This is a genomic window from Pseudomonas sp. DW-iso3, assembly GCF_058725305.1.
In genome coordinates, this window is the sequence record NZ_JBZXDZ010000002.1 from 353,654 (window position 1) to 409,074 (window position 55,421).

A 55,421-nucleotide genomic window follows, 5' to 3' on the forward strand; every position below is an offset into this window, starting at 1 on the left:
GCGATGTCGACGGTTTCGCGGAACAGGTCGGCGTTACTGTCGTTCAGCATCAATTGCAGGCGGATATTGGGGTGCTCGGTCTTGAACTCATCCAGCCAGCCCAGCACCACATTGCGCCCGAAATCCGACGGCGCGGCCAATTGAAGCAACCCACTCAACCCCTGGCTTTGTTGCTTGAGCGCTTGCTCACCTTCGGACAATGCCGACAGTGCCACGCGCACGCTGTCGAGGTAACGCCGGCCTTCCTCGGTCAGGCGCATGCTGCGCGTGGAGCGTGCCAGCAAGCGGATACCCAGGCGGGTTTCCAGGCGCTTGAGGGCGATGCTCGCCGCCGCCGGGGTCAAGCCCAGGCCACGGGCAGCGGCAGACAAGCTGCCGGTGTCCGCGGTTCGCACGAAGACTTCAAGGTCGAGGATCGAACTCATTTGTAAAAATCCTTTAAAGATCTTGTCCTTTTACCGGGATTTTTCGCGGATTGCCAAGCTGGGAAGATAAACGCTCACTTTCTCAATCAGGAATTTTCCCATGACCTCTTCCCTTAACGGCAAAACCGTCATCGTGATCGGCGGCAGCAGCGGAATCGGTGCAGCCGTGGCCCAGGCCGCCGCCGCACGAGGTGCGCAGGTGGTGCTGGCCGGGCGGCGCCTGGTGTCCGGCGTCGAAAACGGCCTGCGCAGCGAACCCGTTGACGTCACCGACGCGGCCTCGCTGCAACGCCTGTTCGAAGCGGTGGGGCGTTTTGATCACTTGGTCTACACCTCGGGGCCGAGTGTGCGGGCCAAAGCCTTGGTCGAAACCGACCTGATCGAAGCCCAGGAAAACTTCAATGTAAAACTCTGGGGCTCACTGCGGGCGATCCAACAGGCGCTGCCTTTTTTGAACGAGCACGGCAGCATCAGCCTCACGTCCGGGCAATTGGGGCGTAAATCGGTTGCAGGGCAATTCATCAAGACCGGCATCAACGCCGCGACCGAAGCATTGGTCAAGCAGTTGGCCAAGGAGCTGGCGCCGCGCCGGGTCAATGCGATCAGCCCAGGGGTGATTGATACACCGGCCTATGCGGGGCTTTCCGAAGATCAGCGCTTGGCGATGTTCGCCAAGGCCGGTGGCGCGCTGCCAGTGGGGCGAGTGGGGCACGCGGAGGAGGTCGCGGCGGGGTATGTGCTGGCGATGGAAAATGGTTTTATGACCGGCGCCGTGATCGATATCGACGGCGGCGGTCTGCTCTGACGTGCGTGAGAGCCGGCAAGCCGGCTCTCACAGGCTTATGCCTTCAGGGTACGCGTCATCCGCAACGCCAACACGCTGCCGGCCACGATCACCGCCGCCAGCAGGTACAGCGCCATATCCGTTGACCCGGTGGCATCCTTCACGAACCCGACGATATACGGGCTGAGGAAGCCGGCCATCTGGCCCATGGAGTTGATCAACGCCAGGCCGCCTGCCGCCGCGCCTGCACTGAGCATGGCGGTAGGCACCGGCCAGAACATCGGCAGACCGGTGAGGGCGCCCATGGTGGCAATGGTCAGGCCGAGGATTGCAATGGCCGGGGTGGTGGCGAAGTTCACCGCGATCACCAGACCGATAGCCCCCATCAGCATCGGCACCACCAAGTGCCAGCGACGCTCCTTGCGCAAGTCGGCGGAGCGACCCACCAGCAACATGAACACGGCTGCCAGCAAGTACGGGATCGCACTCAGCCAGCCGATCACCAGGTTATCGCTGAACCCCAGGTTCTTGATGATCGACGGCAACCAGAAGTTGATGGCATACACACCGCTCTGAATGCAGAAGTAGATCAGGCCGAACGCCCAGATGGCCGGGTTCTTGAACACTTCGGCCAGGGAGTCCGTGGTTGTCTTGGGCTTGTTGGCCAAGTCAGTCGCCTGGTCGGCTTCCAGCACGGCGCGTTCGTGGGGCTTAAGCCACTTGGCGTTGGCGAAGCTGTCGCTGAGCAGGAAGTAGGCGAGGGCGCCCAGCACGACGGTGGGGATGCCTTGCAGCAGGAACATCCACTGCCAGCCCGCGAGACCACCTTGGCCGGCGGCAAAATGGTTGAGGATCCAGCCGGAGAACGGGCTGCCAAGCAAACCCGAGACCGGGATCGCCGACATGAACAGCGCCATGATCCGCCCACGGCGGAAGGTCGGGAACCATTGCGAGAGGTACAGCACCACGCCGGGGAAGAAGCCCGCTTCCGCGGCACCGGTAAACAGACGCAAGGTGTAGAAGTGCGTCGGGGTGGTGACGAACAGCAGGCAGGTGGAGAGTGTGCCCCAGACGATCATCATCAACGCAATCCAGCGCCGTGGACCGAATTTGGTCAACGCCAGGTTGCTCGGTACGCCGCATAGCACGTAGCCGATGAAGAAGATCCCGGCGCCGAGGCCGTACACGGTTTCGCTGAATTTCAACGCATCGAGCATCTGCAATTTGGCAAAGCCAACGTTTACCCGGTCAAGGTAGTTGAACAGATAGCAGATGAAAATGAAGGGGATCAGGCGCAGGGTGATGCGCTTGTAGATGGCGTTTTTATCGTCATCGGTGGCCAGTGGGGTCGTGGCGCTCTGTGACATGGCAGTCTCTCTTTATTATGATTTTTCGCGATGCGAGGGTAACGTTGATCGCCCACTGAGTCTCGGCCACCTGGCAGGCCGCTGTCTTTGTGCTTGCGCACAGCGAACCCTGCTTTGCGCTGTGCCTGTGAACAACCCCGCTTCTAAGGAATTAGCCCCATGTTTGAGCTGGATCATGACCTGGCGCAGGATATTGTCGATCGAACCATGGCGATCCTGCCCTACAACGTCAATGTCATGGACAGCCAAGGCCTGATTCTCGGCAGCGGCGAACCCGAGCGCATCAACACCCGCCATGAAGGCGCCCAACTCGTGCTCGCCAATGGCCGCGTGGTGGAAATCGACGGCCAGACCGCCAAGCACCTCAAGGGCGTGCAGCCAGGCATCAACCTGCCGTTGTTGCATGATGGGCGCCTGATCGGTGTTCTCGGCATCACCGGCGAACCGGAAGGCCTGCGCACCTACGCCGAACTGGTACGCATGACTGCCGAAATGCTGGTCAGCCACCGCCACCAACAGGCCGAGCAACAATGGCGGCGCCAGCGTTGTGATGATCTGCTGGCCCTGCTGCTGGCGGAAACCGGCGACTCGCCGCGCCTGGTGGACGAGGCCCAGCAGCTGGGGCTCAAGCCGCAGCTGCCGCGCACGCCATACTTGTTCGAACTGGGCGCAGGTCAATCGGCGGAAGCCCTGAGTACCTGGCTGACCTCGCGTTATCCGGACAGCTGGTGTGTCAGCTCGGCGCAATTCTCACTGCTGTGGTGCCGGCCGGCGGCAGTGCAGGTCGACAACCCGCGCTTGCTGGAAAAGCTCGATGCCCTCGGCTGGAACGTCCTGCGCGTGGCCGTTGGCGGGCAGGCGGACGGGCTGGCGGGGTTGCGTCGCTGCTATCGACGCGTCGGGGATCTGCTGGCCTATGGTCGCGATGTGCTACCGCAGTCGCGCCTGCTGACCCTTAACCGCTATCGCCTGCCGGTGATGCTCTGGCGCCATCGCAACGACGATGCGCTCGACGAGCTGCTCAACCCTCTGCGCAAAGTGCTCGCCAAGGACAGCAACGGCCAACTGCTGGCCACGTTGCGCAGTTGGTGCGAACACGACGGGCAAAGCCAGGCGTGTGCCGATGCGCTGGGTATTCACCGCAACAGCCTGCGTTACCGTATGGAGCGCATTGCCGAACTCAGTGGCGTCGACCCATTGACCCTGGACGGCATGCTTGCTCTCTACCTGGGTGTACAGCTGTTGCCCCAGGCTTTGTCGGAATGAACAACAAAGCGCCGCCGTACTTGTGCATCGGACCGGCGTCAGTAGCCCTGCCAACTGGCAGCATGGGCGTTATAAAAACCGGAGAAAGCCCATGAAAATCATCATCGCCCCCGACTCGTTCAAGGACAGCCTGAGTGCCGAAGGCGTCGCCCAGGCCATCGCGGCCGGGTTGTCCGAAGTCTGGCCGCAAGCACAGTTGATCCAGTGCCCGATGGCGGATGGGGGTGAAGGCACGGTGGACGCGGTGCTGGCCGCCTGCAAGGGTGAGCTGCGGCGTCAGCAGGTGAGAGGTCCGTTGGGTGGCACGGTTGAGGCGCGCTGGGGCTGGTTGGCCGACAGCCACACCGCCATCATCGAAATGGCCGAAGCCAGCGGCCTGCAACTGGTACCGCCGGGCCAGCGCGATGCGTGCACCAGCACCACCTACGGCACCGGCGAACTGATCCGCGCGGCCTTGGACCTCGGCGCCGAGCGCATCATCCTGGCCATCGGCGGCAGCGCTACCAATGACGCTGGCGCGGGCGCAATGCAGGCCCTGGGCGCGCAGCTGTTCGACGCGGAGGCGCAAACCCTGCCACCGGGTGGCCTGGCCTTGTCACGTCTGGCGCATATCAGCCTTGAAAACCTCGACCCACGCCTGGCACAGGTGCGCTTTGAAATCGCCGCCGACGTGAACAATCCCCTGTGCGGCCCCCACGGGGCCTCCGCTATTTTTGGCCCGCAAAAAGGCGCCAGCCCCGTGCATGTCCAACAGTTGGATGCGGCCCTCGGTCACTTCGCCGATCACTGTGCCAGGGTGCTGCCCAAGGATGTGCGCGACGAACCCGGCAGCGGTGCGGCCGGTGGCTTGGGTTTCGCTGCCAAGGCCTTTCTGGGCGCGCAGTTCCGTGCGGGTGTGGAAGTGGTGGCCGAGCTGGTAGGTCTGGAGGACGCCGTACGGGGTGCCGACCTCGTCATTACGGGCGAAGGGCGTTTCGATGCCCAGACCCTGCGCGGCAAAACCCCCTTTGGTGTGGCCCGTATCGCCGGCCAGCACAACGTGCCGGTCATTGTGATTGCCGGCACGCTGGGCGAGGGTTATGAACAGATGTATGCCCATGGTGTAGCGGCTGCTTTTGCCTTGCCTGCGGGGCCGATGAGCCTGGAACAAGCGTGCAGCGAGGCGCCGCGCCTGCTTCGTGAGCGGGCCTCGGATATAGCGCGGGTGTGGCGATTGGCATCGTCCAAGGGCTAGTGAGTGACCCCGATTGCGAGGTGGTCGATCCACTGTTTCTGAAACGCCAGCAACGCGGCCTTGGGCTGCTGCAGCTCGACCAGTGCGAGCATCGGATCGTCCACCGCGGTGCGCACACCCGACAACTCTTCCAGCGTCGCCAACCCGCAAAACGGTACGTAGGCTTCGCTGTAGCCGCCTTCGTGCACCAGCACCAGACGCCCCTGGCACAGGCGTTCGGCAGCCTGGCGCACGCAGCGAGTCATCAGGCGGAAGGATTCGCTGTGCAGCAACATGCGCGCGAGCGGGTCGACGGCGTTGGCGTCATAGCCGCAGGCGACAATGATCAGCTCCGGCTGGAAACGCTCCAATGCCGGCACCACGATCCGGTTCATCGCATGCAGGTAGGCGTCGTGACCACTTCCCGGTGGCAAGGGAATATTGATGTTCGCCCCCAGCCCTGCGCCACGGCCACGTTCCTGCTCGCCGCTGTAACCGGGGGGATAACAGCCGTCCTGATGCAGCGAAATCGTCAGCACATCCGCGCGCGCCTCGAAGATCGATTGTGTGCCGTTGCCATGGTGCACATCCCAGTCGATCACCGCGACCTTGCCCAGCCCATTGCGCACCTTGGCGGCTTCGATCGCGATGGCGATGTTGGCCAGGAAGCAGAACCCCATGGCGCTGTCCGCCAGGCAGTGATGCCCCGGCGGTCGTGACAATGAGTAGGCGTTATCTGCCAGGCCCTTGAGCACGGCGTCGACGGCAGCCATCGTCAGGCCGGCCGAAAGTCGGGCGATTTCGTAGCTGCCCGGGCCTATCGGCGCCTGTAATCCCAGGTCGCCGCCACCGGCATCGCTCAACGCCTTGAAACGCTGCAGGTATTCATGGCCGTGGACGCGCAGCAAATCGGCTTCGCTCGCTGGCGCAGCGCTGTGCATGTGCAGGTGATGGCCCAACCCGGAGACATCCAGCAGGCTTTTCATGCGCCGCTTGGTTTCGGGGGATTCGGCATGCCCGCTGCCGGCAGGTGGCTGTACCCAGCCGCCCACGGGCAAGGTCAATGCATGGGAGCTGGCGCTGTGCCAAAGGCTCATTTCATCAAAGAAAAACGCGGTGGTTCGGTTCATACAGGCTCCATTTCAACGACAGGTCCGGGACGGCTGGCAAGGATCATTGCCAACGACAGCAGCGTGATCACGGCGCCGCCCATCAACAGCACGGCAAAGCCGCCGCTGGCCTCGATGAGCCGACCCGCTATCGCCGGGCCGATGGCCAAGCCGCCGCCGATCATCAGGTTCGACGCGTTCATCAGCTTGCCGCTGTGATCGAGGTCGGCCAGGCAAGCAAGGATCAGCGGCAAGATGAAGGTCCAGGCGAACTTGAACAGCAGCGCCGCCAGGGCAAAGCGCACCAGGGTGGGTTGGCCCAGCAGGAGCAGCACCGCTGCCGCCATTAACGCGTAGCCCGCCAGCAGTAACTGCTGACGCGGCAGACGGGAGCCGATCAGTGACGTGCACGCGGCGCCGGCGATTCCCATGACCGTCGCAATGGCCAATATCTCGCCGCTGTGCTGTGGGGAAATCCCGGCAGTGGCGCCCAGGGCGCCGATAAACGTCCAGACTCCGCCAAGGCTGATGTAAAAGGCCAGGACCGCACCGACACCCAGTAGGGCTTTGCGTCGTGTGCCAGCAGCGGCCGTCCCGATTGCTTGTGGCGCTGCATGGGCACAAGGAAAGCCGCGTGCCAGCGGCAGCAACAGCGCCATCAACCCTGCCAGGATCAGGTAGCAACTCTGCAGTCCATAACGTTCGAATAAACCCGGTAGTACCGCCAGGCCGACGGCGCCGACGACCAGCTGCCCGACCACCCATAACCCGTAGACACGGCTGGGGTTGGCGGTGGTGGCTGCGCTCGCCAGGCAGATGATCATCAACGAACCGCCCGCCAAGGCACTGACCAAGCGCAGGACCAGCAACTGGGTATAGGTGTCGGCAAGCGTCGACATCAGGTTGGCCGCAATGAACAGCACGGCTGCGGCCAAGGCTGCCACTCGCCAGTTCACGCACCGCAGCCACCAGAAGGCGGGCAGGGTCGCCAGGCTCATCGCGCCCAGTTCGACGGAAAACAAGTCGCCGATCTGTGCCGGGCTCAATTGCCATTGGGCGGCCAACTGCGCCGCCACGGCAGGCGCAGTCATCAAAATGGTCGGGGTGATCGCGGCAAACAGCACGATGGCCGCCAGCCGCTGCCAGGGTGTAGGGGACGAGTTGTGCATGATCAAGCTCCAGTACAGAGGTCAGAACACATGGACCAGGCGCAACAACGCGTCGGTTCCTGCATAACCGTTGGCGGTGGCGACGTTTTGCGAGAGGCTGAACATCACTTGGTTCTGCTTATCGAGCCAATGCCCGACCTCGAACCCGACCTGGGTGTAGCGCTTGCGGGTGTCGTCGATCGACCGATTGTCGATGCGCAGTGCGCCACCCGTGGCCTGGATCAGGCGCAGGGCACCGTAGGTGACGGGCGTGAAATCGTAGGAGGCGAAGGCTTGCAGGCGGTACAACGGGTCTTGCTTGAGCTCGCTGCCCAGGTAGTCGTCATTCTTGCCGTACAGCTGGGCTTCGAGATTGGCTTCCAGTACCCACTTCTCACCGATGCCACGGGTGTAGTTGTAGACAAAGGTTGCGCCCCAGCGATTGGCGCCGGGGGACACATCCGGCTGCGTGCGGTGGTATTCGCCCAGCGGCAGCGTGATCAGGGTTAACAGGCCGCTGTAGGTGCGTGACGTCGGATCGTTGATGAAAAACAGCGTGCCACCCAACTGCGGGTCACCGAACCCGCTTTCATCGGTGCGCCGGCTGGCCCCTGGCAGCCGAGCATCGATATCGGCGAACGGCAGGATAAATTGCGGGGTGCAGAGGGTGCCGCACGCGTCAGTGAAATAGACCTGGCGGTAGGCGATGGCATTGACCTTGAGGTCGGCCTTGCCAGTGCTGTCGGCCAGGCCACGGAAGTCTTGGGCGCGAGTGCCAGGCAGGTACAACACGCCAAGGCTGGTGCCGGATGGTGCGCTGAAAAAATCGCGCGCGTTAAGATCGGCTGCTTGACTGTCCAGGCACAGCAGCGTGCCCCCCAGCAGCAGCGGTAGATGACGCAGATGGGTGTGAGTCATGGCAAGGCATCTCGTGTGATGGCGGCGTGCAGCGATCGGCTGAAAACGGGCAACAGTCGCCCGTGACCGTCAAAGCGACGGTGTGAGAACCCGTAGGAAAAGTGCTGCGGATCAGTCGGGCGGGGCGTGCATCAAGTGTGCGATGTGCGCTTTGTCCTTGACCCCGAGCTTGCTGTAGATAGCGCGGATGTGATGGCGCACCGTATTGGGCGACAAGCCCAGGTCGCGGGCGACTTCCTTGTACGTCTTGCCCTCGCCAAAGCCTTGGGCAACGTCGTTTTCCCGTGGGCTGAGCTGGGGCAGCACCCGGTGGCCCCGTGCGGCCAGCAGCAATTGATCGCCCACCCCCCAGACCTGGAGATGGATGTGCTTGCCTTCATACCCGCGTTCATCCACCGGCACGGGTAGCGTCGGGCCACTCCAGCCTGGCCATTCACTGAGCAACAAATCGACGAAACCGCGCTCGGCGCACTGCAACACCCCCCGCGCGTCGCAGACCGCCAGCGCCAGGTTTCGCGGGTTGCTAAGGGTTTCACGCATGGCCACCAGCGTACGGATCTGGTTCGCTGACACGGCCGCCACCAGATGCAGCATCAGATTATCGAGCAGAAGGCAATCTTGCGCGGTAAACCCCGGGGCCCCGGGCTTGCGGTACAGGGTCAAGTGATCACTGAGGCAGGTGTGTGGGGCGATATGGATCACGCACAACAACTGGCCGATCCCGTAGCGTTCTCCCAGCCAATTCAAGCCTGCACCGCTGCCGGGGTCGCGCATGTCAATGATCACAGCCTGACCGGGCGTAGCATGGGAGCGGCCGAAGGTCACATCCAGATGGCGGATCGACTGCCAGTCGGTCAGGTAACCCGGTGGCAGCTGATACAGGCAGCTGCTGTGTTCTTCCGGCAGATTATCGATCACCGCAGAGCGCCCCCACCAGGCGCAGTCGAAAGGCAGTAACTGGCTGATCCGCGCCAGGGCTTGTGGCTGGAAATGCTCGATCTCCTGGTGCTGGGCCAGTCGCTGCAGATCCAGGACCAGCGTGCTGAAGGCCTGCAACAGACCTGTGGGTTCAAGACGGCTCATGAGCGTTCCTCTGTGGGGCTTTCTTATTGTTCTGGTCACAGGGTTAGAGGCCGGTAGCAGGGCCCGGCCCAAGTATCGTTGCAGGAAAGGATGGCCGCTATCGTTCAGATGCAGGATGCGGCCGATTGATATGTGGGACGTTTCCGTGGTCGTCAGCGCAGCGCTTTTCCCCCTAAACTGCTCGGCCACGTGTCTTTCAAAGGATGAAACACAATGCACACACCTGAACCTCATATCGTGATCCAGCGCTTCACCGAGGCCCACCTTGAGGGCGTCGCCGCGCTCTATAACGAACCGGCCGTGTGCCGTCAGGTGCTGCAAATGCCTTTCCAGTCGGTCGAGGCGTGGCGTAACAAGCTGGTACAGGACAACGAACGGCGGCTGCAGCTGGTGGCCGTGCACGGTGGTGAAGTGATCGGCCAGCTTGGCTTGGAACAATACCTGCGGGTACGCCGAGCCCATGTCGGTTCATTCGGCATGGGCGTGGCGACGGCGTGGCAGGGCAAAGGGGTCGGCTCGCGCCTGCTGACGGCCGCGTTGGACGTGGCCGACAACTGGATGAACCTGCGCCGAGTGGAACTCACGGTGTACGCCGACAACGACGCGGCCCAGGCGCTGTACCGCAAATTCGGCTTTGAGGTCGAAGGCGTGTTGCGCGATTACGCCCTGCGTGATGGCCAATTTGTCGACACCGTGAGCATGGCGCGCCTGCGCACCTCGGTTTAATCCAGGGCAAACGCCACCGCAGCCTGCGCATGCAGCTCGGTGGTGTCCAGCAGCGGCAGGTCGCTGTGCTCGGGCTTGATCAACAGGCTGATTTCCGTGCAACCGAGGATGATCGCCTGGGCGCCGCGTGCGGCCAGGGACTCGATGACACCTTGGTAAACCTGGCGTGACGCATCGCTGATCACGCCGACACACAACTCTTCATAGATGATCCGGTGCACGGCCTGTCGCTCATCCGCCTCGGGCACCAGCACGGTCAGGCCCTGGGCCGTCAGCCGTGATTTGAGAAAGTCCTGCTCCATGGTAAACGCGGTGCCAAGCAGGCCGACGGTCAGCGTGCCGGCCTTCACGGCCGCCGCACCCGCCGCATCAGCGATGTGCAGGAAGGGGATCGACACCGCTGCTTCAATGCGCGGCGCGACCAAATGCATGGTGTTGGTACACAGCACCACACACTCGGCCCCGCCAGCTTGCAGGCGGCGCGCGGCATCTTCGAGGATCAGTGCAGTGTCATCCCAGCGGCCGGCGTGCTGAGCCTGTTCCACCGGGCCGAAATCCACGCTGTACATCAACAGTTGCGCCGAGCGCAGCGGGCCGAGCTGGTCGCGCACGCGCTGGTTGATGATGCGGTAGTACTCGGCGCTGGACTCCCAGCTCATGCCGCCGATAAGGCCGATGGTGCGCATGCGATGTTCCTCACTCGGAAAGTCGCCTCACCTTACCCATCGGCCGGCAATTAGTCATACGCAGTTGGTCGCGAAATGACCGGTGCAGTTTTACATGTCCAGGTTAACCCAGCCCGGCTTGGCTTCCTCCGGCGCCACCGCGCTGATGGGCTTGCCGGTCGCCAGCTCCACGCGCCGCGCCACCTCAGGATCATCGGCAAAGGGCATCAAGCTGGCATCTTCCAGGCTCTTCTGCGACTGACCGCGCAAGCAGTACTCCACCGCGCCATACAGGCACACCACCATCAGCAGGCCCCACATCTCAGGCGATCCGCGCATCAAGCTGCGCCATGTTCACGTCAGCGACCCGCACGGTACGCCACGTGTTGTAGGCCATCAGCACCATCCCGGTGAGGAAGAACACACCACCGGCAAATCGCACCACAAACCCCGGATGGCTGGCCTGCAAGGCTTCGACAAAGGAGTAGGTGAGGGTGCCGTCATCGTTGACCGCTCGCCACATCAAGCCCTGGGTAATCCCGTTGACCCACATCGAAGCGATGTACAGCACGGTGCCGATGGTCGCGAGCCAGAAGTGCAGGTTGATCAGGGACACACTGTGCATCTGCTCGCGCCCGAACACTTTGGGGATCATGTGGTACAGCGAACCAAAGGTAATCATCGCGACCCACCCCAGGGCCCCGGCGTGTACGTGGCCGATGGTCCAATCGGTGTAGTGGGAGAGGGCATTGACGGTCTTGATCGCCATCATCGGCCCCTCGAACGTCGACATGCCGTAGAACGCCAGGGACAGCACCAGGAAGCGCAGGATCGGGTCGGTGCGCAATTTATGCCAGGCGCCGGACAAGGTCATCATGCCGTTGATCATCCCGCCCCAACTCGGCGCCAGCAAAATCAGTGACATGGCCATGCCCAACGACTGCGCCCAATCCGGCAAGGCGGTGTAGTGCAGGTGATGGGGGCCGGCCCAGATGTACAGGGTGATCAACGCCCAGAAGTGCACGATGGACAGGCGATAGGAATACACCGGACGTCCGACTTGTTTCGGCACGAAGTAATACATCATCCCCAAAAAACCGGTGGTCAAGAAAAAACCTACAGCGTTATGCCCGTACCACCACTGCACCATGGCATCGGTGGCCCCGGAATACACCGGGTACGACTTGAACCAATCCACCGGGATCGCTAAGTGGTTGACCACATGCAACATGGCGATCACCAGGATAAATGCGCCGAAAAACCAGTTACCCACGTAGATATGCCGGGTCTTGCGCCGCACCACGGTGGTAAAGAACACGATGGCATAGGCCACCCACACCACCGCCATCCACACCGCTCCAGAGAACTCGATCTCGGCGTATTCCTTGGTGGTGGTGTAGCCCAGCGGCAAGCTGATCAGCATGATCACGATCACCGACTGCCAGCCCCAGAAGGTGAACGCTGCGAGCCTGTCCGAGAACAATCGCACCTGGCAGGTGCGCTGCACCGCGTAATAGCTGGCAGCAAACTGCGCGCTGCCGGCAAAACCGAAAATCACCAGGCTGGTGTGCAAGGGCCGCAAGCGGCCGAAGGTGGTCCAGGGCAAGTCCAGGTTCATTTCCGGCCACACCAGTTGCGAGGCGATCCACACGCCCATGGCCATGCCCACCACGCCCCAGACGATAGTGGCGATAACGAATTGACGGACGACTTTGTAGTTATAGGCCTGCCCGATTGATGCTGTGCTCATGCTCAGTCCTCCCACGGTTCCAAGTGGCGGCACTGTAGGAAGCGGGGGCAAAACAAAACAGGCTCAGAAAAACCTCATTGTTGCGGATCAGTTTTAAGCCGTACGTTCAGCGGCCGCATCTGCCATGATCGGGCTTCGCAATCCGGCTCACCCAAGGAAATCTGCAATGGACGATGTACAGCAACTGGGCGAGATGCTTCGTCATTACGCCGACAGCGAAGCGCACAAAAAACAGCAATTTGACGTGCAGTCAGCCCGTTGGGCGCAAAAGCTCGATGAGTTGTTCGGCCAGATCGAGCAGTGGCTTGAGCCGGTAAAGACGGTCGGGTTGCTGGAGGTACACCGTGAAGCCTATGTTGCCAGCGGCCCCAGCGTGCCGGTGGATACGTCGACGTTCAAGACCGAGAAACTGACGGTGCAGATCACCGGCAAACCGGTGGAGTTCGTGCCCGATGTGATGGGGGTGGGTGGGTTGATCTCCGTGTCGGTCATGGGCTTGACCGCCGCGCGCCACGGCAGCGTTTCGTTGGTGTTGCCGGCGGACAAAAATGATTGGCTGTGGAAGAAGACCAATGGCCTGAAAGACCCGGACACCTTTGGCTTCGACGCGAATTTCCTCGCGTCGCAGTTGCAGAGCCTGATTCCACGCGAGAGGGCCTGAACATCTGGCGGTCGGCACAGGGTTATTTTCCCAGGATTAGCTATACCTAGAGCTCACCAATCCAGCGCCGACCGCCAGGGAGTTCACCGATGAAACTAACGCTATTGATCAGCACGCTGTGCATCACTTCGCTCGCACTGGCGGGTTGTGCCAGCAAAATCACGCAACCGGATGAATACTCCGGTTTTCTCTCGGACTACAGCCAGCTGAAAGAAGCCAAGTCGCCGTCTGGCGCTGAAGTGATGCGCTGGGTCGATCCGCAATTGGATTTAAACCGCTATAGCGCTGTGTATATCGAGCCAACGCAGTTTTACCCCAAGCCCCAGGCAACGGCAAAAATTCCGGACAGCACCTTGCGCGGTATCAACAATTACTTCAACCAGGCGCTCAAACGTGAGCTGGTCAAGTCGCTGCCCCTGGCCGAGGGCCCCGGTCCGGGTGTGATCGTAGTACGAGCGGCCATTACTGCGGTCAGCAGCAAGACCGAGGGGCTCAAACCCTATGAGTTTGTACCGGTCGCACTGGTCGCTGCCGCAGTCAGTACGGGTACTGGCATCCGTGACCAGGAAACCACCCTGGGCACCGAAGCGCAGTTTCTCGACGGTGCCAGCGGCAAGGTGCTCGCCCAGGTGGTGCGCAAAGGCACCGGTAAGCCGCTGGCTAATGATTCGCAGGTGATGAAAGCCGAGGATGTGAAAGGCGTGATCGATGGCTGGGCGTCAGATCTGCACCAGTCCTACCTCAAGTTGAAAAAACACTGAGCCCCGTGCTGGCCGGCGTGTTGGGGCAACCACCGCCGGCCAGGCAGCCCTACTTGAGCGGCGTCAGAGGCGGTAGCTTCCACTGGCCGTTACCCACTTCCGGCTTGGGCAGGTAAATGCGCAGTACGGCATAGAAGGGCGCAGGCGGCGCTGGCAACCAGTTGCTCTGTTCAGCCTTGGGCGGCTCGTGGTGCTGCAATGCCAGGGTCAGCCCACCGTCGGCGTCGCGCTTGAGGTCAGGCAACATCCGCGAATTGATCAGGTAGCGTTTTTTGTGGTTGGGCACCAGTTGCCCGGTTTTGGCGTCGTAAATGGTCAGTGACCAGAAAGCATCCGCCGGTGGCAGTTGGTCTTTGGCAAAGTGGACGGTGTAGCTGTGACGTGCGCCGTTGGCCGGTTTGCCTTCGCTGTCGACCGAGTAGGTCATGTAGGCCACTTCGTCTGCCGAGTTGCCGAACAGGCGCAGGTTGGCCCCGGCGTATCGATACAGGTAATTGTTTTTCAGGCGGTCACGGCTGCCATGCAGTTCGCCGCTGGTTACTTGATGAGTATCGATCTTGTCTTTCTTGAATGCCGCAAATTCGGCCTTGGCGTCGGCTATGCCTTCTTCCAGGGCTTTGCGTTGTTCCGCGTTCAATTGGCTGAGCTTGAACGGGGCACCCGGCGCGATGCCTATCTTGGCAAAGCGAGCCAACACGTCTTTCTCGCTGTCCTGAGGCTTGGCGTAGGCCAGCATGAAGTTCAGGTAGCGAAACAGTTGTGGGCTGTCTGTCATGGCGGCCGTGGGCTTGGGCCATTCGATTTTAGCCACCTTGTCCGGCGCCGGTTGCTTCACATAGCCGCTCAGCGGCTGCACCTTGTAGCCATTCTGGATCTGCTTGACTTTGGCCACGTCTTTTTCATCAAACAACTGCGTGCGGTAGAGCGCATACACCAGGCTGCTTTCGCTGTAGATCACCCGGTCTACGTCCACTGGCTGCTGGCCCTTCCAGTCAGGCCCCGCGACCATGTAGTGGCCGCCATTGTTGCCGGTACTGCGAGTGCCCAGGTAGGCGATGTTCTGGCTGTAAAGATCGATCAACTGCACTGAGTAATAACGATCGTCCTCGATCCGCGGCAACGTGAGCACCAACGGCTCCCTGCGCAGATCCATCCAGACGAAGGAGTAGGGCGTGTCGGGGTTGGGCTTGAATTGCGAAGTGTCTTTAGGCCCCGGCACCTGAGCGGAATGCCCCATGCGGTTAATCGGCGTCTTGAAGCGCGTGCCGCCTTGGTCAACGGCCTGGGTGTAGAGCGTCTTGTACATCTCAACGACCGGATAGCCATATAGATAGGCTTCCTTGGCGATTGCCCGGGCTTCGCCTGGGGTGGCGGTGAAGTCGGCCCAGACGCCGTTGCTCATGAGTATCGAGAGGCTCGCCAACAGCAGGCGCGTCGGTTTTCCAATCATGTTGTTACGTCCTTCCTGAGTGCATTTTGAAGAATAAGGATGAATGGCGCGGGCAGGCGCTGAGTGTCCGGCTTTAGGGGCCGAAGGTCACGTTAATCTATGGACGCCTGACGTAAAAATGCCGCCCATGGGGACGGCACTCACAAACCGGTATTAAAGCGCCTACAGCATCGATTTGACTTTGTCGCGTAACTGATCGATCGAGAACGGTTTGGCGATCACTTGCATGCCGTCCGGCACGTCGATGTTCTCGGCATATCCGCTGGCAAACAGGATGGGCAGAGCAGGGCGCAATTCGCGCACCTTGGTCGCCAGTTGCTTTCCGTCCATGTCCGGCAGGCCCACGTCGGTCATCATCAGGTCAATTACCTGCCCGGTGTTTTGCACCACTGCCAGCGCCTCTTTAGCATCGGCAGCCTCCAAGACACTGAATTCCAACTCCTCCAGAACATCGACGATGAGCATGCGCACGATGGCATCGTCTTCGACGACAAGGATGGTGGAAGGGGGTGTGGACATAATATGGAATTCCCAAAAAAGGCGAGGGTTTACACGCGGCCGTTTTGATAGGCCTCTTCCTTGAGTAAGCGCGCACTTATGACAAGTTCCCGCTGGCCGTAAAAACAATGCGATAGAAAAGACCAGAGAGAATAGCCTGTTCCTTTGTAGGAATCTGTACAAAACCGTTCTAGAAAAATGGTCTTGCTTGCGACTTTGGGGCAAACTCCCGGTTTTTCCGTATTTGGCCAAGGCATGCCCATGACTCCCGCGTCGTCCGTCGATGAACAGAGCTTTCGTACCCTCCTGAGCCGAAACGTGGCACTGCCCTTAGGTGTGGGCGTGCTCAGCGCGGTGTTTTTCGTCGTCTTGATCACCTATCTGTTGTCGGTTATCCAGTGGGTGGAGCACACCGACCGGGTCATCAATAACCTCAATGAGTCGTCCAAGCTGACGGTCGACCTGGAGACCGGCATGCGCGGTTTCCTGATCACCGGCGACGAGCATTTCCTTGACCCTTATGAAGTCGCCAAGCCGCGCATCATTGCGGACCTGCGCAACCTGCAGGAGCTGGTGGCGGACAATCCGCAGCAGGTGGACCGCCTCAAGCGCCTCGAAGCCCTGCAATACGAGTGGAACAAATACGCCCAGTCGATGATTGATATGCAGCGCGAGAGCGGTGACTACCGCAGCGCAGTCAAGGCCGGCCGTGGCAAGCGCCTGACCGACGAGATCCGCAAGGAATACGATGACGCGGTGGCGATGGAGCAGCAGTTCCGCATCTCCCGCAATGAAGAAGTCACTCGCACTACCGTGATCAGCGTCACTCTGTATCTGGTATTTGTGCTGGGCCTAAGTGGTTTCCTCGCGTATATCGGTCGGAAGAATTTAGTTTCATTATCAGACAGTTACAGCGCAAACCTCGCGTCACAACAGAAGATAGCACGCCGCCTTGAGCGACAGGCCTGGCTGCGTAATGGCCAGACTGAACTGGCCGAACAAGTGCTCGGCCAACTCACATTGAACATGCTCGGCCGCAATATCCTGCAATTCTTTGCCCAGTACATGGGCTCGGCTGTCGCGGCGCTGTATGTACGTGAAGAGCATGGTGGCCTCAAGCGTATCGCCACCTATGGCTTCTCCCGAGAGCAGGAGCAAAAGGAACAGTCGATCTATAGCGACGAAGGCATCGTAGGGCAGGCAGCCCAGCTGGACCGCCTGATTCGCCTGGACGACGTGCCGGTGGACTACTTCAAAGTCAGCTCCGGCCTGGGCGAAGGTTCGACCCGCAGCGTGCTGGTGATGCCGACCAGCGACGATGACCGCGTTAACGGCGTGGTCGAGTTGGGCTTCCTGCGCCCCCTGGAAGAGCGTGACGTCGAGCTGCTGGAACTGATCGCCGGGAATATCGGCACCTCCATCGAGGCTGCGCGCTATCGCCAGCGCCTGCAGGAAGTGCTGGCCGAGACCCAGCAGCTCAACGAAGAGCTGCAAGTGCAACAGGAAGAGCTCAAGACCGCCAACGAAGAGCTGGAAGAACAGTCCCGCATCCTCAAGGAATCCCAGGCCCACCTGGAAACCCAGCAGGCTGAATTGGAGCAGACCAACGAGCAACTCGCCGAGCAGACCGAAACCCTGGCCGAACAACGCGACGCCATGGACCGCAAGAACGTTGAGCTGAACAAGGCTCAACTTGAGCTGGAAGACCGCGCAGAAGAACTGGAGCGCTCCAGCAAGTACAAGTCCGAATTCCTGGCCAACATGTCCCATGAACTGCGCACGCCGCTGAACAGCTCGCTGATCCTGGCCAAATTGCTGGCGGAGAACCCCCAGGAAAACCTCAGCGCCGAACAGGTCAAGTTCGCCGAGTCGATCTATTCCGCCGGCAATGACCTGCTCAACCTGATCAATGACATCCTCGATATTTCCAAGGTCGAAGCCGGCAAGCTCGAAGTGCTCCCGGAAAACGCCAGCGTGGCACGCTTGGTGGACGGCCTGCGGGGAATGTTTGAACCGTTGGCGGCCGATCGCAAGCTGGGGTTCCAGGTGGACGTGCAGGAAGGTTCGCCGACCATGCTGTTCACCGACCGCCAGCGCCTGGAACAGATCCTCAAGAACCTGCTGTCCAACGCGATCAAGTTCACTGAACAGGGTGAGGTCAGCCTGTCAGTGTCCCGCGCGCCGGGGGAGGGCATTGCCTTCACGGTACGCGACTCCGGCATCGGCATTGCGCCGGACCAGCAGGAAAGCATCTTCGAAGCCTTCCGCCAGGCGGACGGCACCACCAACCGCCGCTATGGCGGCACCGGCCTGGGCCTGTCGATCTCCCGCGACCTGGCGACCCTGCTGGGTGGCTATATCAGCGTGAGCAGCGAACCAGGCAAGGGCAGTGTCTTCACCTTGGTAGTGCCGGAGCAGTACGTAGAACGCGAAGAAGACGCCGCGCCGATCGAGCAGCCCCGCCAAGTGGTGGTGGCGCCCGCTCCGGTTCCGACCCCTGTGAAGGTGTCCGCGTTGCCGGTAGCCGATGTTAGCCAGATCCCGCGTTTCGCCGACGACCGCGACAAGGCCCCGTTCGCCACGCGCTGCATCCTGGTGGTGGAGGATGAGCCAAACTTCGCGCGTATCCTCTTCGACCTGGCCCACGAGCTGGGCTACAACTGCCTGGTGGCGCATGGCGCCGACGAAGGCTACAGCCTGGCCGAAGAGTACATTCCCGACGCGATCCTGCTGGACATGCGCCTGCCTGACCATTCCGGGCTGACTGTGCTGCAACGTCTCAAGGAACACGCCAACACCCGCCATATCCCGGTGCACGTGATTTCCGTGGAAGACCGCGTAGAAGCCGCCATGCACATGGGCGCCATTGGGTATGCCGTCAAACCCACCACCCGCGAAGAGCTCAAGGACGTGTTCGCGCGCCTGGAAGCCAAGCTCACCCAGAAGGTCAAGCGCGTGCTGCTGGTGGAGGATGACGACCTGCAACGCGACAGCATTGCCCGCCTGATCGGCGACGATGACATCGAGATCACCGACGTCGGGTACGCCCAGGCCGCCCTGGACCTGCTGCGCACCCATATCTACGACTGCATGATCATCGACCTCAAGCTGCCGGACATGCTCGGTAACGAGCTGCTCAAGCGTATGGCGACCGAGGACATCTGCTCATTCCCGCCGGTGATCGTCTACACCGGGCGCAACCTGACCCGCGATGAAGAAGCGGAACTGCGCAAGTATTCGCGCTCGATCATCATCAAGGGTGCCCGCTCGCCAGAGCGCCTGCTGGATGAGGTCACACTCTTTCTGCACAAAGTCGAATCCCAGCTGTCTCATGACCGCCAAAAGATGCTCAAGACCGCGCGCAGCCGTGACAAGGTCTTCGAGGGGCGCAAGATCCTGCTGGTGGACGACGATGTGCGCAACATCTTCGCCCTGACCAGCGCCCTGGAGCACAAAGGCGCCGTGGTGGTGATCGGGCGTAACGGCCGTGAAGCCATCGACAAACTCAATGAAGTCGAGGACATCGACCTGGTGCTGATGGACGTGATGATGCCGGAAATGGATGGTTACGAGGCCACAGCCTTGATCCGCCAGGACCCGCGTTGGAAAAAACTGCCGATCATCGCGGTGACGGCCAAGGCCATGAAGGACGATCAGGAGCGCTGCCTGGCAGCAGGTTCCAATGACTACCTGGCCAAGCCGATCGATCTGGACCGTCTGTTCTCACTGATTCGCGTATGGCTACCGAAGATGGAACGCATTTAAGTGGAGCGAACTTTTTTGGAAAAAAGCAGCGATATTGAGCTGCGCCTGTTGATTGAGGCGATTTACCTCAAGTACAGCTACGACTTCCGCGATTACTCCGGGGCGTCGGTGAAGCGCCGCGTGGCTCACGCGCTGCGCCAGTTTGATTGTGCGACCATTTCCGCTTTGCAGGAGCGCGTGCTGCACGACCCGGCGGCGTTCATGCAGTTGTTGCAGTTCCTGACGATTCCGGTAAGCGAAATGTTTCGCGACCCGACGCACTTCCTGGCGATCCGCCAGGAAGTGGTGCCGCTGCTCAAGACCTACCCGTCGATCAAGATCTGGATCGCCGGCTGCAGCACGGGCGAGGAGGTGTACTCGATGGCCATCCTGCTGCGCGAAGAAGGCTTGCTGGAACGCACGATCATTTACGCCACCGACATCAACCCGGCGTCGCTGGATAAAGCCAAGCAGGGCATCTTTTCCCTGGAGAACGTACGCGCCTACACCGCCAACTATCAACAGGCCGGCGGTCAACGTTCATTTGCCGACTACTACACCGCGGCCTACGATTACGCGATCTTCGATAAGACGCTGCGGGAGAATGTCACGTTTGCCGACCACAGCCTGGCAACCGATAGTGTATTCTCAGAAACCCAATTAATTTCGTGCCGCAACGTACTGATTTATTTCAATAAAAAGTTGCAGGATCGCGCGTTTGGATTGTTCCATGAGTCGCTGTGCCATCGCGGTTTCCTGGTGCTGGGCAGCAAGGAGACGCTGGATTTCTCCGTGTACGGCAAACAGTTCGAACCCTTGGTCAAACAGGAACGGATCTACCGGAAACTATGAATCAAGCGGCTGCCAGCCCGGCATCGGTCCGGGGCATAGAAGCGATCGTCATCGGCGCATCCGCCGGTGGCGTGGAGGCGTTGCTGACGATATTCGCCGAGCTGCCTGCCGATTTCGGCTTGCCGATCATCACCGTATTGCACTTGCCGGACGAGCGTCGCAGTCAATTGGCTGAGGTGTTCGACCGCCGCGTGGCCATGCCCGTGGTCGAAGCCCGCGACAAGGAAGTGATCAAGCCGGGCACCCTGTATTTTGCCGGCCCCGGCTATCACCTGTCGGTGGAGCATGACCGCAGTTTGTCCTTGAGCCAGGAAGACCGCGTGCACCACTCACGGCCGGCGATTGATTACCTTTTCGAATCCGCCGCCGATGCCTATGGCAAGGGCTTGCTCGCCATTTTGTTGACCGGCGCCAACCATGACGGCGCCCGCGGCTTGGCCCACGTGAAGCAACACGGCGGAACTACAGTGGTGCAAGACCCCACTGAAGCACGCGTTGCCGTCATGCCTCGCGCAGCCCTGGCGCTGCACACACCCGACCACATTCTGACGCTGAGCCGCATTGGCTCATTGCTGGCTTCCCTGGAATATTCCCCATGTTAAGTACTGTCCAGGCCAAACTGCTGATCGTCGACGATCTGCCGGAAAACCTGCTGGCCCTGGAAGCGCTGATCAAGCGCGAGGACCGCCAGGTATTCAAGGCATTGAGCGCAGACGAGGCCTTGTCCCTGTTGCTGGAGCATGAGTTCGCCATGGCGATTCTCGATGTGCAAATGCCCGGCATGAACGGTTTCGAGTTGGCCGAACTGATGCGCGGAACCGAAAAGACCAAGAACATCCCGATTGTGTTTGTCAGCGCAGCCGGCCGTGAACTCAATTACGCGTTCAAAGGTTATGAAAGCGGTGCCGTGGATTTCCTGCACAAGCCGCTGGATATTCATGCGGTGAAGAGCAAGGTCAACGTGTTTGTCGACCTGTACCGCCAAAGCAAGGCGATGAAACTGCAGGTCGAGGCCCTGGAGCGCAGCCGTCGTGAGCAGGAGTTGTTGCTGACACGCCTGCAAGCCACTCAGGCGGAGCTTGAACAAGCCGTGCGCATGCGTGACGACTTCATGTCAATCGTCGCCCACGAAGTGCGTACGCCCCTCAACGGCCTGATCCTGGAGACCCAGCTGCGCAAGATGCACCTGGCCCGGGACAACGCCGCCGCGTTCACCCTGGACAAGATGCACGCCATGGTCGACCGCGATGAACGCCAGATCCAGAGCCTGATCCGCCTGATCGAAGACATGCTCGATGTGTCGCGCATCCGCACCGGAAAATTATCGATACGCCCAGCGCGTTTCGACCTGGCCCAGCTTGTCAGCAACCTGGTGGAGAACTTCGCGCCTCAGGTCGCAGCGGCTGACTCGTCCATGGCATTGGTTGCCGACGGCCCGGTAGAGGGCCATTGGGACGAATTCCGCATCGAGCAGGTGGTGACCAACCTACTGACCAACGCGCTGCGTTACGGCGCAAAAAGCCCGGTCGAGGTGCGCGTGTACAGCGAACATGGCGAAGCCCGGGTAGAGGTGCGCGACCATGGGATTGGCATCAGCGCAGAAAACCAGAAGCGTATTTTCCAACAGTTCGAGCGCGTGTCCGCCAGCCAAGTGGCGGCGGGCCTGGGCCTTGGGCTGTTCATTTCCGAGCAGATCGTTGCAGCCCATGGTGGCACCATCGAGGTCGAGAGCCAGATAGGCGAGGGCGCCTTGTTCCGGGTATGCCTGCCGTTGCAGGCCTCGGCATGAATTCAATCGTCACCTCGACGCAACCTCTGCGTGACCCCATGGTCGTAATTGCAGCAACTGACCGGACTAAGGCTTCCCATGAGTGAAGATGCACAAGATGTCGTACTGATCGTCGAGGACGACGAATCCATTATGTTTGTGCTGGGTGAATACCTGGCGGGCCTGGGCTATCGGGTGTTGAAGGCGATCGATGGGGAGCAGGCCTTTGAAATTCTAGCGACCAAGCCGCACTTGGATTTGATGGTGACGGACTACCGTTTGCCGGGCGGGATTTCCGGCGTGCAGATCGCTGAGCCCGCGATCAAGCTGCGACCGGAATTGAAGGTGATTTTCATCAGCGGTTACCCGCAGGAAATCCTCGACTGCAACAGCCCCATCACGCGCAACGCGCCTATCTTGGCCAAGCCGTTTGACCTGGATACGTTGCAGGAACACATACAACGCTTGTTGGCGTGACACGTCCTTGTGGCAATCTGATTAACCGCGTTGAACGCGCCGCCGACGCCATTTACATACGCGTCGAACAGCGGCGCCCGGTGGGTCGATTCCGTTCCAATGCGAACACCCTCTCCGAATTGATCACGTTAAATCGTCGTACGCTGAAAGGTCAGCGTCTGCCTTCGCCCACAGCGGACACTGCTGCTGTCTTTGGCGGCGGGTAATCACGCTCGGATCATTTCCCGCACCTTCGCCGTAAGCAAATCAAAGGTAAACGGCTTGGTGATCAACTGCATTCCCGGGTCCAGGAACCCGCCCCGCACCGCCGCGTGTTCGGCATACCCTGTAATGAATAGCACCTTGAGGTCCGGACGGATCTGCCGGCCGATTTCCGCCAACTGGCGGCCGTTCATACCGGGCAGGCCGACATCGCTGATCATCAGGTCGATACGCTGGTCCGACTCGATGATCGGCACCGCCGTGTCGGCGTCACTGGCCTCAACGAAGGCATAGCCCAGTTCCTTGAGCACCGCACTCACCAGCACACGCACTGCGGGGTCGTCCTCGACAATCAGCACGGTTTCGCCGGCATTGGCAAACGGCGGCAGCGTCGGGTCAGCCGGCAGGTTTGCGGTGATTTCGCCGATAAAACGCGGCAAAAACAGGCTGACGGTGGTGCCTTTGCCCACTTCACTGTGGAGGGTGACGTGTCCGCGCGACTGGCGGGCAAAACCATAGATCATCGACAACCCCAACCCCGTGCCCTGGCCAATCGGCTTGGTAGTAAAGAACGGATCGAACACCCGGCCCATCACGTTCTCGGGGATACCGCAGCCGGTGTCGCTGACGCTCAGTTCCACGTAGTCGCCCGGCGTCAACGTGCCATAGGCGGCAGTGAATACGTTGTCCAGATGGCGGTTGCTGGTTTCCACCAGCAATTGGCCACCGCCCGGCATGGCGTCTCGCGCATTGATCACCAGGTTGAGCAGGGCACTTTCCAGTTGGTTGGGGTCGGCTTCGGCGGTCCACAACTCACCGGTCAGGCGCATATCCAGCTTGATGCTTTCATTGATGCTGCGTTGCAGCAGTTCGCCCATGGAAACCACCAGTTGGTTGATCTCCACGGGTTTTGAGTCCAACGATTGCCGGCGGGAAAACGCCAGCAAGCGATGGGTGAGCCCTGCTGCACGATTGGCGGAGGTGACACCCAGGTCGATCAGGCTGTCGAGGTCGTCAAGCTTGCCTCGGGACACGCGCCTGCGCAGCAACTCCAGGCTGCCGATGATGCCCGTGAGCATGTTGTTGAAGTCGTGAGCAATGCCGCCGGTCAACTGCCCGACCGCTTCCATCTTTTGAGATTGGCGCAACGCTTCTTCGTTGTGGCGCAGTTGCGCTGTACGTTCCTCTACCTGTTGTTCGAGGGTTTCCAAGGTACGTTGCAGGCGCAACTCGCTTTCGCTCAGGTCGATCAGGCGATCGCGCGCTTCGTATTGTCTTCGCCGACCGCGCAATGCAGTGCTGACCAGGCTGATCAGCGTCACCGGATGGAACGGACGTTCCAGGAATGTCACGTTGCCCAGTAGCCGGCTCAGGTGGCTCGAGCCATTCTGCTCGCTGCCGCCGTGATGGGTCATGAGGACGATGGGCAGGTCCGACCAGGCCGGTTGTCGATGCAGGTAGTCGAGCAACGGTTCCAGGTCAACGCCGCGCAAGGCTTCGGCAGCAATGATCAACAAGCCGCTGCCTTGTGCCAACGCCTCGCACAGGCTGTTCAAGTCGGTGGCGACGATACCGCTGTAGCCGGCCTCGTTGAGCATCATCAGTGCCAACGCGCCGTCGCGCCCCAAGGGCGCGAGGATGATCGCGCGTTCGGAGAGAGGAGTAAGGACCGTCACTAGCCCTCATCCTTGAGCAGGGGAGAACCGGCACCCATGTAAGTTGGAATACCGCGTAAAACCCCTTGAAAGTTGTTCAGCGGCTCACCGACCGTCATGCCGCGACTGCCGATGCGGTATTCGCGAATCGTCGACTCATGGGTGCCGGTGCGTTTCTTGATGATCGAAATGGCGCGGCGCACTTCGCCAATGGCTTCGAAATAGCGCAAAAGGATCACGGTGTCGGCCAGGTAGGTAATGTCCACGGGTGCCTGCATATCGCCCACCAGCCCGTGTTGGGCCACCGTCATGAAGGTGGCAGCGCCTCGGCGATTGAGGTACAGCAACAACTCGTGCATATGCAGGATCAGCGCGTTTTCTTCCGGCATTGCCGCCTGGTAACCGTTAATGCTGTCGATCACCACGGTCTTGATGCCCCGTTCGTCCACGCAACGACGTACACGGTGCGAAAACTCACCGGGGGTCAGTTCGGCGGCGTCTACTTGTTCAATGAACAAATTACCGGTGGCCTGTAAGGCGGCAAGGTCGATGCCCATGTTTTTCATGCGCTCGAACAATAGGCCCAACTCTTCATCAAAGATAAACAGCGCGGCCTTCTCGCCCCGCGCCACGGCGGCAGCGGCGAAGATCATCGAGATAAGCGATTTGCCAGTACCCGCAGGCCCCAGGATCAGGCTGCTGGAGCCGGTCTCGATCCCGCCGCCCAGCAACGCATCCAACTCGCGGATGCCGCTGGTGAGGGTCTGGCGGTTGTAGCCGCCACGGTGTTCGGCGGCCACCAGGCGCGGGAACACATGCACACCGCCCTGCATGATGGTGAAGTCATGGAAGCCACCCCGGTATTTCTGGCCACGGTACTTCACCACGCGCACGCGGCGGCGTTCAGCGCCGTAGTTGGGGGTCAGTTCCTCCAGGCGGATCACGCCATGGGCGACGCTGTGCACGGTTTTATCGAGAGACTCGGTGGTCAGGTCGTCGAGCAGCAAGACAGTCGCGTCATAACGCACGAAGTAGTGTTTGATTGCCAGGATCTGCCGGCGGTAGCGCAAGGAGCTTTGCGCCAACAGACGGATCTCGGAGAGGCTGTCGACGACCACGCGGGTTGGCTTGACCCGTTCCACCACCTCGAAAATCTGTCGCGTCGCTTCGCCCAGTTCCAGGTCGGAGGAATACAGCAAGCTCTGCTGGTGCTCGGCGTTGAGCAGACTCTCCGGCGGGGTCAGTTCGAAGATATGAATATTGTCATCGAGGTCCCAACCATGGGACGTGGCGCCCTGGCGCAACTCACGCTCGGTCTCGGACAGGGTGATATATAACGAGGTCTCACCGTTTTTCGCGCCGGCCTGCAAAAAATGTAGCGCAACGGTAGTCTTACCGGTACCCGGTTCGCCTTCCAGCAGGAACAGGTGGCTGCGCGACAGGCCGCCGGCAAGAATGTCGTCAAGACCTTCGATGCCGGTAGCGGCTTTTTCACTCAACAGCTCGTTGGATGTAGACAAGGAGTGCCCTCGGTCACGTTCAAATAGAGGCGCGCGCCGGCTCGGCGTGCGCCATATTCACTTGACCGTAGTGGCTTCTGGCGGTTCAACGTTTCGTAGAATTTGTGCAACAAGGGCCTGGGTTTACACGTGTTTAACCTGAACCTACAGACCTTGTTGCAGCGCGGGATCATCCGGATTCTGTTGCTCAAGCTGTGCGAGCAGAACCTGGACGTTCTGCAACTGGCCGCTTTCCTTCCAGTAATTGATCAGCAGCACCCGTGCCTTGCGATTGGCAGGGTGACGCTGGACGACTTCTTCCAGTTGCCGCTGGGCCGCCTCCAGTTCCTGCTGGGCGTGAAGGGTGGTGGCGAGGTCGTAGCGATAATCCTGATTGTCCGGTTCCAACTCTACGGCTTTGGACAGACCGAGCAGGGCATAGGGCCTCTCGCCGTGGTGCAACAGCCACATGCCCAAGGCGTGCTGCAGGTAGGCCGACTCAGGGTGCGCCGCCAATTGGCGTGCCAATAACTGGCGGGACTCGTCGGTCTTGCCTTGTTTATCCAGTAACTCTATCTGCGCCACAACGGCTTGCAAGTTGTCCGGTTGCAAGCGCATGGCCTGCTCCAGTGCATTTTGCGCTTCCGGCAACAGAGCGCTGTGGATGTACAGGCGCGCCAGTTGAATCCAACCTTCGGCCGTTTCGGGCTGGGCCTTGAGCTTTTTCACGAACTCATCGAGGACCTGCTGCAATGGCCCGAAGTACAGACCCAGCGTGTCAGGTGACAGGCCCAGCAAGGCATTGGCGGCAGCAAATCGAACTGCTTGTTCGGGGTCGTCGAGCACCGGCCCGAGCAACAACGTGCGCTGGCCGGTCGGCACCAGGCCGACAATGCTGTGAATGGCCGCCTCGCGCACCAGGGGCGACTCGCTGGCCAGGTCTTTGTCCGCCAGCTTCAGGGCTTGCGGGCTGGGGTAGTTGGGCAGTTCTGCATGCAACGCAGCACGGCGCTCGGGGGACAGGTCCGGCCGGCCCAGTTGTTGGTACAACACGCGCGCTGCGCCAGGTTCGCCATTACGCGCCTGTTTCAGGGCCTTGGAGTAACCATGGGCAATGGTGGGCGGTACGGCCACCGGGGTGGCACGGGAGAAATACCAAGTGATCAGCACAATCAACAGCAGGGCGCACAGGCCGACGATGGAGTAACGGCGTGACTTTGACATGCAGGCGTCCGAAAGCGTGGGCAGCAAAGCCGTCAGCTTCGGTCAGACCACGGCAGGTGTCAAACCCGCATCAGGTCAACACGTATTCCACCGGTTCCAATGGCAGTGGCAGATCGGTTTCACCAAGGGCGGCCAATACTTCGCGCTCCAGCGTGCGCAGGAGGGCATTGCAGGGCAGATCGTTTTCGTCAAAGCCGAATGGGTCCTCCAGGTCATCACCGATTTCATCGAGGCCGAAAAACGTGTAGCTGACGATGGCAGTGAACACTGGCGTCAACCAACCCAACGGCTCGGCCATGGCAAACGGCAGCAGGATGCAGAACAGGTAAATAGTGCGATGCAGCAACAAGGTATAGGGAAAGGGCAGCGGCGTGCTCTTGATCCGCTCGCAGGACGCCTGCACCTGGCTGAGGCTGACCAGGCGCGCCTCCAACTGTGTGTAGCGCCATTCGCTGATCACGCCTTGTTCAGCCAATGCGCTAAACCGTGCGCCGACCTGTTGCAGCAGGTTGTCGGGCAGGTTGGGATGGTTGGCCTGGAACTGGCTCCACGGCTTAATGGCCTGGGCTTCATCTTCATGCCGCAGCCGTGCAACCAGGCCATGGGCGAAGCCGCACACGCTTCGCAGCAAACCCGCACGTTCGGCCGGATCCCGCAGCACTTGGGTTTCGCGGATCAACGAGCGCACATCGATGATCATCTGCCCCAACTGCTTGCGACCCTCCCACCAGCGGTCATAGCAGGCGTTGTTGCGAAAGCTCATGAAAATCGACAGCGACAGCCCGAGCAAGGTGAATGGCGTGGCATTGACCTTGGAGAAATACGCCGGATGCAGGGTTTCCACCAGCACGATCACCGAGGCCAGCAAGGTGACTAACAGGCTGCGCAAGGCGATGCGCTTGGCTATTGACCCCTTGAGGGAAAACAGGATGCCCAGGAGGTTGGGTTTGGGTCGGACTATCATTCAGGGGCGGGCTTCTGTGTCGGTGCAGCCCATCAGGTTAGAAGCACGCACTGCGCCCGTCCAATCGATTGAGCTGACGGGCTGATCGGCGGGGTCGATGACTGGCCAAACCAGTCAGGCAGGTTGAGGGCTTTGACCATTGCCGCAGTGGCGCTCTGGGGCGACTATTTCGACGATTCGGACTGTTAAAGAGAATAACAATGCAGATTGAAAACAAGATCTTCCTGGTCAGTGGCGGTGCCTCGGGCCTCGGCGCGGCCACTGCTGAAATGTTGGTAGCGGCAGGTGCCAAGGTGATGCTGGTGGACCTCAACGCCGATGCCGTGGCGGCCAAGGCCCAGCAGCTGGGTGAGAATGCCCGCAGCGCCGTGGCGGACATCAGCCAGGAAACGGCCGCCGAAGCCGCCGTGCAGGCCACAGTTGCGGCGTTTGGCGGGTTGCATGGGCTGGTGAACTGCGCCGGTGTGGTGCGTGGCGAGAAAATCCTCGGCAAGGACGGCCCTCACGGGCTGGCCAGCTTCGCCCAGGTGATCAACGTCAACCTGATCGGCAGCTTCAACCTGTTACGCCTGGCGGCCGCCGCCATTGCCGAAACCGAGGCGAATGCCGACGGCGAGCGCGGTGTGATCATCAATACCGCCTCCGTCGCCGCGTTTGACGGGCAGATCGGCCAGGCGGCGTATGCTGCGTCCAAGGGCGCCATCGCCAGCCTCACATTGCCTGCCGCGCGAGAACTGGCGCGGTTTGGTATCCGCGTCATGACCATCGCCCCCGGGATCTTTGAAACGCCGATGATGGCCGGCATGACGGAGCAAGTGCGCGAGTCCCTGGCTGCGGGCGTGCCGTTTCCGCCACGCCTGGGCAAACCCGCCGAATACGCCGCGCTGGTGCGGCACATCATCGAGAACAGCATGCTCAATGGCGAGGTGATCCGTCTCGACGGTGCTTTGCGCATGGCGGCCAAATAAGGAGGAGTTCCCATGACCGACCCCATCGTTATTGTCAGCGCCGTGCGCACGCCCATGGGCGGGTTCCAGGGTGATCTCAAGGGCCTGACAGCGCCGCAGCTGGGTTCCGCCGCCATTCGTGCGGCGGTCGAGCGTGCCGGTATCGCCACCGATGCCGTGGATGAAGTGCTGTTCGGCTGCGTACTGCCCGCTGGCCTCGGCCAGGCACCCGCACGCCAGGCGGCGTTGGGCGCGGGCCTGGACAAGGCCACGCGCTGCACCACCCTCAACAAGATGTGCGGCTCGGGCATGGAAGCCGCGATCCTGGCGCATGATTCGCTGCTGGCCGGCAGCGTTGATGTGGTCATCGCCGGTGGCATGGAAAGCATGTCCAACGCACCGTACCTGCTGGACCGCGCCCGCAGCGGCTACCGCATGGGGCACGGCAAGGTGCTCGACCACATGTTCCTTGACGGTCTGGAAGACGCCTACGACAAGGGCCGCCTGATGGGCACCTTTGCCGAGGACTGCGCGCTGCACAACGGCTTCACCCGCGAGGCCCAGGACGCGTTTGCCATCGCGTCCCTGACCCGTGCGCAAGAGGCGATCTCCCATGGCAACTTTGCCGCCGAGATAGTCCCGGTGCAGGTCACCGTAGGCAAAGAGCAGAAAACCATCCTGCATGACGAACAGCCCCCCAAGGCCAAGCTGGACAAGATCAGCAGCCTGAAGCCGGCGTTCCGCGACGGCGGCACAGTGACGGCGGCCAACGCCAGTTCGATTTCCGATGGTGCGGCGGCCTTGCTGCTGATGCGCCAGTCCGAGGCCCAGAAGCGCGGCCTCAAGCCCTTGGCCGTGATTCATGGGCACGCAGCGTTTGCTGATGAACCGGGATTATTCCCGGTGGCGCCGGTGGGCGCTATCCGCAAGTTGATGACCAAGACCGGCTGGAACGTGGGTGAAGTCGATCTGTTCGAGATCAACGAAGCCTTTGCCGTGGTCAGCCTGGTGACCATGAGCAAGCTGGACATCCCCCACGCCAAGGTCAATATCCACGGCGGCGCCTGTGCCCTGGGGCATCCGATCGGTGCATCGGGTGCGCGGATCCTGGTGACGCTGCTCTCGGCCTTGCGACAGAACGGCCTCAAGCGTGGCGTTGCAGCCATTTGCATCGGCGGTGGTGAAGCCACGGCCATGGCCGTCGAATGCCTGTACTAAGGACTGACCATGTTGCCCAATGAAGAACAACTGCAAATCAGCGACGCGGCCCGGCAATTTGCCCAGGAACGCCTGAAACCCTTTGCCGCCGAATGGGACCGCGAGCACCGCTTTCCCAAGGAAGCCATCGGTGAAATGGCCGAGCTGGGTTTCTTCGGCATGCTGGTGCCGGAACAGTGGGGCGGTTGCGACACCGGCTACCTGGCCTACGCCATGGCCCTGGAAGAAATCGCTGCGGGTGACGGCGCCTGCTCCACCATTATGAGCGTGCACAACTCGGTCGGTTGCGTGCCGATCCTGAAGTTCGGTAACGACCAGCAGAAAGAGCAGTTCCTCAAGCCCCTGGCCAGCGGCGCTATGCTCGGCGCCTTTGCGCTCACCGAACCCCAGGCAGGTTCCGACGCCAGTAGTTTGAAAACCCGTGCGCGTCTGGAAGGTGACCATTACGTACTGAATGGCTGCAAACAGTTCATCACCTCCGGGCAGAACGCCGGGGTGGTGATTGTGTTCGCCGTGACTGACCCGGCGGCGGGCAAACGGGGGATCAGCGCGTTTATCGTGCCGACCGATTCGCCGGGCTACAGCGTGGCACGGGTCGAAGACAAGCTCGGGCAGCATGCGTCCGACACCTGCCAGATCCTGTTCGAGGACGTAAAGGTGCCGGTCGCCAACCGCCTAGGGGAAGAGGGCGAAGGCTACAAGATTGCCCTGGCCAACCTTGAGGGCGGCCGCGTCGGCATCGCCTCGCAAGCGGTGGGCATGGCCCGCGCCGCCTTTGAAGCGGCCCGCGACTATGCCCGCGAGCGTGAAAGCTTCGGCAAGCCGATCATTGAACATCAGGCCGTGGCCTTCCGCCTGGCGGACATGGCCACGCAAATTGCGGTCGCCCGGCAGATGGTGCATTACGCGGCCGCGCTGCGTGACAGCGGCAAGCCGGCCCTGGTGGAAGCCTCGATGGCCAAGCTGTTCGCCTCGGAAATGGCCGAGAAAGTCTGTTCGGCCGCCTTGCAAACCCTGGGCGGTTACGGTTACCTGAGCGACTTCCCGCTGGAGCGGATCTACCGCGACGTGCGGGTCTGCCAGATTTACGAAGGCACCAGCGATATCCAGCGCATGGTCATCTCACGCAACCTCTAAGGAGCCGATACATGAGTTACGAAACCATTTTGCTCGAAGTCCAAGGCCGCGTTGGGCTGATTACCCTCAATCGCCCGCAAGCCTTGAACGCCCTGAACGCGCAGCTGGTCAGTGAATTGAACCAGGCGCTGGATGGCCTGGAAGCCGACCCGCAAATCGGCTGCATTGTGCTGACCGGTTCCAGGAAGGCCTTCGCCGCCGGTGCCGATATCAAGGAAATGGCCGAGCTGACCTACCCACAGATCTATCTTGACGACCTGTTCAGCGACAGCGACCGCGTCGCCAACCGCCGTAAGCCGATCATTGCCGCGGTGAACGGTTTTGCCTTGGGCGGGGGCTGTGAGCTGGCGTTGATGTGCGACTTCATCCTGGCAGGCGATGGCGCCAAGTTCGGTCAGCCGGAAATCAACCTGGGCGTACTGCCGGGCATGGGTGGCACCCAGCGCCTGACCCGCGCGGTGGGCAAGGCCAAGGCCATGGAAATGTGCCTGACCGGGCGTTTTATCGACGCGGTGGAAGCCGAACGCTGCGGGATTGTCGCGCGCATCGTGCCGGCGGATGAGCTGTTGGAAGAGGCGCTGAAAGTCGCCACTTTGATTGCTGGCAAGTCAGTGCCTATCAGCATGATGGTCAAGGAAAGCGTGAACCGCGCGTTTGAAGTGAGCCTGTCGGAAGGCGTGCGGTTTGAGCGCCGGGTGTTCCATGCAGCATTTGCAACGCAGGATCAGAAGGAAGGCATGGCGGCGTTTGTGGCCAAGCGAGCACCGGACTTTAAAGACAGATAACCCGGTCTCCCACCTGCCACAAACCTGTAGGAGCTGGCAAGCCGGCTCCTACAGGTCGGGTTTACAGTTGGTAGTGCTTGAGCTCCCTGGCAATCACCATCCGCTGAATCTCGCTGGTCCCCTCGTAAATCTGCGTGATCCGCGCATCCCGGTAGTAACGCTCCACCGGATAATCCTCCAAATACCCATAGCCGCCATGAATCTGCATGGCTGACGAGCAGACCTTCTCCGCCATTTCCGAGGCAAACAGCTTGGCCTGGGAGGCTTCCGACAGGCACGGTTTGCCGGCACTGCGCAGTCGCGCAGCGTGCAGGATCAGCAAGCGGGCGGCATTGAGCTGGGTTTGCATTTCGGCCAACAGGTTGGCCACGCTCTGGTGCTCGATGATTGCTTTGTCGAACTGCACGCGATCACGGGCGTAAGCCAACGCCGCCTCAAACGCCGCACGGGCGATTCCCAGTGCCTGGGCGGCAATGCCGATGCGTCCGCCTTCCAGGTTGGACAGGGCGATCGCCAGGCCTTTGCCACGCTCACCCAGCAGGTTGGCTTCGGGCACTGTGCATTGGTTGAGAGTGACGGCGCAGGTGTCAGAAGCGCGAATGCCCATTTTGTGTTCGGTGCGGTCCACCACGAAGCCGGGTGTTGCGGTGGGCACCAGGAACGCCGAGATGCCTTTCTTGCCCAGTTCAGGGTCGGTGATGGCAAACACGATCGCCAATTTGGCGCGCTTGCCATTGCTGACGAATTGCTTGGCGCCTGTGATCACCCAGTGACCGTCGCGCAGTTCTGCACGGGTGCGCAGGTTGTGGGCTTCGGAACCGGCCTGGGGCTCGGTCAGGCAAAAGCAGCCAATCGCTTGGCCGCTGGCGAGGTCAGCCAGCCAAGTCTGCTTCTGCGACTCTGTGCCGTAATTGAGGATTGGCCCGCAACCCACTGAATTATGGATACTCATCAGCGCACCGGTGGCGCCGTCGCCAGCGGAGATCTCTTCCACGGCGAGGGCGTAGGCGACGTAATCGACATAGGTGCCGCCCCATTCTTCCGGCACCACCATGCCCAGCAGGCCCAGTTCGCCCATCTTGGCGACCAGGGCATCGTCGATCCAGCCAGCTTTTTCCCAGGCTTGGGCATAGGGCGCGATTTCACCACGGGCAAAGTCACGTGCCATGTCGCGGATCATCACCTGTTCTTCAGTATATTCAATATCTTGCATGACTTAGTTCGCAACCTTCTTGAAGTTATGAAAGAAGCTTTCTACATGGCTGAGGGCCAGTCCGTGCAGAGTCGGTGGGTTCCAGCGCGGGGCCTTGTCCTTGTCGATGATCAGCGCACGCACGCCCTCGATCAGGTCGCCGCGTTCGAACCATTGGCGATCCAGGTGCAGCTCCAGGGCAAAACATTGCTCAAGGGGCAGGCGACGCCCGCGGCGCAGCATTTCAAGGGTGACGGCCATGGCCAGGGGTGAGCGGGTCTGCATCAGGTGGGCGGTGGTCAGGGCCCATTCGTGGCTGTCGGCCACGGTGACTTGTTGCAGTTGTTCAACAATGCTCGGCACATCCGGCAACGCGAAGAAGTGGTCAATGGCGGGGCGCAAGACGGCCAGGGGCGCGTCGGGGAGTTGCTGCACCGCCAGTTTGGCGAGCACACCTTGCAGGTCCTTGAGTGGCGAGTCGTGCCATTGCAGGCGGTCAAGCTTATTGTCCAGGTCGGCAAGCTTGCTGCTCTCAAGATACCAATCCGCCAGCCCGCAGTAGAGCGCATCGGCCGCACGGATCTGCACCCCGGTAACCCCCAGGTAAATCCCCAGCTCACCCGGAATACGCGGCAGGAAGTAGCTGCCGCCCACATCAGGAAAGTAACCGATGGCCACTTCCGGCATTGCCAGGCGGCTGCGCTCGGTAACGACGCGCAAGTCGGCGCCTTGCACCAGGCCCATGCCGCCCCCCATGACAAACCCGTCCATGAGTGCCAGGACCGGTTTGCGGTAATGGTGGATGGCCAGGTCCAGTGCGTATTCCTCGACGAAGAAGTCCTGGTGCAGGGTGTCGCCATTCTTGAAGCTGTCGTAAAGCGAACGGATGTCGCCGCCGGCACAGAAGGCTTTTTCACCGGCGCCGCGCAGGACCACGGCGTACACCTGCGGGTCATCGGCCCAGGCTTTTAGCTGGGACGCCAGCCTGCGCACCATGTTCAGGGTAATGGCGTTCAAGCCGGCGGGGCGATTGAGGGTGAGGTGGCCGATATGGTTACGGACCTCGGCGAGGACTTCGTCCTGAAGTGTTTCTGCGTGGCTTGCCTCGGATGAAACCTGAGCAGTCATCGATAACTCCCTGCTTTTATTGTTCTTTATCAAGATGTTCGCGGACGAACCATCTCGCGATCGTACCAGTGCAAATTTGCCCAGTACAACCGTCAATCATGCAGGTTGTTTTTGCATTTATGCAGTGAATGGATGAGTGCCTCACGGCACCCGACTGGCCAGTACCTCACCGATGCTGCGGCGTCGGGCGTGGGTTTCTGCGGCATGGATCAACGCTTCCAGCTCCGTGGGCTCTACATCGTAGAATTGTTCCATTTCGGACAGCGCCAGCTTCAGATCGTCGGCAGTAATCGCTGGGTCTCGAGCGGCCTTGGGGTTGCCCAAGATAGGCGCGGGTGTTTCAACGGCGCCTTTTGGGTAGCGCGTGCGTGTCGCGTTGTTGTAAACCAGCGCGCAGGCCAGCAAGGCGCCGGCACCGAGCAGCACGGCGCCCAATTCATACCAGCCCAGGGCGGCGGAAGCCGGGTCCGCCAACACCAGTGTCATCGCCAATCCGCCGGCTGGCGGATGCAGGCAACGCAGCCAGCACATCAGCACCACCGTCATGCCGGCCGCCAGGCAGGCGCCGCCCAGGGAGGGACCCAGGACGCGGGCCACCAGCAACGCAATCACGCCCGCGCACAGGTAGCTGCCAATGATCGACCAGGGTTGCGCCAGTGCACCGGACGACACGGCGAACAACAACACCGCCGAGGCGCCGAGGGGGCCGAGCAGGTGCAACGCCACCTCCATGCCAAACACTTGGGCACACAGCCAGACGCTGAGGAGGGTGCCCAAGGCCATGCCGATGGCGGCACGGCTCCATTCAGTGGGGCGGGTGTTGATAGCAGCGGGGAACCAGCGAGCGAACATTGAAGGGGGTCCATAAACAGCGGGCAAAAAAAAGGCTTGTCTGGTTGCCCGGAAAAGCCCTTTGAAGGTTCCAACATTTGGGGGAAGGAACCCGTGCAGTGTGCCCACCTTGGAAGAACCGCGCCAATGCATATTGATGCAGGTTGAGTGCAAAAATAATGAATTGAAGGCCGGCGCAGTCTTTAAGGTTGCGGCGGTTTGGCCAAGTGCAGCAGTACGTAAGGGTTGCGGTCAAACTCACCGACCAGGGTGGGCGTGATGCTGCGAAAGCGCGGGTCCTGCAAGCCTTCGTAATCCGCTTGACTCATCACCAGCCAGGCTGGCGCCTGGATGGGCTTCAGCTCGGCCGCTTGCTGAGTGAATAACGGTACTTGGTCGCAGTCGAGGTTGACCATGTATTTGATCGCCTTGGCGTCTTTGCCCAGGCCGTGCAACACCACGGGAGCACGCTGCTGCATCACCTGTTCATGCACCTGCAGGGTAAAGGTGCGTGTGTCATAGACACTGCGTTCCAGCGGTTCGACCACCAGGATATAAGTGGCCCATACCGCCAGTACCGCGGCAAAAGCCGGTCCGACCTGGCGCAGTTGCGACTTGAACAGCGCCAGCAGCGCCACTCCCTGCAGCCCCCCAAGCACGCCGTACACCCAGCCCAAATGACTCAAATGTTCCGGGTAGCGCGGCCGCGCGAAGAGCAATCCGGCGATCAACAGCGTCGGCAACAACGTCCAGATGCCCAGCATCAACCCACGCAACCAGGCAAACAACCGCCCGTGCGCCACTTGGAACGGATACGCCGCAATCATCGCCGCCATGGGCAACATCGGCAGTACATACCGCGCCTTTTTCGCCTGTGGGATCGACAAGCCCAGCATCACCAGCAAGCCTGCGGCAGCGCAGTACCACACCAACTGCAAGGCCGGCCCCGGCGCCCGGCGTCCGCTGATCACCATGGCCAGCAGCACAAGCACGGCCATCGGATACGCCAGGGCATAGTTGCCCAGGGAACTGGTGAAGTAATACAGCACGCCGCTGGAACCTTCGCTGCCATCCATGCGCCCGAGGAACTGCATGCGAATCACGTCCTGCATGAAGCGCTCGCCGCCACTCAGCTTGGCCATCAACAACAGCAAGCCGACACAGGCCACCAGCAACGCCAGCGCAAGCAATCCGAAGCTGAACAGTGGGCGCCATTGGCGGTTGATCAGGTAATAGCTGCACAACACGCCAGTGGGAACGACCAGCCCAATCGGCCCACGCACTGCAAAGCCGACAATCAGTAGCAGGTACAGCCAATGCAGGCGCTTACCTGCACCGAAGTGGTCGTGGGCATACCCCAGATAGAACACCGCCAGGGCGATTGCGGCCAACATCTGGTCGAGGGACACCGCGCGGGTTTCGCTGATGAAACTGCTGCTCAGCAACAGCATCGCAATGCTCAACAGTCCCCAGCGCTGGGAGTAAGGGGCCGTCAGGCGATACACCAGGGTGACGATCAACGCCGAGGCAATGGCCGTAGGCAGCCAGGCGGTAAAGCGGGTGACCTCGCCAAACGGCAAAGACACCAGCCACGTCATCAACGTCGAGGTAGCCAGGTAATCCGCGTAAGGCTGGCCATAGGTGGTCGGAAAGAAACCGGGCCCATGACGCAGCATCTCCTGGGCAAACAGCACGAAGCGTGAGTCGAAGCCGATGATTGCCTGATGCCAGTTGCCGGCGATGAACAGCAGCAACGCCAGCAATCCCAAGCCGAGGGATTGACGGCGGATCGCGGGGCTTAACAGGGACGGTTGGGCAGTGTTCACGTCTTAGGCTTCCACGACCTGCGGCAACCATTGCTGCTGCGGAATCGGCAACTGGCAGGAGTCGCCACGGCCGATCGGGTAGTACTGGAAGCCTTTGCGCGCCAGGCGCTCGCCGTCATAGAGGTTGCGGCCGTCGAAGATCACCGGGGTTTTCAAGCGCTGGTGGATCAGGTCGAAGTCCGGCGCCTTGAACTGCTGCCATTCGGTGCAGACGATCAGCGCGTCGGCGCCGCCCAGGGTGGATTCCGGGGTACCCATCAGCATCAGCCGTGGATCGTCGCCATAGATGCGCTGGGTTTCCTGCATGGCTTCCGGATCGAAAGCACGCACGTTGGCGCCAGCCGCCCACAAGGCTTCCATCAACACCCGGCTGGGCGCGTCACGCATGTCGTCGGTGTTCGGCTTGAACGCCAGGCCCCACAGGGCAAAGGTCTTGCCGCGCAGGTTGCCCTTGAAGAATGCATTGATGCGTTCGAATAATTTGCTCTTCTGGCGCTGGTTGATGGCTTCCACGGCTTCCAGCAGGTCGCTGGAGCAGTTGGCTTGCTTGGCGCTGTGGATCAGGGCGCGCATGTCCTTGGGGAAGCACGACCCCCCATAGCCGCAGCCGGGGTAGATGAAGTGGTAACCGATGCGCGAGTCGGCACCGATGCCAAGGCGCACGGCTTCGATGTCTGCGCCCAGGTGCTCGGCCAGCTCGGCGATCTGGTTGATGAAGCTGATCTTGGTGGCCAACATGCAGTTGGCGGCGTATTTGGTCAGCTCGGCGCTGCGCAGGTCCATGAAAATAATGCGGTCATGGTTGCGATTGAAAGGGGCATACAGGTCGCGCATCACCTCGCGCACTTCTTCGCGCTCGCAGCCGATGATGATGCGGTCCGGGCGGCGGCAGTCGGCCACGGCCGAGCCTTCCTTGAGGAATTCCGGGTTGGAGACGATATCGAACTCCAGGTGCCGACCGGCCAAGTGCAGGGCTTTCTCGATATGCGCACGCAGGGTGTCGCCAGTACCGACGGGCACGGTGGATTTTTCCACCAGGATCACCGGTTCCTTGCGATGACGGGCCACGGCATCGCCCACCGACAGCACGTACTTCAAGTCCGCCGAACCGTCTTCGTCCGACGGCGTACCCACGGCGATAAACAGCACTTCGCCATGCTCGACCGCGAGTTTCTCGTCATGGGTAAAGTGCAGCCGCCCGCTTTCCAGGTTTTCCTTGACCATCGCCGCCAGCCCCGGCTCGAAGATCGTCACATGGCCCTTCTGCAAAGACTCGACCTTGTTCTTGTCAACGTCCATGCAGATGACATCGTGACCGACTTCGGCCAACACAGTGGCCTGCACCAGACCGACGTAACCACTACCAAATACACTGATTTTCATGGGGCATTCCTGGGACTTGTAGCGCTAGCACGACGAGAGTTGATAACCAGCACACCGAGGATGACCAAAGCCACCCCCAGGGTTTTTGAAATGGAGAAGTCTTCGTTGAACACCGGCAGGCTGGCCGCCAGCAGGTACACCAGGGCGTAGCTGATGCTCAACAGTGAATAGGCACGGCCCAGTGGCAGGTGCTTGAGCGCGCCGAGCCAGCAGAGCATCGACAGCGCGTAGGCCAGAATCGCCAGGAGCACCACGCCGAGGGCGTCGAGATCAATCTGGACGCTCAGCCACTGGTTGGGCAGCGGCAAGCGCGTCATGCTCCAGCGCATGCCCAATTGGGCGGCGCTGACCAGGCCAACACTGCCCAGGGCCAGGGCAAACCCTTGAACCCGGCTCATACGTGACGCCCCAGCAGCACGACACCGCCGATCACCAGCGCCACGCCCAACCAGTGACGGCCGTCGATGGGCTCATCAAAGACAAACCGCGCCACCAGTGTGACCAGCACGAAATTCAGGCTGAGCATGGGGTAGGCAATGCCCACCTCAAGGCGCTGCAACACCAGCAGCCACACCAACAGGCCCAGACCCAGACACATCAGCGCCGACCACAACCACGGCGAACGCAGTTTCAGTGCCCAGCCGTCCGGCAGGTCACGCCAGCTTTCCACGGCGAATTTCTGCGACACCTGGCCCATGCAGGTCAGCAAGCAGGCAGCCACTAACAGCAGCAAGGTGATCAAGGCGTCACCTGCGGGAAGATCAGGATCACTATATTGCCTTGCTCATAGCGCTGGCCGTCGCTGGGCAACAAAGCGATTTCGGCTCGCTCATCGTCACCTTTGACGCGCATCACCACACCGACCGTGCCTTTTTTACGCGCATCGCTCATCCACTGCTGAACCTGAGGCATATCCACCTTGTGATGCCCGGCATCCGGGTAGGCGAGGCCGTATTTGACTTCACCGACGGTGTTGTAGAGCGTCACGTCCGGCCGTGCCAGGCGCCACGACAAGGCCGATGCGGCGCCGAGGTCATTGCTCAACAGTGCAGTGGCCGGTTGCAGTTCCTGCAGGTGATCGATGATGAATGGGTCGGGGGTCTTGTTGTAAACCACTGAGTGCGGCAGCGCGGCTGGCAACAGGGCGACCATCAGCCAGCTGCCAAGCACTGGCATCGCCCACAAGCGAAGCGGCTGTGCGGCCTGCAGCAGGTTGACCAGGATCCAGCCGAACAGGAATGTGAACACCAGTACCAGGCTGAGTGTTTCCTGACCGTGTTCATACACCGGTTTTTTCAGTTGGAACCAGCTCAGCGCCAGCAGCATCACCACGCCGATGATCAGGTTCAACCAGCCATTGATACGCACTGCGCGGTAACGGCCCTGGGCCAGTTTGTCGGTCAGGGTATTGCCCATCAACAACGCCAAGGGCAGCAGGCACGGCATGATGTAGGAGGGCAGCTTGCCCTTGGCCAGGCTGAAGAACGCCAGGGGCATCAGCAACCACAGCAATACAAAGCCGGTTTGTGCGCTGCGTTTGTCCTGCCAGGCCTGCTTGAGCGTGGACGGCAACAACGCCACCCATGGCAGGCAGAACGCAACCAGCAACGGCAGGTAATACCAGAACGGCTCGGCATGCTGGGCGTCGTCACCGGCAAAGCGCTGGATATGCTCGTGCCAGAAGAAGAAGTGCCAGTAGTCGGGCTCTTGCAGGTGTACAGCCAGCGCCCACGGCAAGCTGATGACAATCGCCACCACCACCGCCACCAGGCCGTAACCGAGCAGCTCGCGGAAACGCTGTTGCCAGATCGCATAGGGCAGGGCGATCAACACCGGGAGCAGCCACGCCAGAAAGCCCTTGGTCATGAAACCCATGCCGCAGGCAAACCCCAACAGCGCCCAGGCGCCGAGTCGTCCATTGCGGGTCGTGCTGTCAAAGCAAAACCACAAGGCCACGCCCGTCAGGTTCACCCAGAACGTGAACTGCGGATCGAGGTTGGCATAACCGCCCAGGGCCGCCACGCTGACAAAACTCATGTACAGCACGGTGCTGATCAGGCTCTTCTGCGGGTCATTCCACAACCGACGCGACACCAGGTACACCAACAGGATGCTCAATCCGGTGCTCAACGCCGACGCAAACCGCACGCCGAACAGGTTCTGCCCGAAGATCGCCTGGCCCAGCGCGATCATCCAGTAACCGGCCGCCGGTTTCTCGAAGTAACGGATACCCATGAAGTGCGGCGACGCCCATTTTCCGGTCAGCAGCATTTCCTGGCTGATTTGCGCATAACGGGTTTCATCCGGAATCCACAGACCATGGGTAGCCAGTGGCAGCAGGTAAAACACGCCAAACGCCAGCAGGAGCAGGGGCAGGGCCCAACGGCGAATCATGCCTGCTGCACTCCAAGCCAACCCTCGCGACCGGGCAAGACGCCGCGCACCAGCTGTTGCTGGGGCAGGGTGGTCAGGTCCGCCGGCAACAACTCGCCCAACGGTTTGAAATCGATGCCGCGCTGCCCTGCCTGGGCGAGCAACTGGCGGAACTCATTGGCCATCAGAATCCCTTCTACCTCTGCGTGGATCGTGTAGACGTTGAGCTTCGACTCGGCAAAGCGGTCGAGGATGAACGTATTGAAGTCCTTGGCAGCCACTACCGGCCCGACGACTTCGTCGAAGGTCGGCAGGTCCACCGGAATCTGTGGGGTACCCGCACTGCCATCGGCCAAGGTGGGACGAAACAGGCTAGTGCCGCGGCAATCGCTGTTGTAGCGAAAGTTGAACCCTTGCTTGGCTTGCACGACGCGTTCATCGGCGCGCCAACCGGCGGCCGCTGAACAGTCAATGCGCTCACCAAGGATGTCGCTCAGGCTCTCCACGCCGCGTCGAATTTGCTCGACCAACTGCGCTTCGCTCCAGCGCCCGGTGTTGGCCTGCCAGCCGTGGTGATCCCAGGCGTGCAGGCCGACCTCATGCCCGGCCGCCTTGGCTTGGCGCATCAGGTGCCCCAGGTCGCGACCGATCGGCTTGCCCGGCCAGGCGGTACCAGCCAGCAGGATATCCAGGCCATACAGCCCGACGGCGTTGGAACGCAGCATCTTCCACAGGAACTGCGGGCGGATGAGACGCCACAGGTGGCGCCCCATGTTGTCCGGCCCGACACTGAAGAAAAACGTCGCTTTTACCGAGGCTTCGTCCAGGGATTCGAGCAACCGTGGCACACCTTCACGGGTGCCTCGGTAGGTGTCGACGTCGATGCGAAGACCTGCATCCATTACTTTTTGTCCGCGATTTCGAGCATCGCTTCACGCAGGAAGAAATCCAGCGTGTTGCCGATGGTTTCACTCATCTCTACGGTCGGCTCCCAGTTCAGCAGGCGCTTGGCGTTTTCGATGCTTGGCTTGCGATGTGCCACGTCCTGGTAACCGGTGCCGTAGAACGCCTTGCTTTCCACGTCACGGAAACCGGCGAACGGCGGGAAGTTGCCACGCAGCGGGTGCGCTTCGAACTGGCGCAGCAGCTCTTCGCCCAATTGGCGGATGCTGGCTTCGTTTTCCGGGTTGCCGATGTTGATGATCTGGCCGTTGCACGCGTCGTTGTCGTTATCAATGATGCGCGCCAGGGCTTCGATACCGTCGGCGATGTCAGTGAAGCAACGTTTCTGCTCACCACCGTCGAACAGACGGATCGGCGTACCTTCCACCAGGTTCAGGATCAGTTGGGTGATCGCACGGGAGCTGCCGATGCGCGCGGAGTCCAGGCGGTCGAGACGCGGGCCCATCCAGTTGAACGGACGGAACAGGGTGAAGTTCAGGCCCTTGGCGCCGTAGGCCCAGATCACGCGGTCGAGCAGTTGTTTGGAGACCGAGTAGATCCAGCGTTGCTTGTTGACCGGGCCGACCACCAGGTTGGAGGTGTCTTCATCGAAGTACTGGTCCTGGCACATGCCATAGACTTCGGAGGTCGACGGGAAGATCACGCGCTTGTTGTACTTGACGCAATAGCGCACCAGCTTGAGGTTTTCCTCGAAGTCCAGCTCGAACACGCGCAGCGGGTTGCGGGTGTATTCGATCGGCGTGGCGATGGCTACCAACGGCAGGACCACGTCGCACTTCTTGATGTGGTACTCGATCCACTCGGTGTGGATGCTGATGTCGCCTTCCACGTAATGGAAGTTCGGGTGGCTGCGCAGGCGCTCGATGGCGTCGGAGCCGATGTCCAGGCCATAGACTTCGTAACGGTCGTCACGCAGCAGACGCTCGGACAGGTGGTTACCGATAAAGCCATTCACGCCCAGGATCAGCACACGGGTACGCCGTGTCTTGCGGCCGGACTCGGCGCCGCGCAGCACGGAACCGTCCACCAGGCCCAATTCGTTGGCCAGGGAAGGACCGGCCAGGTACAGGCCGTTGTCATTGCGTTGGCCGAACTTGATCACCAGGGAGTCTTCACCGCAGGCAATGCGCAGCGGGTTGACGCTGATCACGCGGCCCGGCGCCTGGCCATCGTTGCCCTTGACCACTTCGGCTTGCCACACGATCAGCTTGTGCTCGCCGACCGCGCAGAAAGCGCCCGGATACGGTTGAGTCACGGCGCGAACCAGGTTGAACAATGCTTCAGCCGGTTTTTTCCATTCCAGCTTGCCATCGGCGGCGGTGCGGCGACCGAAGTAAGTGGCCTGGCTTTCGTCCTGGGCGGTCTCCGCCAGCTTGCCTTGAGCCAGTTGCGGCAGGGCGTCACGCAGCAGGTTGCTGGCGGCGTCGCGCAGTTTGGCGTGCAGGGTCAGGCCGGTATCAGTGCGATCGATCACGACTTTCTGTTGGGCCATGATCGCGCCGGCATCGGCACGCTTGACCATGCGGTGCAGGGTTACGCCGGTTTCGCTTTCGCCATTGACCAGCACCCAGTTGGCCGGGGCGCGGCCACGGTATTTGGGCAGCAGCGAGCCGTGAAGATTGAATGCGCCGTTGCGTGCGGTTGCCAGCAATGGCTCGCTCAGCAGGTTGCGGTAGTAGAACGAGAAAATGTAGTCCGGGTTCAGCTTGGCGATGCGCTCGACCCACAGCGGGTGGTTCGCGTCTTCCGGAGCGTGCACTGGAATACCGTTGCGTGCGCACAGTTGAGCAACGGAACCGTAGAAGTTGTTCTCCTTCGGGTCGTCGGCATGGGTGAACACAGCAGCAATTTCGTAACCCGTGTTGAGCAGCGCTTCAAGGCCTGCACAACCAATGTCGTGGTACGCGAATACAACAGCTTTTGAACTCATGATTGGACCTGATCAGCAGAAGAAGTAGAAGTATGGGAAGACACCAGGCCGTCAACGACGACCACGGGAGCCGGTGCTGCCGGTTGGTTGCGCAGCACCTTTTCGACAAAGAAGCGCGGACGGGCGCGCACATCGCTGTACATGCGGCCCAGGTATTCACCCAAGAGGCCCATGCCGATGAATTGGCCACCGGTGAACACGAACAGCACGGCGAACAGTACGAACAAGCCATCACCGGCCCAGTCGGCACCAAAGGCCAGGCGCATGACGATCAACGCCAGGGCAAACAGCATGCCGAGCGCCGCCAGGCTGAAGCCGACGATGGACAGCAGGCGCAGCGGGGTGGTGGTCATGCAGGTCAGCAAGTCGAACATCAGGCTGATCAGGCGCATGGCGCTGTATTTGGATTCGCCATGTTCACGCTCGGCGTGGTGCACCAGGATCTCGGTGGTGTGGCGGGCAAAGCCGTTGGCCAGGATCGGGATGAAGGTGCTGCGCTCGCGGCAGGCCAGCATCGCGTCGACAATGGTGCGGCGGTAGGCGCGCAACATGCAGCCGTAATCGGTCATGGCCACGCCGGTGGAGCGCTGCACGGCCAGGTTGATCAAGCGCGAAGGCCAGCGGCGGAAGGCCGAGTCCTGGCGATTATTGCGCACGGTCGCAACCACGTCGTAACCGAGGGCGGCTTGGTCCACCAGGCGCGGGATTTCTTCGGGCGGGTTTTGCAGGTCGGCGTCAAGGGTGATTACCACCTCGCCCCGGCACTGCTCGAAACCGGCCATGATCGCCGCATGCTGGCCGTAGTTGCGATTGAGGATCACCGCCACCACGTTGCTGCCGTCTTCAGCCGCAGCGTCTTCCAGCAGTTGGGCCGAATTGTCGCGGCTACCGTCATCCACCAGGATGATTTCGTATTCGTAGGCCAGCTGCTTGCAGGCCGCAGTGGTGCGACGCAGCAATTCAGGCAGGCTCTCTTGTTCGTTGTAGACCGGGATAACGATCGACACGCAATGAATAGGGTAGGGTTTCAAAGATTCATGACCTCGGGGTTAGAGCATCTTGGAGCGTGGAAACAGCAGCAATCATTGGGGCGAACGTCCAGGCCGCAGGTTAAGAAACGGCGCCAAAGGTGAAGCGTAATCAATAGGTTAGACGATATAGCGCGGCTTGCCGTGAAGTACTGTGTTTAAGATTAAGCGTAAAAATGTGGAACAGATATGAAAGGCGGATGAAAAACTCGTTTATTTGACAGGTAGACAGCTAGGGTTCAGCTAAGCAACTAACGGGTTGTCGACTTTAGTTAGTGGGCGAAATAAGAACTGTTTGTAGGACGTTTGGTTCAACTTGAGCGCCTACGCTCAGCCAACGAATTTTAGTGAAGAATCTTCTCTGCAATGCGCCCCAAGTGCCGGTAAAGTAAGCCGTCTCTTGCCAGGGTGATCGAATGAATAGCGTGCAGCTTTTACGCGGCCAATTGCGGCCTGCTTTGATGGGATCATTGATGGCGTTGTTGATGAGCGTGGCCAGTGTCACGACAGTCCAGGCCGATGACGGCGTGGCGCTGACCAGCATCGATCAAGTGCCGGACGGCGTGGAAGTGCGCGGCAAGCAGATCGCCGCCTACACCTGGGACGATAAACAAGGCAAGAACCTGCTGGTGCTCGCCGAGCAAGTCAGCGAGCGTGACGACGACGGCACCCAGTCGGGGTTCGTGTATGCGGCGCAATACCTGATCGACGGCAACCGCCCCAAGCGTGTGTGGATGCTCTACGACGACGTGCAGCATTGCGAATTCGACGCCGCCCTGCATTTTGACAGGGCGGCGACCAAGGTCACCGACCTCACCGGCGACGGCATCACCCAGGCCACCGTGGGCTATTCGCGAACCTGCACCAGCGATGTTAGCCCCAACGAATTCAAGCTGATCATGCATGTCGGCAAGTCGCAGAAATTCCGTCTGCGCGGCCTGGACCGCGTGGGGGCTGCCTGGTGGGACGAAGAGGCTGGCGCCTTGCGCGGCATGCCGTTGCCCAAGGATTGCAGCGTGGCCGGACAGCAGGCACTGGTCAGCCAGTACAAGGAGCAGGGCACCGAGTTGCCGTTGCCGGGTTGTTATGGCGATGAAAAGGATTTTGCCAAAGCCCCTGAGGCTTACTTGACGTTCATGCGTCAACACTGGTTCGCGCTGATGCAGAAGCAGGACAGCGACTGGAGCCAGACCCAGGTCCAGCCGCAGGACCCTACCGAAGATGACGACACGGCCCCGTGATTTTGTGCCTGGGCCGGTCCTGGGTTAGACTCGGCCTTCGCCAATTCACTAAATACCTCGATTAATCAAAGGCTTGTTCGAGGTATTTAATCCAAAGGCTGATCTACCTTGACTGAGTCTATCCGCAACCCGCTGACCCTTTACCTCACCCGCCTGGCACCCTCCAGCCAACTGACCATGCGCTACGTGTTGCAAGACGCGGCCGACCGCCTGGGCTTCGAGGACATTAACCTTGAAGACATCGACTGGCATCTGCTGCAGCCCGAACACGTGATCGCCCTGGTCGCTGCCTTGCGTGAGGACGGCTACGCGCCGAATACCTCATCGTTATATGTCAACGCGGTACGCGGTGTGATGAACGAAGCCTGGCGGCTGAACCTGATCAGCCAGGAACACCTGTTGCGCATGCGCACCGTCAAGGCTGCACCGGGCACGCGCCTGAGCCAGGGCCGCAACCTGCGGCGCAGCCTGATCCGCGAAATGATGGAAGTCTGCGCTGCCGACCCTCGGCCCCAGGGCCTGCGGGATGCGGCGGTGATCGGCATTCTGTATGGCTCCGGCATGCGCAAGTCGGAGTCGGTCAACCTCGACCTGGCGCAGATCAACTTCGAAGAGCGCAGCCTGCGGGTGATCGGCAAGGGTAACAAGGAGTTGATCAAGTACGCGCCGGACTGGGCATTCGCCAAGTTGCAGGCGTGGCTGGCGTTTCGCCGCGAGCAACTCAAGGAAGGCGAGCAGGACGACAGTTTCCTGTTCAACCGCATCCGCCGCGGCAGCCATATCACCCGCGAGCGCATCACCAAGCATGCGATCTACTACATCGCCCGCCAGCGCGGTCAGCAGGTAGGCGTGAAAATCATGCCCCATGACTTCCGCCGCTCGTTCATTACTCGGGTGATTGAAGAACATGACCTGTCGATTGCACAGAAACTGGCGCACCACACCAATATCCAGACCACCGCCAGCTATGACGTGCGTGACGACAACGAGCGGCGGCGGGCGGTGGATCGGTTTGATCTGTAGGACTGGCGACTGTAATCCCCTGTGGGAGCCGGGCTTGCCCGCGATGCGGACACTTCGGTATTGCTGTTGTACCGAGGTGATGCAATCGCAGGCAAGCCAGCTCCCACAATGATTTTTGGCAGAGGTTAGAGGATAGGCTTGCCGCCCGTGACCGCATAACGCGACCCAGAGATATAGCTGCCTTCATCCGAGGCCAGCAGCACATAGATCGGCGCGACTTCCACCGGTTGGCCCGGGCGGCCCAGCGGGGTTTCGCTGCCGAAGCTCTTCACGTCTTCATCGGTCATGGTCGCCACAATCAGCGGCGTCCAGATCGGTCCCGGCGCTACGCTGTTGACGCGAATGCCCTTGCTGCCGAGCAACTGCGCCAGACCACCCGTGAAGTTCGCGATCGCACCCTTGGTGGCGGCGTAGGGCATCAACGTCGGCTTGGGCATGTCCGAGTTGACCGACGATGTATTGATGATCGAACTGCCCGCCTTCATATGCGGCACGGCAGCCTTGCAGATACGAAACATGGCTGTGATGTTGATATCGAAGGTTTTCACCCATTCCTCGTCTGAGATATCTTCAAGCGTTTCATGGCTCATCTGGAATGCTGCATTGTTGACCAGCACATCAATACGGCCGAATTGCTCGACCGTCTTGTCGACCAGCGACTGGCATACGCTTTTCTGCGCGATATCACCGGGCAGCAACAGGCACTGGCGTCCGGCTTCCTCGACCCAGCGTGCGGTTTCCCTGGCGTCCTCATGTTCATCCAGATAAGCGATAGCCACATCCGCGCCTTCGCGTGCAAAAGCGATCGCAACGGCACGGCCGATGCCACTGTCGGCGCCGGTGATCAGCGCGATCTTGTTGGCGAGCCGGCCGGAGCCCTTGTAGCTTTGCTCGCCGCAATCCGGGTAAGGGTCCATTTTTTTCTGCGAACCTGGCACGTTCTGAGCTTGCGGCGCGAAGGGTGGGCGAGGGTAGTCAGTCATTTCAATCTCCATAGGTTTCCAAAGGTGCTATGGGATTAGTAGTTTTGCGCCGGACGATAGTTGTAATGGATGCCATTGAAGCCCGACGAGTGGTTGGCTTCAGACTTATGCATACAGGGTATTTCCACGCTTTGATGTTGCCCCGTAGGCGCAGTCAAGATTCGAGATCCGAACCTGCTGCGCAGACGGGCAGCGATCAGGAGGAGGGCGGGGCACTGGCCAGGTGAGTGGGCAGGCGGCGCAAGGTCCACAGCGTGGTGAGCATCGCTGCGATGGCGCATAGCGCAATGCCTATCAGCATCGGCGCGGGTGTGTGATCGGCGAACACACCGACCACCGTCATTGACAGGGCTGCCGTGATCATCTGGATCGCCCCGAGCAGGGCCGAGGCAGAACCGGCCACCGCGCCATGATCCTCCAACGACAACACACCGGCTGCCGGCAGCAGCAGGCCGAGAAAGCCAAAGCCGATAAACAGCAGCGTCATCATCAAGGCCAGGCTATCGACCCATAGCGTGGTGGCCGCCAGCAAGGCCATGACCGCCGCCACGGCCACCACCGACCAGCGGATCAACGGCGCCAGGCCAAAGCGTGCAGTGAGGCGCGCGGTCAGTTGGCTCATGGCGAAAAACGAGGCGGCATTCAGGGCAAAACCCAGGCTGAACTGGGTCGGCGTCAGGCCGTAATACTCGATGTACACGAACGGTGCGCTGCCGATGAACACGAAGAAGGTCGCCAAGCCAAAACCACATACCACCGACAAACCGATAAAGACCGGGTCGCGCAACAACGCGCCATAGCTGCTGAACGCATTGCCCAGGGTTTTGCCCAATCGACGTTCGGCCGGATGGGTCTCGGGCAGTTGCACGATGGTCATCACCAGGCAGGCCACGGCAACGACGGCCAGCACGGCAAACACTTCACGCCAGCTCCACAACGCGATCACCAGGCTGCCGGCGAGCGGCGCGAGGATCGGCGAGACGCTCATCACCAGCATCAGCAACGCCATGAGCTTCGCCGCTTCATGCCCGGTGTACAAGTCACGCACGATGGCCCGCGGAATCACCATGCCTGCGCACGCACCAAACGCCTGCAGGGCACGAAAGGCAATCAGTGTTTCGATGGTCGGCGCCAGCGCACACCCGACACTTGCCACGGCAAAAATTACCAGGCCTGCGTAAATCGGCGGTTTGCGCCCAAACACATCACTGATCGGCCCGTAGAACAGCTGGCACACCCCAACGATGACGAAAAACACAGTGAGGCTCATCTGCACCAGCGCGGGTGAGGCATGCAGGCTTGCGCCCAGAGTCGGCAAGGCTGGCAGGTAAATATCGATGGCGAAGGGGCCGACTGCGGTGATCAAACCCAGCAGCAAGGCGAGGTGGGCGATACGTCGAGACATGGGGCAGTTCCGGGCGGAGCAAAGGTCGGTCAGCTTAAGGGATCTGCGCAGATCCGCAAACTTAGGCTTCAATAAGCAGTATGGTTGGCCGATAACATGACCAGCGAGGCTTCTGCGGTTGGGTTCCCAACCGACTGACCAGGCACGGGGATATATCAGCATGACGATCAAACTACGCCTGATGCTGTTGATAGCGACCGGACTGCTTACGGCCTTGATCATGAACCTGGCCGGCTACCTGGGAAATACTCGGATGGGCACTGCCGTGCAGGACAGCGAGCTCAGCATGACGGCGCTGCGCAACCATATGGAAGCCGACATGATGCACGACGCCCTGCGCGCGGATGTGCTGTCGGCCATGCTGGTGGGCCTGGGTAAAAGTACCAGCACGAAGGCGCAGGTCAGCGATTCGCTCAAGGAACATGCCGAGCACTTTCGCCAGGTGTTGGCGGATAACCTCAAGCTGCCGCTGGACAACACGCTCAAGGCAAACCTGGAAAAAATCAAACCCAGCCTGGACAACTATATAAGTACCGGCGAGCGCATCGTCACCCTGGCGCTGGATGACCCCGACGCCGCTCGGGGCGAACTGGGTACGTTCAACGCCGCCTTCAGCCAGCTTGAAGATCAGATGGCGACGCTCAGTGAGCTGATCGAAAACAACACCCAGCAGGCCAGTGTCGGCACTCGGCAGAGCATCAGTGCCGCCAACTTCACCCTTGGCGTGGTGTTGATCGCCAGCCTTATATTGCTGTTGGCCCAGGGCCGCTGGGTCATCCTCAGCATCATGGGACCGCTGCAAACGGCCAGCCGGATTGCCGACAGCATTGCTCATGGCAACTTGAGCGAACCGATTGTCGAACCCGTGCGCAAAGATGAAGCCAGTGCATTGATTCGCAGCCTCGCCACCATGCAACGGGATTTGCGCGGCATGATCGACGTGGTGCGCAGCAACGCCCATGGCGTCAATACCACGAGCGAGCAACTGAGCCACGGCTGTCATGAAGTGGCTGGCAGCAGCCAGCAACAAAGCGCGGCGGCAAGCGCCATGGCCGCTGCCGCGAGTGAAATGACCGCGAGCATTGAGGAAATCACTCGGCATGCCGAGCGAGCATTGGCCATGGCCAACCAGGCTGAAACACTGGCCAAGGACGGTGGCCAGGTGATTCATCAGGTGGTCAGCGACATGGACGGCATTGCCCGCTCCGCGCAACAGTCCGCCCAGGTAATCCGCACGCTGGACAAGGAGTCCGAGGCGATTTACAGCATTATCCAGGTGATCAAGGGAATCGCCGACCAGACCAATTTGCTGGCCCTGAATGCCGCGATCGAGGCCGCCCGTGCCGGTGAGAAGGGGCGCGGTTTCGCCGTGGTCGCCGATGAAGTACGCAACCTCGCCGGGCGCACCAGTGCCTCGACCCAGGAAATTGCCAGCATGGTAGGGCGTATCCAGCAAAGCACGCGCGAAGCCGTCGCCAGCATGGAGGAGGGCGTTGCTCAGGTCGATAAGGGCATGGCGGTGACCGCTGATGTGGAGCGCTCAATTCGTGAGATTCTCCAGGCCACCTTGAATACCACCGAGATGGTCAACGATATCTCCCGAACCATCGGGGAGCAGAGCCTGGCCAGCAATGAAATTGCCCATCAGGTGGAGATGATTGCGCAGATGTCAGAGAGCAACAGTCGCGTAATCGGCCAGACGGCGTCGACGACGGACGAATTGTCTAGCTTGGCAGGCCAGCTGTCACAGTCCGTCGATCGATTCAGGCTCTAACTTATTGATTTAACTCAACTAAATAGTCATTTAGTTGAGTTGGATATCGGGCAGGGGCTCAGGACCGGGAGAGGGCAGACGTGCGTCGTTCGGCGATGCGCTCGACCGTTTGCATATGCTGCGTACCCCATTGGCACAACCCGCCCAGCGCCGTAGCCAAGGACTGGCCAAAGGGCGTGAGGGAGTACTCGACCTTCGGCGGTATCTCGTGAAAGTCCACACGAGCAATGATCTCGTCGCGCTCCAACTCCTTGAGTTGCTGAATCAACACTTTGTCAGTCACGCCGCCAATCGCGCGCCTTAATTCGCCATATCGATGAACATTCTGCGCCAGGTTGAACAGAACCAGGGGTTTCCATTTGCCGCCAATCACGGCCAGCGCAGCTTCCAGGCCACAGTTGAATGAGTTGTTAGCCATGATGATGAAGGCTCCGAGGGGGTACTTACTAAAAGGTGCATACTATTCAAAAGAATAGCGCAGATCTACAGTTGGGCCTCAACCTTATTCACTGGAGCTCACCATGAGCAGGCTCAACGGCAAAATTGCAGTAGTTACCGGCGGCAACAGCGGCATCGGCCTGGCAACCGCCATTCGCTTTGCAACTGAAGGCGCGCAGGTCGTGATCGTAGGACGTCGGCAGGATGAACTGGACAAGGCGCTTGCACTGATTGGCCATGAGGCCATCGCCATCCAGGGTGACATTTCAAAACTCGACGACCTGGCGCGCATTTTCACTCAAATCAAAGCCGACAAGGGCCGCGTTGACGTGCTGTTCGCCAACGCGGGCCTGGGGGATTTCCAGCCGATCGGATCCATCACCGAGGAATCGTTTGACCGGACATTCGGCATCAACGTCAAAGGCACGCTGTTCACCGTGCAAAACGCGTTACCACTGATGCACGCTGGCAGCTCAGTGATCCTGACCGGTTCAACCACCGGCACCATGGGCACACCGGCATTCAGTGTGTACAGCGCCACCAAGGCTGCGCTGCGTAATTTCGCCAGAAGCTGGGCGCTCGATCTGAAAGGCAGCGGCATTCGCGTCAACGTGCTGTCACCAGGCCCGATCTCGACACCAGGCCTGGACCTGGCGCTGTCAGGCACGGGACAAAAGGAAGCCATCATCGACGACATGACGGCGCAGGTTCCGTTGGGTCGTATCGGCAAGCCGGAAGAAGTCGCAGCCGCCGCATTGTTCCTGGCGTCGGATGAGAGCAGCTTCATGACGGGCAGTGAAATGTTTGTCGATGGTGGCTTTGCTCAGGTTTGAGCAAGACAGGGGTTTTGCCTGCTGAAATCTCACGGGCACTGCCCCTGAATACGCAATGCGATATTACGCATAATGTATATTATGTTAAATCACATGTTATGCATGACCTTCCTAAGGCACTGATTCGACGAAACTGATTCAGTGTCGTTTCTTTTTCTAACGGTCGGCTGGCGCCCGCTTAGGAACGTTCCGCAACGCTATTGTCTCGCCAGTATTTACGCCGCGGCATAGTGAAACAGATCACTAAGCACGTTCGCCCGCCATTGCTAGCTGGTGAAAATGCGGCAGCCATTTCAGGGCATGGATGGATGCGGCCAATTGAACCTGCTCGCGCGAGCCCATGAACCGCTCCTTTCGACTGAACACGCTCAGATCTCGCCCTATTCGATAGGCCCAGGCAAAACATACAGTTCCAGGAGGTATTCCATCGATCACATCAGGACCCAGTATGCCTGTGGTCGCTAACGCGACTTCTGCCGGACTGTCGCCCAGCGCCCCGAGAACCATCTCCCGAGCAACCTCACAGCTCGTGAGATTGAAGGTATCTATGGTGTACGCGCGTACGTTTAATAATCGCTGTTTCGCTTCTGGCGAATAGACAACGTAACCACTCTCAATACATGAACCTCCGCCGTCGACCTCCGAAAGCAGTGTGATAATTTTTCCTGCGGTACAAGACTCGGCCGTGGTGATGCTCATTCGATTGCGTTTGAGGTATTCAACGATAGAAGCGGCGACAGACATGATAATTGCTCCTGCGCACGAGCGATTGCGCTCTCAATCCCGTTCCAAAAAAAGACCTTTCACATCAATCAATGTTCAAGCGAAACCGTTTTGAACGTGTACGGCGCCAGGTTTTCCAACCACTACACGACTCAACCTGACTTTCATCAATTGAGCTTGAGAGAAGACTAGAGGATGGAACCTATGACAATGATCACCAATACACCCAGTATGGCCAAGTCATTTTCCCTGGCGGCAACCTTCACCCTGCTCAGCGCCTGCGCTGGCAATGACTCTCCCTCGAATGTGGAAGCACCCGGTAAACCAGCAACCCCATCTACCCGAACCCTGGAAGCGGGTGCAGCCCTGCTCCAATCTCGTCCGCCAGTTGATGCATTGAATGCCTATCTGGACGGTTTTCACTTCTATAACGGCCATCCTGAAGTGCAAATGGAGGCGCATCACTATTGTTCAGTTCTCAACGAAGAGGTGATTCAATGCGTGATCTACGACGGCAATCGCAAGGATGCAAAGTTGATGGGCGTGGAATACATCATCAGCGAGCAGTTGTTCAACACCCTCCCTGCCCCCGAAAAGGCGCTGTGGCACAGCCACGTGCATGAAGTGAAATCAGGCCAACTGGTCGCGCCGGGAATCCCTGAAGTGGCTGAGCACGCCTTGATGGAAAAACTGGTACATACCTACGGCAAGACTTGGCATACCTGGCATACCGATCTCGACAAACGCCTGCCGCTGGGTGTTCCTCAACTTATGATGGGGTTTACCGCCGATGGCCAGGCCGACCCTCGGATGGTCTCCCAGCGGGATCAGCGAATGGGGATCGACAGCGCCGAAAAGAAGAAGACTCGCGTCGATATAGTTGCACCACCCATCGCACCCGGTGCGGACGCATGGCAACAGGGTAACGTTATTCAGATCACCGACCCGGCTGTAGCGCCCCATCACCATTGAACGCACCACTCAGTCATTTGGATTGAACGATTATTTGCCAGCCCTTCTCTATCGCAAGACCAGGGGCCGTCGGCAGCCCCGTTTATATGAGGTAAACCAGCATGTCCTACGATTTCCAAGGTATTGCCACTGTGATTACCGCCTCGCGCCACTTAGGCACACCATCAGATGAACGCTTGAATGATTCAGTGGGTATCCAAATGAGCAGCAGCGGAAAGCCGACCATTGCGCGTTTGGAGTTCGACAAACCTCTGGATTGGCCGGGCCATCCTAACTTTGTGGCGGTGAACTTGCCGGACGGCTCCTCCGTGAATGGCGTCATCGTCGAGATAGAGCGGCCAACAAATGCGCCGGGGTGGGTGACGTTTACAGTGGATGATTGAGATGTCACGTGCGCCCAGGCTCACTCATCGCATTGTCAGACAATTTTTTTGAATCTTTTTTGACGTCAAATATCTGTATTTCATGAGCATAAGGAGGTCTCATGAAACACAACATTCTGTTTACTATTGAGTATCAACTGCACGGCGAACCAAAGTCATTCATCGTTCGCGCGCCAAAAATGGACAATGCTGAGGCTTGGCATTGGGCTAGTTGCGATGCAGGTGTCGCCGTCATACCCAGATTCGGCCAGCAAACGCTCAAGCGTGTTTCCAAACCGATGGCGGAAAAATACGGTATCACTGGGGTACGCTGGAGCGCGGCGACGCAGGTCCAGTGGGCGGAGGGCCTCGCATGATGACCACCCAGACGCTTGGTTGTACGACGAGGCAAGCACGGGATGACGAGGTCGCGCGAAATAGCGAGATGTTTTTCGAAGCCGACCGACTGGACGCGCAGGCGTACAAAATCATCGAGTCCTATGGCGGCGATGCGCAGATGTGGGCGCGCTTCATTGAAGCCAAGAAGCTCGCAGATGCACAACGCACCGCCGCTTATCAGGAGTGGATGCGTATCCACCGTGCGAAACGAAAGTAGCTGCCAGCCCTGCATGGTGTTCTACACTTCCGGGCGGTCGTCACTGGAGACCTCGTGACTGTGTCGCTTATGCCGTTAAGTTGAATCTAGTCAGAAGGGATG

The 55,421-nt window shown here is 60.3% G+C and carries 54 protein-coding genes and 1 pseudogene (2 of these 55 running past the window's edge); 24 read left to right on the forward strand and 31 right to left on the reverse strand.

Going from position 1 to position 55,421, the window contains the following annotated elements:
• Nucleotides 1-425: the beginning of a LysR family transcriptional regulator gene (locus AC4PS7_RS07380; RefSeq protein WP_044287220.1), read on the reverse strand. 478 nt of this gene lie to the left of the window's left edge; 425 of the gene's 903 nt are visible here — the first part of the coding sequence; it begins with the start codon at nt 423-425; its stop codon lies off the left edge, out of view.
• Nucleotides 426-525: 100 nt separating this feature from the next.
• Here AC4PS7_RS07380 and AC4PS7_RS07385 point away from each other — a divergent pair, with 100 nt between their 5' ends.
• Nucleotides 526-1,230 (forward strand): SDR family oxidoreductase, encoded by a 705-nt coding sequence (locus tag AC4PS7_RS07385; RefSeq protein ID WP_042572384.1) that lies wholly within the window; start codon nt 526-528, stop codon nt 1,228-1,230.
• A gap of 35 nt (nt 1,231-1,265) precedes the next feature.
• Here AC4PS7_RS07385 and AC4PS7_RS07390 read toward each other — a convergent pair whose 3' ends face one another.
• The gene (locus tag AC4PS7_RS07390) at nt 1,266-2,576 is read right to left on the reverse strand and encodes an MFS transporter (protein WP_010210380.1); all 1,311 of its coding nucleotides are present in this window, start codon (nt 2,574-2,576) and stop codon (nt 1,266-1,268) included.
• Nucleotides 2,577-2,735: 159 nt separating this feature from the next.
• On the opposite strand from AC4PS7_RS07390, the gene AC4PS7_RS07395 reads away from it, so the two are divergent.
• Nucleotides 2,736-3,842, forward strand: a complete 1,107-nt coding sequence (locus AC4PS7_RS07395) for a sugar diacid recognition domain-containing protein (RefSeq protein WP_010210381.1) — start codon at nt 2,736-2,738, stop codon at nt 3,840-3,842.
• Between the two features lie 91 nt (nt 3,843-3,933).
• The gene (locus tag AC4PS7_RS07400; RefSeq protein ID WP_010210382.1) at nt 3,934-5,076 is read left to right on the forward strand and encodes a glycerate kinase; all 1,143 of its coding nucleotides are present in this window, start codon (nt 3,934-3,936) and stop codon (nt 5,074-5,076) included.
• On the opposite strand, the gene AC4PS7_RS07405 is transcribed toward AC4PS7_RS07400, so the two are convergent.
• From AC4PS7_RS07405 to AC4PS7_RS07420, 4 genes are all read right to left on the reverse strand, one after another.
• Nucleotides 5,073-6,185: a class II histone deacetylase gene (locus AC4PS7_RS07405; RefSeq protein WP_010210383.1), complete on the reverse strand. Its 1,113-nt coding sequence runs from the start codon at nt 6,183-6,185 to the stop codon at nt 5,073-5,075. The two genes, AC4PS7_RS07400 and AC4PS7_RS07405, sit on opposite strands and share 4 nt — an antisense overlap.
• Nucleotides 6,182-7,333, reverse strand: a complete 1,152-nt coding sequence (locus tag AC4PS7_RS07410; protein WP_010210384.1) for an MFS transporter — start codon at nt 7,331-7,333, stop codon at nt 6,182-6,184. Before AC4PS7_RS07410 ends, AC4PS7_RS07405 begins: the two co-directional genes overlap by 4 nt.
• Nucleotides 7,334-7,354: 21 nt before the next feature.
• The gene (locus AC4PS7_RS07415; protein ID WP_044287218.1) at nt 7,355-8,230 is read right to left on the reverse strand and encodes a transporter; all 876 of its coding nucleotides are present in this window, start codon (nt 8,228-8,230) and stop codon (nt 7,355-7,357) included.
• A 111-nt stretch (nt 8,231-8,341) separates the two neighbouring features.
• Nucleotides 8,342-9,313: a helix-turn-helix transcriptional regulator gene (locus tag AC4PS7_RS07420; protein ID WP_021493122.1), complete on the reverse strand. Its 972-nt coding sequence runs from the start codon at nt 9,311-9,313 to the stop codon at nt 8,342-8,344.
• 213 nt (nt 9,314-9,526) lie between these two features.
• Here AC4PS7_RS07420 and AC4PS7_RS07425 point away from each other — a divergent pair, with 213 nt between their 5' ends.
• Complete coding sequence (locus AC4PS7_RS07425) at nt 9,527-10,039, forward strand: GNAT family N-acetyltransferase (protein WP_010210387.1); 513 nt, start codon at nt 9,527-9,529, stop codon at nt 10,037-10,039.
• Here the strand turns inward: AC4PS7_RS07425 and AC4PS7_RS07430 are convergent.
• From AC4PS7_RS07430 to ccoN, 3 genes are all read right to left on the reverse strand, one after another.
• On the reverse strand, nt 10,036-10,725 hold the full coding sequence (locus AC4PS7_RS07430; protein WP_010210388.1) for an aspartate/glutamate racemase family protein: 690 nt from the start codon (nt 10,723-10,725) through the stop codon (nt 10,036-10,038). The two genes, AC4PS7_RS07425 and AC4PS7_RS07430, sit on opposite strands and share 4 nt — an antisense overlap.
• A 90-nt stretch (nt 10,726-10,815) precedes the next feature.
• Nucleotides 10,816-11,025 carry a cbb3-type cytochrome c oxidase subunit 3 gene (locus AC4PS7_RS07435; protein ID WP_492179352.1) on the reverse strand — a complete coding sequence of 70 codons (210 nt, stop codon included), beginning with the start codon at nt 11,023-11,025 and terminating at the stop codon, nt 10,816-10,818.
• A gap of 1 nt (nt 11,026) precedes the next feature.
• Entirely contained in the window at nt 11,027-12,454 is a 1,428-nt protein-coding gene (gene ccoN, locus AC4PS7_RS07440) for a cytochrome-c oxidase, cbb3-type subunit I (RefSeq protein WP_044287216.1), read from the reverse strand.
• Between the two features lie 166 nt (nt 12,455-12,620).
• Here ccoN and AC4PS7_RS07445 point away from each other — a divergent pair, with 166 nt between their 5' ends.
• Both AC4PS7_RS07445 and AC4PS7_RS07450 read left to right on the forward strand, forming a co-directional pair.
• Nucleotides 12,621-13,115: a hypothetical protein gene (locus tag AC4PS7_RS07445; protein WP_044287215.1), complete on the forward strand. Its 495-nt coding sequence runs from the start codon at nt 12,621-12,623 to the stop codon at nt 13,113-13,115.
• Nucleotides 13,116-13,204: 89 nt separating this feature from the next.
• Nucleotides 13,205-13,876 (forward strand): DUF3313 domain-containing protein, encoded by a 672-nt coding sequence (locus AC4PS7_RS07450; protein WP_010210394.1) that lies wholly within the window; start codon nt 13,205-13,207, stop codon nt 13,874-13,876.
• A gap of 49 nt (nt 13,877-13,925) precedes the next feature.
• Here the strand turns inward: AC4PS7_RS07450 and AC4PS7_RS07455 are convergent, their stop codons facing one another.
• Together AC4PS7_RS07455 and AC4PS7_RS07460 are read right to left on the reverse strand one after the other, a co-directional pair.
• Nucleotides 13,926-15,326, reverse strand: a complete 1,401-nt coding sequence (locus AC4PS7_RS07455) for a DUF1254 domain-containing protein (RefSeq protein WP_021493127.1) — start codon at nt 15,324-15,326, stop codon at nt 13,926-13,928.
• Nucleotides 15,327-15,488: 162 nt separating this feature from the next.
• The gene (locus tag AC4PS7_RS07460; protein WP_021493128.1) at nt 15,489-15,845 is read right to left on the reverse strand and encodes a response regulator; all 357 of its coding nucleotides are present in this window, start codon (nt 15,843-15,845) and stop codon (nt 15,489-15,491) included.
• A 240-nt stretch (nt 15,846-16,085) separates the two neighbouring features.
• Between AC4PS7_RS07460 and AC4PS7_RS07465 the strand changes: the two genes are divergently transcribed.
• From AC4PS7_RS07465 to AC4PS7_RS07485, 5 genes are all read left to right on the forward strand, one after another.
• Nucleotides 16,086-19,589: a response regulator gene (locus AC4PS7_RS07465; RefSeq protein ID WP_021493129.1), complete on the forward strand. Its 3,504-nt coding sequence runs from the start codon at nt 16,086-16,088 to the stop codon at nt 19,587-19,589.
• Nucleotides 19,590-20,420 (forward strand): CheR family methyltransferase, encoded by an 831-nt coding sequence (locus AC4PS7_RS07470; protein WP_010210399.1) that lies wholly within the window; start codon nt 19,590-19,592, stop codon nt 20,418-20,420.
• A complete protein-coding gene (locus tag AC4PS7_RS07475) occupies nt 20,417-21,022 on the forward strand; it encodes a chemotaxis protein CheB (RefSeq protein ID WP_010210400.1) in 606 nt (201 codons plus the stop codon). The genes AC4PS7_RS07470 and AC4PS7_RS07475 overlap by 4 nt, the downstream gene beginning before the upstream one ends.
• A complete protein-coding gene (locus AC4PS7_RS07480) occupies nt 21,016-22,209 on the forward strand; it encodes a hybrid sensor histidine kinase/response regulator (protein ID WP_010210402.1) in 1,194 nt (397 codons plus the stop codon). The genes AC4PS7_RS07475 and AC4PS7_RS07480 overlap by 7 nt, the downstream gene beginning before the upstream one ends.
• A 78-nt stretch (nt 22,210-22,287) precedes the next feature.
• Nucleotides 22,288-22,665 (forward strand): response regulator, encoded by a 378-nt coding sequence (locus tag AC4PS7_RS07485; RefSeq protein WP_003217591.1) that lies wholly within the window; start codon nt 22,288-22,290, stop codon nt 22,663-22,665.
• A 206-nt stretch (nt 22,666-22,871) separates the two neighbouring features.
• On the opposite strand, the gene AC4PS7_RS07490 is transcribed toward AC4PS7_RS07485, so the two are convergent.
• From AC4PS7_RS07490 to AC4PS7_RS07505, 4 genes are all read right to left on the reverse strand, one after another.
• Entirely contained in the window at nt 22,872-24,542 is a 1,671-nt protein-coding gene (locus AC4PS7_RS07490) for an ATP-binding protein (RefSeq protein ID WP_492179259.1), read from the reverse strand.
• On the reverse strand, nt 24,542-26,041 hold the full coding sequence (locus AC4PS7_RS07495; protein WP_021493131.1) for an ATPase domain-containing protein: 1,500 nt from the start codon (nt 26,039-26,041) through the stop codon (nt 24,542-24,544). Before AC4PS7_RS07495 ends, AC4PS7_RS07490 begins: the two co-directional genes overlap by 1 nt.
• Nucleotides 26,042-26,185: 144 nt before the next feature.
• Nucleotides 26,186-27,244 (reverse strand): tetratricopeptide repeat protein, encoded by a 1,059-nt coding sequence (locus AC4PS7_RS07500; RefSeq protein WP_021493132.1) that lies wholly within the window; start codon nt 27,242-27,244, stop codon nt 26,186-26,188.
• A 70-nt stretch (nt 27,245-27,314) separates the two neighbouring features.
• Complete coding sequence (locus AC4PS7_RS07505; protein ID WP_010210406.1) at nt 27,315-28,208, reverse strand: bestrophin family protein; 894 nt, start codon at nt 28,206-28,208, stop codon at nt 27,315-27,317.
• A 200-nt stretch (nt 28,209-28,408) separates the two neighbouring features.
• Between AC4PS7_RS07505 and AC4PS7_RS07510 the strand changes: the two genes are divergently transcribed.
• Genes AC4PS7_RS07510 through AC4PS7_RS07525 form a run of 4 tightly spaced genes read left to right on the forward strand, consistent with a single transcriptional unit; the run spans nt 28,409 to nt 32,295 of the window.
• Nucleotides 28,409-29,176 (forward strand): SDR family NAD(P)-dependent oxidoreductase, encoded by a 768-nt coding sequence (locus AC4PS7_RS07510; protein ID WP_042572389.1) that lies wholly within the window; start codon nt 28,409-28,411, stop codon nt 29,174-29,176.
• Between the two features lie 12 nt (nt 29,177-29,188).
• Nucleotides 29,189-30,373: an acetyl-CoA C-acyltransferase gene (locus AC4PS7_RS07515; protein ID WP_021493133.1), complete on the forward strand. Its 1,185-nt coding sequence runs from the start codon at nt 29,189-29,191 to the stop codon at nt 30,371-30,373.
• Nucleotides 30,374-30,382: 9 nt separating this feature from the next.
• The gene (locus tag AC4PS7_RS07520; protein WP_021493134.1) at nt 30,383-31,510 is read left to right on the forward strand and encodes an acyl-CoA dehydrogenase; all 1,128 of its coding nucleotides are present in this window, start codon (nt 30,383-30,385) and stop codon (nt 31,508-31,510) included.
• 11 nt (nt 31,511-31,521) lie between these two features.
• Complete coding sequence (locus AC4PS7_RS07525) at nt 31,522-32,295, forward strand: enoyl-CoA hydratase (RefSeq protein WP_010210412.1); 774 nt, start codon at nt 31,522-31,524, stop codon at nt 32,293-32,295.
• A gap of 61 nt (nt 32,296-32,356) precedes the next feature.
• On the opposite strand, the gene AC4PS7_RS07530 is transcribed toward AC4PS7_RS07525, so the two are convergent.
• From AC4PS7_RS07530 to arnC, 11 genes are all read right to left on the reverse strand, one after another.
• Entirely contained in the window at nt 32,357-33,508 is a 1,152-nt protein-coding gene (locus AC4PS7_RS07530) for an acyl-CoA dehydrogenase family protein (RefSeq protein WP_492179260.1), read from the reverse strand.
• Nucleotides 33,509-33,511: 3 nt separating this feature from the next.
• The gene (locus AC4PS7_RS07535; protein ID WP_256454667.1) at nt 33,512-34,615 is read right to left on the reverse strand and encodes an enoyl-CoA hydratase/isomerase family protein; all 1,104 of its coding nucleotides are present in this window, start codon (nt 34,613-34,615) and stop codon (nt 33,512-33,514) included.
• Nucleotides 34,616-34,756: 141 nt separating this feature from the next.
• A complete protein-coding gene (locus AC4PS7_RS07540; RefSeq protein WP_010210415.1) occupies nt 34,757-35,467 on the reverse strand; it encodes an HPP family protein in 711 nt (236 codons plus the stop codon).
• A 182-nt stretch (nt 35,468-35,649) separates the two neighbouring features.
• A complete protein-coding gene (locus tag AC4PS7_RS07545) occupies nt 35,650-37,272 on the reverse strand; it encodes an ArnT family glycosyltransferase (RefSeq protein WP_010210416.1) in 1,623 nt (540 codons plus the stop codon).
• Between the two features lie 3 nt (nt 37,273-37,275).
• On the reverse strand, nt 37,276-38,655 hold the full coding sequence (locus tag AC4PS7_RS07550; protein ID WP_028616173.1) for a UDP-glucose dehydrogenase family protein: 1,380 nt from the start codon (nt 38,653-38,655) through the stop codon (nt 37,276-37,278).
• Entirely contained in the window at nt 38,652-39,053 is a 402-nt protein-coding gene (gene arnF, locus AC4PS7_RS07555; protein WP_010210419.1) for a 4-amino-4-deoxy-L-arabinose-phosphoundecaprenol flippase subunit ArnF, read from the reverse strand. Before arnF ends, AC4PS7_RS07550 begins: the two co-directional genes overlap by 4 nt.
• Nucleotides 39,050-39,397 carry a 4-amino-4-deoxy-L-arabinose-phosphoundecaprenol flippase subunit ArnE gene (gene arnE / locus AC4PS7_RS07560; protein ID WP_010210422.1) on the reverse strand — a complete coding sequence of 116 codons (348 nt, stop codon included), beginning with the start codon at nt 39,395-39,397 and terminating at the stop codon, nt 39,050-39,052. The genes arnF and arnE overlap by 4 nt, the downstream gene beginning before the upstream one ends.
• Nucleotides 39,394-41,049: a lipid IV(A) 4-amino-4-deoxy-L-arabinosyltransferase gene (gene arnT, locus AC4PS7_RS07565; RefSeq protein WP_044287212.1), complete on the reverse strand. Its 1,656-nt coding sequence runs from the start codon at nt 41,047-41,049 to the stop codon at nt 39,394-39,396. The genes arnE and arnT overlap by 4 nt, the downstream gene beginning before the upstream one ends.
• The gene (gene arnD, locus AC4PS7_RS07570; protein ID WP_010210426.1) at nt 41,046-41,930 is read right to left on the reverse strand and encodes a 4-deoxy-4-formamido-L-arabinose-phosphoundecaprenol deformylase; all 885 of its coding nucleotides are present in this window, start codon (nt 41,928-41,930) and stop codon (nt 41,046-41,048) included. The genes arnT and arnD overlap by 4 nt, the downstream gene beginning before the upstream one ends.
• Nucleotides 41,930-43,921, reverse strand: a complete 1,992-nt coding sequence (gene arnA, locus AC4PS7_RS07575) for a bifunctional UDP-4-amino-4-deoxy-L-arabinose formyltransferase/UDP-glucuronic acid oxidase ArnA (protein ID WP_069673039.1) — start codon at nt 43,919-43,921, stop codon at nt 41,930-41,932. The genes arnD and arnA overlap by 1 nt, the downstream gene beginning before the upstream one ends.
• Nucleotides 43,918-44,952: an undecaprenyl-phosphate 4-deoxy-4-formamido-L-arabinose transferase gene (gene arnC, locus AC4PS7_RS07580; protein ID WP_492179261.1), complete on the reverse strand. Its 1,035-nt coding sequence runs from the start codon at nt 44,950-44,952 to the stop codon at nt 43,918-43,920. The genes arnA and arnC overlap by 4 nt, the downstream gene beginning before the upstream one ends.
• Before the next feature lie 413 nt (nt 44,953-45,365).
• On the opposite strand from arnC, the gene AC4PS7_RS07585 reads away from it, so the two are divergent.
• Nucleotides 45,366-46,190: a M949_RS01915 family surface polysaccharide biosynthesis protein gene (locus tag AC4PS7_RS07585; protein WP_031291350.1), complete on the forward strand. Its 825-nt coding sequence runs from the start codon at nt 45,366-45,368 to the stop codon at nt 46,188-46,190.
• A 108-nt stretch (nt 46,191-46,298) separates the two neighbouring features.
• Nucleotides 46,299-47,213: a site-specific integrase gene (locus tag AC4PS7_RS07590; protein ID WP_021493142.1), complete on the forward strand. Its 915-nt coding sequence runs from the start codon at nt 46,299-46,301 to the stop codon at nt 47,211-47,213.
• A 125-nt stretch (nt 47,214-47,338) separates the two neighbouring features.
• On the opposite strand, the gene AC4PS7_RS07595 is transcribed toward AC4PS7_RS07590, so the two are convergent.
• Both AC4PS7_RS07595 and AC4PS7_RS07600 read right to left on the reverse strand, forming a co-directional pair.
• Entirely contained in the window at nt 47,339-48,196 is an 858-nt protein-coding gene (locus tag AC4PS7_RS07595) for an SDR family oxidoreductase (protein WP_198581709.1), read from the reverse strand.
• Nucleotides 48,197-48,392: 196 nt separating this feature from the next.
• Complete coding sequence (locus AC4PS7_RS07600) at nt 48,393-49,601, reverse strand: multidrug effflux MFS transporter (RefSeq protein WP_021493144.1); 1,209 nt, start codon at nt 49,599-49,601, stop codon at nt 48,393-48,395.
• A gap of 631 nt (nt 49,602-50,232) precedes the next feature.
• Between AC4PS7_RS07600 and AC4PS7_RS07605 the strand changes: the two are divergent.
• Nucleotides 50,233-50,517 (forward strand): annotated as a pseudogene (locus AC4PS7_RS07605) (HAMP domain-containing protein); the annotation flags it as partial.
• 132 nt (nt 50,518-50,649) lie between these two features.
• Nucleotides 50,650-51,375 (forward strand): methyl-accepting chemotaxis protein, encoded by a 726-nt coding sequence (locus AC4PS7_RS07610; protein ID WP_492179353.1) that lies wholly within the window; start codon nt 50,650-50,652, stop codon nt 51,373-51,375.
• A 58-nt stretch (nt 51,376-51,433) separates the two neighbouring features.
• Here AC4PS7_RS07610 and AC4PS7_RS07615 read toward each other — a convergent pair whose 3' ends face one another.
• A complete protein-coding gene (locus AC4PS7_RS07615; RefSeq protein ID WP_044287208.1) occupies nt 51,434-51,793 on the reverse strand; it encodes a winged helix-turn-helix transcriptional regulator in 360 nt (119 codons plus the stop codon).
• A gap of 103 nt (nt 51,794-51,896) precedes the next feature.
• On the opposite strand from AC4PS7_RS07615, the gene AC4PS7_RS07620 reads away from it, so the two are divergent.
• Nucleotides 51,897-52,646, forward strand: coding sequence for a glucose 1-dehydrogenase (locus AC4PS7_RS07620; RefSeq protein WP_010210437.1), 750 nt, complete (start codon nt 51,897-51,899; stop codon nt 52,644-52,646).
• Between the two features lie 243 nt (nt 52,647-52,889).
• On the opposite strand, the gene AC4PS7_RS07625 is transcribed toward AC4PS7_RS07620, so the two are convergent.
• Complete coding sequence (locus AC4PS7_RS07625; RefSeq protein WP_021493145.1) at nt 52,890-53,390, reverse strand: CinA family protein; 501 nt, start codon at nt 53,388-53,390, stop codon at nt 52,890-52,892.
• A gap of 189 nt (nt 53,391-53,579) precedes the next feature.
• On the opposite strand from AC4PS7_RS07625, the gene AC4PS7_RS07630 reads away from it, so the two are divergent.
• The 4 genes from AC4PS7_RS07630 (at nt 53,580) to AC4PS7_RS07645 (ending at nt 55,319) form a co-directional block, all read left to right on the forward strand.
• A complete protein-coding gene (locus AC4PS7_RS07630; RefSeq protein ID WP_492179354.1) occupies nt 53,580-54,341 on the forward strand; it encodes an OBAP family protein in 762 nt (253 codons plus the stop codon).
• Nucleotides 54,342-54,442: 101 nt separating this feature from the next.
• Nucleotides 54,443-54,724 carry a hypothetical protein gene (locus AC4PS7_RS07635; RefSeq protein ID WP_010210441.1) on the forward strand — a complete coding sequence of 94 codons (282 nt, stop codon included), beginning with the start codon at nt 54,443-54,445 and terminating at the stop codon, nt 54,722-54,724.
• Between the two features lie 101 nt (nt 54,725-54,825).
• Nucleotides 54,826-55,080, forward strand: a complete 255-nt coding sequence (locus tag AC4PS7_RS07640; protein WP_021493147.1) for a DUF6555 family protein — start codon at nt 54,826-54,828, stop codon at nt 55,078-55,080.
• Nucleotides 55,080-55,319 (forward strand): hypothetical protein, encoded by a 240-nt coding sequence (locus AC4PS7_RS07645; protein ID WP_031291355.1) that lies wholly within the window; start codon nt 55,080-55,082, stop codon nt 55,317-55,319. The genes AC4PS7_RS07640 and AC4PS7_RS07645 overlap by 1 nt, the downstream gene beginning before the upstream one ends.
• Nucleotides 55,320-55,405: 86 nt before the next feature.
• Here the strand turns inward: AC4PS7_RS07645 and AC4PS7_RS07650 are convergent, their stop codons facing one another.
• Nucleotides 55,406-55,421, reverse strand: partial view of a DUF421 domain-containing protein gene (locus AC4PS7_RS07650; RefSeq protein WP_010210444.1) — the 3' end only. Its footprint extends 428 nt past the window's final position; 16 of the gene's 444 nt are visible here — the last part of the coding sequence; the start codon falls outside the window, past its right edge; it ends in the stop codon at nt 55,406-55,408.

What these genes read in the sequence shown, in the direction of transcription:
- ccoN (WP_044287216.1), bottom strand. Translation starts at nt 12,454, where the DNA reads ATGAGCACAGCATCAATCGGGCAGGCCTATAACTACAAAGTCGTCCGT.
- AC4PS7_RS07635 (WP_010210441.1), top strand. Translation starts at nt 54,443, where the DNA reads ATGTCCTACGATTTCCAAGGTATTGCCACTGTGATTACCGCCTCGCGC.
- AC4PS7_RS07640 (WP_021493147.1), top strand. Translation starts at nt 54,826, where the DNA reads ATGAAACACAACATTCTGTTTACTATTGAGTATCAACTGCACGGCGAA.
- AC4PS7_RS07615 (WP_044287208.1), bottom strand. Translation starts at nt 51,793, where the DNA reads ATGGCTAACAACTCATTCAACTGTGGCCTGGAAGCTGCGCTGGCCGTG.
- AC4PS7_RS07505 (WP_010210406.1), bottom strand. Translation starts at nt 28,208, where the DNA reads ATGATAGTCCGACCCAAACCCAACCTCCTGGGCATCCTGTTTTCCCTC.
- AC4PS7_RS07465 (WP_021493129.1), top strand. Translation starts at nt 16,086, where the DNA reads ATGACTCCCGCGTCGTCCGTCGATGAACAGAGCTTTCGTACCCTCCTG.
- AC4PS7_RS07550 (WP_028616173.1), bottom strand. Translation starts at nt 38,655, where the DNA reads ATGAAAATCAGTGTATTTGGTAGTGGTTACGTCGGTCTGGTGCAGGCC.
- AC4PS7_RS07425 (WP_010210387.1), top strand. Translation starts at nt 9,527, where the DNA reads ATGCACACACCTGAACCTCATATCGTGATCCAGCGCTTCACCGAGGCC.
- AC4PS7_RS07445 (WP_044287215.1), top strand. Translation starts at nt 12,621, where the DNA reads ATGGACGATGTACAGCAACTGGGCGAGATGCTTCGTCATTACGCCGAC.
- arnF (WP_010210419.1), bottom strand. Translation starts at nt 39,053, where the DNA reads ATGAGCCGGGTTCAAGGGTTTGCCCTGGCCCTGGGCAGTGTTGGCCTG.
- AC4PS7_RS07435 (WP_492179352.1), bottom strand. Translation starts at nt 11,025, where the DNA reads ATGTGGGGCCTGCTGATGGTGGTGTGCCTGTATGGCGCGGTGGAGTAC.
- AC4PS7_RS07415 (WP_044287218.1), bottom strand. Translation starts at nt 8,230, where the DNA reads ATGACTCACACCCATCTGCGTCATCTACCGCTGCTGCTGGGGGGCACG.
- AC4PS7_RS07525 (WP_010210412.1), top strand. Translation starts at nt 31,522, where the DNA reads ATGAGTTACGAAACCATTTTGCTCGAAGTCCAAGGCCGCGTTGGGCTG.
- arnA (WP_069673039.1), bottom strand. Translation starts at nt 43,921, where the DNA reads ATGAGTTCAAAAGCTGTTGTATTCGCGTACCACGACATTGGTTGTGCA.
- AC4PS7_RS07420 (WP_021493122.1), bottom strand. Translation starts at nt 9,313, where the DNA reads ATGAGCCGTCTTGAACCCACAGGTCTGTTGCAGGCCTTCAGCACGCTG.
- AC4PS7_RS07390 (WP_010210380.1), bottom strand. Translation starts at nt 2,576, where the DNA reads ATGTCACAGAGCGCCACGACCCCACTGGCCACCGATGACGATAAAAAC.
- AC4PS7_RS07450 (WP_010210394.1), top strand. Translation starts at nt 13,205, where the DNA reads ATGAAACTAACGCTATTGATCAGCACGCTGTGCATCACTTCGCTCGCA.
- AC4PS7_RS07535 (WP_256454667.1), bottom strand. Translation starts at nt 34,615, where the DNA reads ATGACTGCTCAGGTTTCATCCGAGGCAAGCCACGCAGAAACACTTCAG.
- AC4PS7_RS07480 (WP_010210402.1), top strand. Translation starts at nt 21,016, where the DNA reads ATGTTAAGTACTGTCCAGGCCAAACTGCTGATCGTCGACGATCTGCCG.
- AC4PS7_RS07520 (WP_021493134.1), top strand. Translation starts at nt 30,383, where the DNA reads ATGTTGCCCAATGAAGAACAACTGCAAATCAGCGACGCGGCCCGGCAA.
- AC4PS7_RS07410 (WP_010210384.1), bottom strand. Translation starts at nt 7,333, where the DNA reads ATGCACAACTCGTCCCCTACACCCTGGCAGCGGCTGGCGGCCATCGTG.
- AC4PS7_RS07610 (WP_492179353.1), top strand. Translation starts at nt 50,650, where the DNA reads ATGGCCGCTGCCGCGAGTGAAATGACCGCGAGCATTGAGGAAATCACT.
- AC4PS7_RS07595 (WP_198581709.1), bottom strand. Translation starts at nt 48,196, where the DNA reads ATGACTGACTACCCTCGCCCACCCTTCGCGCCGCAAGCTCAGAACGTG.
- AC4PS7_RS07385 (WP_042572384.1), top strand. Translation starts at nt 526, where the DNA reads ATGACCTCTTCCCTTAACGGCAAAACCGTCATCGTGATCGGCGGCAGC.
- AC4PS7_RS07630 (WP_492179354.1), top strand. Translation starts at nt 53,580, where the DNA reads ATGATCACCAATACACCCAGTATGGCCAAGTCATTTTCCCTGGCGGCA.
- arnT (WP_044287212.1), bottom strand. Translation starts at nt 41,049, where the DNA reads ATGATTCGCCGTTGGGCCCTGCCCCTGCTCCTGCTGGCGTTTGGCGTG.
- AC4PS7_RS07475 (WP_010210400.1), top strand. Translation starts at nt 20,417, where the DNA reads ATGAATCAAGCGGCTGCCAGCCCGGCATCGGTCCGGGGCATAGAAGCG.
- AC4PS7_RS07460 (WP_021493128.1), bottom strand. Translation starts at nt 15,845, where the DNA reads ATGTCCACACCCCCTTCCACCATCCTTGTCGTCGAAGACGATGCCATC.
- AC4PS7_RS07510 (WP_042572389.1), top strand. Translation starts at nt 28,409, where the DNA reads ATGCAGATTGAAAACAAGATCTTCCTGGTCAGTGGCGGTGCCTCGGGC.
- AC4PS7_RS07430 (WP_010210388.1), bottom strand. Translation starts at nt 10,725, where the DNA reads ATGCGCACCATCGGCCTTATCGGCGGCATGAGCTGGGAGTCCAGCGCC.
- AC4PS7_RS07485 (WP_003217591.1), top strand. Translation starts at nt 22,288, where the DNA reads ATGAGTGAAGATGCACAAGATGTCGTACTGATCGTCGAGGACGACGAA.
- AC4PS7_RS07405 (WP_010210383.1), bottom strand. Translation starts at nt 6,185, where the DNA reads ATGAACCGAACCACCGCGTTTTTCTTTGATGAAATGAGCCTTTGGCAC.
- AC4PS7_RS07530 (WP_492179260.1), bottom strand. Translation starts at nt 33,508, where the DNA reads ATGCAAGATATTGAATATACTGAAGAACAGGTGATGATCCGCGACATG.
- AC4PS7_RS07540 (WP_010210415.1), bottom strand. Translation starts at nt 35,467, where the DNA reads ATGTTCGCTCGCTGGTTCCCCGCTGCTATCAACACCCGCCCCACTGAA.
- AC4PS7_RS07625 (WP_021493145.1), bottom strand. Translation starts at nt 53,390, where the DNA reads ATGTCTGTCGCCGCTTCTATCGTTGAATACCTCAAACGCAATCGAATG.
- AC4PS7_RS07395 (WP_010210381.1), top strand. Translation starts at nt 2,736, where the DNA reads ATGTTTGAGCTGGATCATGACCTGGCGCAGGATATTGTCGATCGAACC.
- AC4PS7_RS07455 (WP_021493127.1), bottom strand. Translation starts at nt 15,326, where the DNA reads ATGATTGGAAAACCGACGCGCCTGCTGTTGGCGAGCCTCTCGATACTC.
- AC4PS7_RS07400 (WP_010210382.1), top strand. Translation starts at nt 3,934, where the DNA reads ATGAAAATCATCATCGCCCCCGACTCGTTCAAGGACAGCCTGAGTGCC.
- AC4PS7_RS07515 (WP_021493133.1), top strand. Translation starts at nt 29,189, where the DNA reads ATGACCGACCCCATCGTTATTGTCAGCGCCGTGCGCACGCCCATGGGC.
- AC4PS7_RS07645 (WP_031291355.1), top strand. Translation starts at nt 55,080, where the DNA reads ATGACCACCCAGACGCTTGGTTGTACGACGAGGCAAGCACGGGATGAC.
- AC4PS7_RS07600 (WP_021493144.1), bottom strand. Translation starts at nt 49,601, where the DNA reads ATGTCTCGACGTATCGCCCACCTCGCCTTGCTGCTGGGTTTGATCACC.
- AC4PS7_RS07500 (WP_021493132.1), bottom strand. Translation starts at nt 27,244, where the DNA reads ATGTCAAAGTCACGCCGTTACTCCATCGTCGGCCTGTGCGCCCTGCTG.
- arnD (WP_010210426.1), bottom strand. Translation starts at nt 41,930, where the DNA reads ATGGATGCAGGTCTTCGCATCGACGTCGACACCTACCGAGGCACCCGT.
- AC4PS7_RS07620 (WP_010210437.1), top strand. Translation starts at nt 51,897, where the DNA reads ATGAGCAGGCTCAACGGCAAAATTGCAGTAGTTACCGGCGGCAACAGC.
- AC4PS7_RS07585 (WP_031291350.1), top strand. Translation starts at nt 45,366, where the DNA reads ATGAATAGCGTGCAGCTTTTACGCGGCCAATTGCGGCCTGCTTTGATG.